Source organism: uncultured Parolsenella sp. (genome assembly GCF_934660935.1).
Taxonomy (GTDB): Bacteria; Actinomycetota; Coriobacteriia; order Coriobacteriales; family Atopobiaceae; genus Parolsenella.
This window is the reverse complement of sequence record NZ_CAKUIH010000002.1, coordinates 1-57,671: the sequence shown is the minus strand read 5'-3', so window position 1 is coordinate 57,671 and position 57,671 is coordinate 1. Positions and strand designations below refer to the sequence as shown.

47 protein-coding genes, 1 tRNA gene and 1 riboswitch (1 of these 49 running past the window's edge) are annotated in these 57,671 nt (G+C 64.7%); of the genes, 16 read left to right on the top strand and 32 right to left on the bottom strand.

Annotation, left to right across the window (positions count from 1 at the left end):
- From Q0H23_RS01310 to Q0H23_RS01300, 3 genes are all read right to left on the bottom strand, one after another.
- Window positions 1-73, bottom strand: partial view of an MFS transporter gene (locus Q0H23_RS01310; protein ID WP_293834877.1) — the 5' end (the start) only. It extends 1,196 nt beyond the left edge of the window; only the first 73 of its 1,269 coding nucleotides appear in the window; the start codon lies at window positions 71-73; the stop codon falls past the left edge of the window.
- A 26-nt stretch (window positions 74-99) separates the two neighbouring features.
- Entirely contained in the window at window positions 100-891 is a 792-nt protein-coding gene (locus Q0H23_RS01305; RefSeq protein WP_293815641.1) for an SDR family oxidoreductase, read from the bottom strand.
- A gap of 216 nt (window positions 892-1,107) precedes the next feature.
- Window positions 1,108-2,622 (bottom strand): altronate dehydratase family protein, encoded by a 1,515-nt coding sequence (locus tag Q0H23_RS01300; protein ID WP_293834875.1) that lies wholly within the window; start codon window positions 2,620-2,622, stop codon window positions 1,108-1,110.
- Between the two features lie 381 nt (window positions 2,623-3,003).
- On the opposite strand from Q0H23_RS01300, the gene Q0H23_RS01295 reads away from it, so the two are divergent.
- Window positions 3,004-3,765: an IclR family transcriptional regulator gene (locus Q0H23_RS01295; RefSeq protein ID WP_293815637.1), complete on the top strand. Its 762-nt coding sequence runs from the start codon at window positions 3,004-3,006 to the stop codon at window positions 3,763-3,765.
- 79 nt (window positions 3,766-3,844) lie between these two features.
- On the opposite strand, the gene Q0H23_RS01290 is transcribed toward Q0H23_RS01295, so the two are convergent.
- The 7 genes from Q0H23_RS01290 to hisS all read right to left on the bottom strand — a co-directional run bounded on the left by Q0H23_RS01290 (window position 3,845) and on the right by hisS (window position 13,057).
- Window positions 3,845-4,435, bottom strand: coding sequence for a 5-formyltetrahydrofolate cyclo-ligase (locus Q0H23_RS01290; RefSeq protein ID WP_293834872.1), 591 nt, complete (start codon window positions 4,433-4,435; stop codon window positions 3,845-3,847).
- An 8-nt stretch (window positions 4,436-4,443) separates the two neighbouring features.
- Window positions 4,444-7,146, bottom strand: coding sequence for a valine--tRNA ligase (locus Q0H23_RS01285; protein ID WP_293815672.1), 2,703 nt, complete (start codon window positions 7,144-7,146; stop codon window positions 4,444-4,446).
- A gap of 149 nt (window positions 7,147-7,295) precedes the next feature.
- Window positions 7,296-7,622 (bottom strand): HIRAN domain-containing protein, encoded by a 327-nt coding sequence (locus tag Q0H23_RS01280; protein ID WP_293834870.1) that lies wholly within the window; start codon window positions 7,620-7,622, stop codon window positions 7,296-7,298.
- Window positions 7,623-7,722: 100 nt separating this feature from the next.
- A complete protein-coding gene (locus tag Q0H23_RS01275) occupies window positions 7,723-8,673 on the bottom strand; it encodes an alpha/beta fold hydrolase (RefSeq protein WP_293834867.1) in 951 nt (316 codons plus the stop codon).
- Between the two features lie 430 nt (window positions 8,674-9,103).
- Complete coding sequence (locus Q0H23_RS01270; RefSeq protein ID WP_293834865.1) at window positions 9,104-10,726, bottom strand: 4Fe-4S dicluster domain-containing protein; 1,623 nt, start codon at window positions 10,724-10,726, stop codon at window positions 9,104-9,106.
- Window positions 10,727-10,981: 255 nt separating this feature from the next.
- A complete protein-coding gene (locus tag Q0H23_RS01265; protein ID WP_293834863.1) occupies window positions 10,982-11,737 on the bottom strand; it encodes an RluA family pseudouridine synthase in 756 nt (251 codons plus the stop codon).
- A 3-nt stretch (window positions 11,738-11,740) separates the two neighbouring features.
- Entirely contained in the window at window positions 11,741-13,057 is a 1,317-nt protein-coding gene (gene hisS / locus Q0H23_RS01260) for a histidine--tRNA ligase (protein ID WP_293834861.1), read from the bottom strand.
- 327 nt (window positions 13,058-13,384) lie between these two features.
- Between hisS and Q0H23_RS01255 the strand changes: the two genes are divergently transcribed.
- Window positions 13,385-14,455, top strand: a complete 1,071-nt coding sequence (locus tag Q0H23_RS01255) for a beta-eliminating lyase-related protein (RefSeq protein ID WP_293834859.1) — start codon at window positions 13,385-13,387, stop codon at window positions 14,453-14,455.
- A 119-nt stretch (window positions 14,456-14,574) separates the two neighbouring features.
- Here the strand turns inward: Q0H23_RS01255 and Q0H23_RS01250 are convergent, their stop codons facing one another.
- Together Q0H23_RS01250 and Q0H23_RS01245 are read right to left on the bottom strand one after the other, a co-directional pair.
- Complete coding sequence (locus tag Q0H23_RS01250) at window positions 14,575-15,633, bottom strand: DMT family transporter (protein WP_293834856.1); 1,059 nt, start codon at window positions 15,631-15,633, stop codon at window positions 14,575-14,577.
- A 48-nt stretch (window positions 15,634-15,681) separates the two neighbouring features.
- Window positions 15,682-16,347, bottom strand: coding sequence for an HAD family phosphatase (locus tag Q0H23_RS01245; protein ID WP_293834854.1), 666 nt, complete (start codon window positions 16,345-16,347; stop codon window positions 15,682-15,684).
- A gap of 281 nt (window positions 16,348-16,628) precedes the next feature.
- Between Q0H23_RS01245 and Q0H23_RS01240 the strand changes: the two genes are divergently transcribed.
- A tRNA-Thr gene (locus Q0H23_RS01240) sits at window positions 16,629-16,704 on the top strand.
- A gap of 200 nt (window positions 16,705-16,904) precedes the next feature.
- On the opposite strand, the gene Q0H23_RS01235 is transcribed toward Q0H23_RS01240, so the two are convergent.
- Window positions 16,905-17,297 (bottom strand): desulfoferrodoxin family protein, encoded by a 393-nt coding sequence (locus Q0H23_RS01235; protein ID WP_293834852.1) that lies wholly within the window; start codon window positions 17,295-17,297, stop codon window positions 16,905-16,907.
- Between the two features lie 511 nt (window positions 17,298-17,808).
- Between Q0H23_RS01235 and Q0H23_RS01230 the strand changes: the two genes are divergently transcribed.
- The gene (locus tag Q0H23_RS01230; protein WP_293834850.1) at window positions 17,809-18,948 is read left to right on the top strand and encodes a Gfo/Idh/MocA family oxidoreductase; all 1,140 of its coding nucleotides are present in this window, start codon (window positions 17,809-17,811) and stop codon (window positions 18,946-18,948) included.
- Window positions 18,949-19,224: 276 nt separating this feature from the next.
- Here Q0H23_RS01230 and Q0H23_RS01225 read toward each other — a convergent pair whose 3' ends face one another.
- The 4 genes from Q0H23_RS01225 to Q0H23_RS01210 form a co-directional block, all read right to left on the bottom strand.
- Window positions 19,225-20,094, bottom strand: a complete 870-nt coding sequence (locus tag Q0H23_RS01225; protein WP_293834848.1) for an ABC transporter ATP-binding protein — start codon at window positions 20,092-20,094, stop codon at window positions 19,225-19,227.
- A 1-nt stretch (window position 20,095) separates the two neighbouring features.
- A complete protein-coding gene (locus tag Q0H23_RS01220; protein WP_293834845.1) occupies window positions 20,096-21,139 on the bottom strand; it encodes an ABC transporter substrate-binding protein in 1,044 nt (347 codons plus the stop codon).
- Complete coding sequence (locus Q0H23_RS01215; protein ID WP_293835125.1) at window positions 21,139-21,828, bottom strand: ABC transporter permease; 690 nt, start codon at window positions 21,826-21,828, stop codon at window positions 21,139-21,141. Before Q0H23_RS01215 ends, Q0H23_RS01220 begins: the two co-directional genes overlap by 1 nt.
- A 228-nt stretch (window positions 21,829-22,056) precedes the next feature.
- On the bottom strand, window positions 22,057-22,365 hold the full coding sequence (locus Q0H23_RS01210; protein ID WP_293815834.1) for a thiamine-binding protein: 309 nt from the start codon (window positions 22,363-22,365) through the stop codon (window positions 22,057-22,059).
- Window positions 22,366-22,454: 89 nt separating this feature from the next.
- Window positions 22,455-22,564: riboswitch (TPP riboswitch) on the bottom strand.
- A gap of 242 nt (window positions 22,565-22,806) precedes the next feature.
- Here Q0H23_RS01210 and Q0H23_RS01205 point away from each other — a divergent pair.
- Window positions 22,807-23,778, top strand: coding sequence for a hypothetical protein (locus Q0H23_RS01205; RefSeq protein ID WP_293834842.1), 972 nt, complete (start codon window positions 22,807-22,809; stop codon window positions 23,776-23,778).
- A 205-nt stretch (window positions 23,779-23,983) separates the two neighbouring features.
- Here the strand turns inward: Q0H23_RS01205 and Q0H23_RS01200 are convergent, their stop codons facing one another.
- A complete protein-coding gene (locus Q0H23_RS01200; protein WP_293834840.1) occupies window positions 23,984-24,868 on the bottom strand; it encodes a hypothetical protein in 885 nt (294 codons plus the stop codon).
- 243 nt (window positions 24,869-25,111) lie between these two features.
- On the opposite strand from Q0H23_RS01200, the gene Q0H23_RS01195 reads away from it, so the two are divergent.
- On the top strand, window positions 25,112-26,236 hold the full coding sequence (locus Q0H23_RS01195; RefSeq protein WP_293834838.1) for a hypothetical protein: 1,125 nt from the start codon (window positions 25,112-25,114) through the stop codon (window positions 26,234-26,236).
- 33 nt (window positions 26,237-26,269) lie between these two features.
- On the opposite strand, the gene Q0H23_RS01190 is transcribed toward Q0H23_RS01195, so the two are convergent.
- From Q0H23_RS01190 to Q0H23_RS01170, 5 genes are all read right to left on the bottom strand, one after another.
- On the bottom strand, window positions 26,270-27,226 hold the full coding sequence (locus tag Q0H23_RS01190) for an isoaspartyl peptidase/L-asparaginase (protein ID WP_293834835.1): 957 nt from the start codon (window positions 27,224-27,226) through the stop codon (window positions 26,270-26,272).
- A 656-nt stretch (window positions 27,227-27,882) separates the two neighbouring features.
- Window positions 27,883-31,680 (bottom strand): DNA polymerase III subunit alpha, encoded by a 3,798-nt coding sequence (dnaE, locus tag Q0H23_RS01185; RefSeq protein ID WP_293834833.1) that lies wholly within the window; start codon window positions 31,678-31,680, stop codon window positions 27,883-27,885.
- A gap of 397 nt (window positions 31,681-32,077) precedes the next feature.
- Complete coding sequence (locus tag Q0H23_RS01180) at window positions 32,078-33,076, bottom strand: 2-keto-3-deoxygluconate permease (RefSeq protein ID WP_293834831.1); 999 nt, start codon at window positions 33,074-33,076, stop codon at window positions 32,078-32,080.
- 102 nt (window positions 33,077-33,178) lie between these two features.
- Entirely contained in the window at window positions 33,179-33,928 is a 750-nt protein-coding gene (locus tag Q0H23_RS01175; RefSeq protein WP_293834829.1) for an SDR family NAD(P)-dependent oxidoreductase, read from the bottom strand.
- A gap of 354 nt (window positions 33,929-34,282) precedes the next feature.
- Window positions 34,283-35,230, bottom strand: coding sequence for a bile acid:sodium symporter family protein (locus Q0H23_RS01170; RefSeq protein ID WP_293834827.1), 948 nt, complete (start codon window positions 35,228-35,230; stop codon window positions 34,283-34,285).
- Window positions 35,231-35,497: 267 nt separating this feature from the next.
- On the opposite strand from Q0H23_RS01170, the gene sufC reads away from it, so the two are divergent.
- The 6 genes from sufC to Q0H23_RS01140 all read left to right on the top strand — a co-directional run bounded on the left by sufC (window position 35,498) and on the right by Q0H23_RS01140 (window position 41,121).
- Window positions 35,498-36,268, top strand: a complete 771-nt coding sequence (gene sufC / locus Q0H23_RS01165) for a Fe-S cluster assembly ATPase SufC (RefSeq protein WP_293834825.1) — start codon at window positions 35,498-35,500, stop codon at window positions 36,266-36,268.
- Window positions 36,269-36,385: 117 nt separating this feature from the next.
- Window positions 36,386-37,756, top strand: coding sequence for a Fe-S cluster assembly protein SufB (gene sufB / locus Q0H23_RS01160; RefSeq protein ID WP_293815844.1), 1,371 nt, complete (start codon window positions 36,386-36,388; stop codon window positions 37,754-37,756).
- The gene (locus tag Q0H23_RS01155) at window positions 37,757-38,908 is read left to right on the top strand and encodes a SufD family Fe-S cluster assembly protein (RefSeq protein ID WP_293834823.1); all 1,152 of its coding nucleotides are present in this window, start codon (window positions 37,757-37,759) and stop codon (window positions 38,906-38,908) included.
- 2 nt (window positions 38,909-38,910) lie between these two features.
- Complete coding sequence (locus tag Q0H23_RS01150; RefSeq protein ID WP_293834821.1) at window positions 38,911-40,143, top strand: SufS family cysteine desulfurase; 1,233 nt, start codon at window positions 38,911-38,913, stop codon at window positions 40,141-40,143.
- Window positions 40,136-40,648, top strand: a complete 513-nt coding sequence (sufU, locus tag Q0H23_RS01145) for a Fe-S cluster assembly sulfur transfer protein SufU (RefSeq protein WP_293834820.1) — start codon at window positions 40,136-40,138, stop codon at window positions 40,646-40,648. Before Q0H23_RS01150 ends, sufU begins: the two co-directional genes overlap by 8 nt.
- A gap of 2 nt (window positions 40,649-40,650) precedes the next feature.
- Window positions 40,651-41,121 (top strand): RrF2 family transcriptional regulator, encoded by a 471-nt coding sequence (locus tag Q0H23_RS01140; RefSeq protein ID WP_293815805.1) that lies wholly within the window; start codon window positions 40,651-40,653, stop codon window positions 41,119-41,121.
- A 1,056-nt stretch (window positions 41,122-42,177) separates the two neighbouring features.
- Here Q0H23_RS01140 and Q0H23_RS01135 read toward each other — a convergent pair.
- Together Q0H23_RS01135 and Q0H23_RS01130 are read right to left on the bottom strand one after the other, a co-directional pair.
- Window positions 42,178-43,263: a C40 family peptidase gene (locus tag Q0H23_RS01135; protein WP_293834818.1), complete on the bottom strand. Its 1,086-nt coding sequence runs from the start codon at window positions 43,261-43,263 to the stop codon at window positions 42,178-42,180.
- A 179-nt stretch (window positions 43,264-43,442) separates the two neighbouring features.
- On the bottom strand, window positions 43,443-43,718 hold the full coding sequence (locus Q0H23_RS01130; protein ID WP_293815842.1) for a YerC/YecD family TrpR-related protein: 276 nt from the start codon (window positions 43,716-43,718) through the stop codon (window positions 43,443-43,445).
- A gap of 243 nt (window positions 43,719-43,961) precedes the next feature.
- Here Q0H23_RS01130 and Q0H23_RS01125 point away from each other — a divergent pair, with 243 nt between their 5' ends.
- Window positions 43,962-44,318: a phage holin family protein gene (locus tag Q0H23_RS01125; RefSeq protein WP_293834816.1), complete on the top strand. Its 357-nt coding sequence runs from the start codon at window positions 43,962-43,964 to the stop codon at window positions 44,316-44,318.
- A 287-nt stretch (window positions 44,319-44,605) separates the two neighbouring features.
- Here Q0H23_RS01125 and Q0H23_RS01120 read toward each other — a convergent pair whose 3' ends face one another.
- From Q0H23_RS01120 to Q0H23_RS01110, 3 genes are all read right to left on the bottom strand, one after another.
- Window positions 44,606-44,878, bottom strand: coding sequence for a metal-sensing transcriptional repressor (locus tag Q0H23_RS01120; RefSeq protein WP_293834814.1), 273 nt, complete (start codon window positions 44,876-44,878; stop codon window positions 44,606-44,608).
- 125 nt (window positions 44,879-45,003) lie between these two features.
- The gene (locus Q0H23_RS01115; RefSeq protein WP_293834811.1) at window positions 45,004-45,225 is read right to left on the bottom strand and encodes a heavy metal-associated domain-containing protein; all 222 of its coding nucleotides are present in this window, start codon (window positions 45,223-45,225) and stop codon (window positions 45,004-45,006) included.
- A gap of 58 nt (window positions 45,226-45,283) precedes the next feature.
- Window positions 45,284-47,599, bottom strand: coding sequence for a heavy metal translocating P-type ATPase (locus tag Q0H23_RS01110; RefSeq protein ID WP_293834808.1), 2,316 nt, complete (start codon window positions 47,597-47,599; stop codon window positions 45,284-45,286).
- A 385-nt stretch (window positions 47,600-47,984) separates the two neighbouring features.
- On the opposite strand from Q0H23_RS01110, the gene Q0H23_RS01105 reads away from it, so the two are divergent.
- The 3 genes from Q0H23_RS01105 (at window position 47,985) to Q0H23_RS01095 (ending at window position 52,129) form a co-directional block, all read left to right on the top strand.
- Window positions 47,985-48,698 (top strand): ABC transporter ATP-binding protein, encoded by a 714-nt coding sequence (locus tag Q0H23_RS01105; RefSeq protein ID WP_293834805.1) that lies wholly within the window; start codon window positions 47,985-47,987, stop codon window positions 48,696-48,698.
- A gap of 7 nt (window positions 48,699-48,705) precedes the next feature.
- Window positions 48,706-51,366, top strand: a complete 2,661-nt coding sequence (locus tag Q0H23_RS01100) for an FtsX-like permease family protein (RefSeq protein WP_293834802.1) — start codon at window positions 48,706-48,708, stop codon at window positions 51,364-51,366.
- A gap of 118 nt (window positions 51,367-51,484) precedes the next feature.
- Window positions 51,485-52,129, top strand: a complete 645-nt coding sequence (locus Q0H23_RS01095) for a class I SAM-dependent methyltransferase (protein WP_293834798.1) — start codon at window positions 51,485-51,487, stop codon at window positions 52,127-52,129.
- A gap of 245 nt (window positions 52,130-52,374) precedes the next feature.
- On the opposite strand, the gene Q0H23_RS01090 is transcribed toward Q0H23_RS01095, so the two are convergent.
- From Q0H23_RS01090 to Q0H23_RS01075, 4 genes are all read right to left on the bottom strand, one after another.
- Window positions 52,375-53,409 carry a YeiH family protein gene (locus Q0H23_RS01090; protein ID WP_293834795.1) on the bottom strand — a complete coding sequence of 345 codons (1,035 nt, stop codon included), beginning with the start codon at window positions 53,407-53,409 and terminating at the stop codon, window positions 52,375-52,377.
- A 188-nt stretch (window positions 53,410-53,597) separates the two neighbouring features.
- On the bottom strand, window positions 53,598-55,622 hold the full coding sequence (locus Q0H23_RS01085; protein WP_293834791.1) for a heavy metal translocating P-type ATPase: 2,025 nt from the start codon (window positions 55,620-55,622) through the stop codon (window positions 53,598-53,600).
- Between the two features lie 75 nt (window positions 55,623-55,697).
- On the bottom strand, window positions 55,698-55,949 hold the full coding sequence (locus Q0H23_RS01080) for a DUF6110 family protein (RefSeq protein ID WP_293824791.1): 252 nt from the start codon (window positions 55,947-55,949) through the stop codon (window positions 55,698-55,700).
- A gap of 147 nt (window positions 55,950-56,096) precedes the next feature.
- Window positions 56,097-57,671 (bottom strand): ABC transporter ATP-binding protein (locus tag Q0H23_RS01075; protein ID WP_293834789.1); only part of this gene is annotated, 1,575 nt, incomplete at its 5' end.

Sequence of the window (57,671 nt, the reverse complement as noted above, 5' to 3'; positions counted from 1 at the left end):
GCGAAGTAACGAGGACGATGGCGACGGTCGCCGCAGAACCCTTCGAGCTCGCCTTCTTGGTGGGATCAGACATTCGAAAGCCCTCTTTCAGACCGCGGACTAGTCAATCGCGCGGTCGAGGTTGACGTAGCCGCCGTCGACGTTGCACCACTGGCCGGTGGTGTGGCTGGAGCGGTCGGAGAGCAGGAAGCACGTGGTGTCGGCAATCTCCTCGGTGGAGGTCATGCGGTGCTCCAGCGGGATGCGGTCCGTGATGAGGGACAGACGCTTCTGCTGGGCCTCCTCGTCACCGAAGGTCTTGATCCAGTTGGCGTACAGCGGCGTCCAGGCCTCGGCGACGACGATGGCGTTGACACGCACGGAGTCGTGGACGAGAGCGGCGGCCCACTCACGGGTGAGGCCGAGGATGGCGCCCTTGGCGGCGGCGTAGGCCGTCGTCTTGCCCTGGCCGGTGAGAGCGACCTTGGAAGCGATGTTCACGATGGAGCCCTTGGACTCCTTGAGGTACGGGCAGGTCTCGTGGACGAGCTCGAAGTAGTGCGTGAGGTTGCCGTGCAGGGACTTCTCGAAGTCCTGCCAGCTCGTGGTCTCAAGCTCGAGGTTGTCGTTGCGGCCAGCGTTGTTCACGACGCCGTCGATGTGGCCATACTTCTTGTAGACCTCCTCGACGATGGGCTTGATGGCATCGGTGTCGTTGAGGTCGATGTAGTACATCTCGAACGTCTTGGTGATCTCGGAGATCTCGGCGCGGAACTCGTCCTCGACACCGTCCTTGCGGTTCAGGACCACGGGGACAGCGCCCTCACGAGCAAGCTGCAGAGCGATGCCCTTGCCGATGCCCTTGAAGCCACCAGTGACGAAAACGACCTTGCCCTCGAGATGAAGATCCATGATGCGCTCCTTCTGGTTGTTCCGGGTATTCCTTCCCCGGTACTTGTCCTGACGCAGCTATTGGGGGGCTGCGTCGTATGTATCACGCGGTTTGACCCACGGTGATGCCTAGTGTTTGCGACGGCGACGCCTTCGGCGGTAACTGGCGCCCCCGGGACTGCTTGGTGTGATCCGCTCGCAAAGGCAGCTAGAGCGAATCAACCAGGCGTGTCTTTGTTACATGTAGTTGCACAGGTGCGGGAGAGCCGTCTCGGTGTAGCCAAGTGCCTCGGCGCAGGTAGGCTCGCCATTGCAGACGGCGATGATCTGGTCGATGAGGCGGTCGCGAAGCTCTTCCATGGACTCGGGCCCATAGATCGTGGCCTGCGCGTCGAAGTCGATGTTATCGGCCATGGTCTGGGCCGTGCGGCCATTGGCCGTGATGCGGAGCACAGGCGCGATGGCATTGCCCGTGGGCGTGCCGAGACCCGTCGAGAAGATCACGAGCTGGCAACCGCCGGCGATGATGCCGCCCACGCTGGACGGATCGTTGCCCGGCGTGTCCATGATGACGAGGCCCTCGTGGCTCTTGAGCTTAGCCGCATAGGGATAGACGGCGTTGATGGGGCTGTGACCCGCCTTGTGGATGCAGCCGAGGGACTTCTCCTCGAGCGTCGTCAGACCGCCGGCCATGTTGCCGGGGCTGGGGTTGCCCTCACGCATCTCGGCGCCGAACATCTGCACGTACTTCTCGTAGTCGCGCACGATCTTGAGGATCTGCTCGCCCACCTCGGGCGTGGAGGCGCGGCGCGCGAGGATGTGCTCGCCGCCGAACAGCTCGGGCGTCTCGCACAGGACGGTCGTGGCGCCCTGCGAGACCATCCAGTCGGACACCTCGCCGATGAGCGGGTTGGAGCCCAGGCCACTCGAGGTGTCGGAGCCGCCGCAGTTGGTACCAAAGATGAGCTCGGAGACCGGCACGTCCTCTCGCTCGCACAGGCTTGCGGCGCGGACGAGCTCGCGGGCGATGCGCGTGCCCTCCTCGACGGCCTTGATGGAACCGCCGACCTTCTGGATGATCAGCGAGCGGACGGGCTTGTCGCAGCGCTTGCGGATGGCATCGATGACGAGGTCATTCTGGCAGCCCTCGCAGCCGAGCGAGACGGCAAGCACGGCATAGACGTTGGGGTTTGCCGCAAGGCCAGCGAGCGTGTCGAGCGTGAGCTGCTGGTCGACGTTCACCTGGCTGCAGCCGTTCTGGTTGTGGAACGTCACGCAGCCGCTGACGGCGCGGGCGATGCGCTCCGTGGTGTCAGAGGCGCAGATGCTCGTGGGGAGGACGAGCACGTGGTTGCGGATGCCCACTTGACCGTCCGCTCGACGGTAGCCGCGGAAGGTGCGGGTGGACTTGGGCGCGGCCACAGGAGAAATGGCGTCGGAGGCAGCGGAGGTCACGTCGTTGGCATCCGTGTCCTTGAGGTCATCGGAGCTGGAGCAGTTGTGCGTGTGCACATGCTCGCCCGCCGCGATGTCAGCGGTGGCGACACCGATGTACTCGCCGTACTTCATGACCTTCTCGCCACGCTTGATATCCGTGCGCGCGATCTTGTGGAACAGCGGAATGTGCTCGCGAGTCACGACATGGCCCTCGCCTCCGCCAGGCAGCGGATAGGCGACGTCAGTGCCAGCCTCGAGCTCGTGAATGGCGACGACGACGTTGTCCTTCTCGTCGATGATGACGCCGTTTCTCATGAACGATCCTCCCTCTTTCTGGGACGGTTCATTGCCCACAAAGACCAAGCGCAGCGCCTGGCATCCGTTGGTGTTGCCTGAATCCGTTTTGTTCGGATATGCGAACCTCGTTCCCAAATTGCAATTGCAGGGTAATTCTATCGCTTGGCGCGTGAAAGGGTGGCGCTCCGGGTATCCGTGGGCGGTAGTAATTTCTCTGCGAACGGCGTTCGTATTTGCGAACTCTAGGAATCAGTGCTAAGAATGACTAGGAACCTGAATAGCCGAGGCCGCACGCATGGCCTCCGGACCCGGCTTTTGCCCCAATGACTAGAAACCTGAAGAACCGAGGCTGCGCGCATGGCCTCCGGACCCGACTTTTGCCCCAAGGGAGCTCAAAAAATGACAACGGATGAGGATAAGACCCAACATCGCTCGACAAAGCGCGTTCTCGATATCTTCGAGGCGCTTGCGAACGCTTCCGAGGGACTCACGATGGCAGAGATCTGCCGCGAGGTGAACGCGCCCAAGGGGAGCCTCTCCCCCATCCTGCACACGATGGCCGATACCAGCTACGTCGCTTATGACGACACGACGAAGCGCTACTCCATCGGCCTCAAGACGTATCTGCTCGGCAAGTCGTTCGATCGCGAGAGCACCTCGATAAGCCTGTTCATGGCAGCGATGCGAGACGTAACGAACGCATGCGGGGAGACCTGTCAGCTCGGCGTTCTCGACCGTGGTCGTGTGCTCTACATCGCCAAGGTGGACTCGCCCCAGCCCGTGCGCCTCACCTCGAGCATCGGTAAGACGCTGCCCATCCACTACACGGCGATCGGCAAGGCGCTCGTAAGCGAAATGGACGAGGAGAAAGTGCGCGCGATGCTCCATGAGCCGCTCGAGCGACCCACCGACGCCACGGTGCGAACTGTCGATGAGTTCATCGACCAGCTTGCCGAGATAAGGAACGAGGGCTTCGCCTATGACCGGGAAGAGGCGACGAAGGCCGTTCAGTGCATCGGCATAGGCATACGCAGCCATGGCACGATTCAGTACGGATTGTCAGTTACGACGCCCTCCTATCGCCTCACCGAAGACAAGCAGGAGCTCATCAAGGAGGCGCTCTCGCGCGCCAAGCGCCATATGGAGCGCGTGCTGGCGTAGGGACGGCTCAGACCAAGTCAACGCTCGGTCATCGATACGCGGAGCGGGCCACAAGCATTCGCGGGGCGGGTCAAAAGCGCTAGCGAAGTAGGCGGCTCTCGGTGGCGACGATGCCGACGGCACGGTCGTGTGTCTCGAGGGCACCCATGTCGGCGAGGGACGGCATCAGCACCGCATCCCGACAAAGCCCGATGGAGACGCCCCTGAATCGCTCGAGGAACGCGTCATAGAAGCCGCCGCCATAACCCAGGCGGTAGCCCATCTCGTCAAAGGCGAGACCTGGAACGAGCGCGACCGAGTGCTCACCGAGGCACGCAGGGTCGACGCGCCGCTCCCCGCGCGCCACCGGCTCTTCGATGCCCATCGCGCTTGCTTCGAGCTCGTCGCCCGCCTCGACGCGATACCACGCGAGAGAGCGAGGACCCGTCACGCGCGGTGCCGCCACCACCTTACCGGCATCCCAGGCAAGGCGCACGAGCTCGCGCGTATCGACCTCATCCCTCACGGAGAGGTACGCGAGAACCGCCGGAGCCTCGCGCCATTCCTCGGTCGCCATCACGGCAGCCGCAATCCGCGCGTCGACCTCGGCGCGAACGGAAGGACCCAGCCCCCGGCGAAGTGCCAGGAGCTGGGTCCTCAGCTGTTTCTTATCGAGTGGCACGGTAGCCACGGATCGCCTTAGGCGAGGTCCGCGAGCTGGGCCTTGATGCGCTCGACCGTGGCGGTAAGATCGGCGGCACGCTCGCGCTTGGCAGCGACGACCTCGGCCGTCGCCTTGGCGAGGAAGCCCTCGTTGGAGAGGGTGCGCTCGACGCCAGCGAGCTCCTTCTCAGCCTTGGCAAGGTCCTTCTCGAGCTTCTTGCCCTCGGCGGCGAAATCGACGAGGTCGCCCATGACAACGAAGGCCTCGAAGTCGCTCTCGACGAGCGTGACGGAGGCGGCGGGCTTCTCGGCATCCTCGGCGACGGTGAGCTCGCTCACGCGGCCGACACTCTTGACGAAGTCAGTCTGGCTGGCGAGCTTGGAGACGGCATCGGCACCAGTACGGACGACGACCGCAAGCTCGGTCTTGGGAGAGAGCTTGTAGCGGGCGCGAGCGGAGCGAACGCCGGCGACCAGGCGACGAGCGATGTCAAACGTGGACTCGGCCTCGTCATCGACGAAGGCGGCAAGAGCCTCGGGCTCGGGCCAAGCGGCCATCATGAGGAAGCGGCCGGCATGCGCGGCGTAGTTGCCCTCGCCGTCAGCATCGAGCTCGCTGGCGGGCATGGTGTCCCACACGCTCTCGGTCACGAACGGCATGACCGGGTGCAGCATGCGCAGCGACGCGTCGAGGACGTAGACGAGGTTGCGCTGGACCTGCAGGCGCTCCTCGCCCTCGCCGTCGAGCAGACGACCCTTGCAAAGCTCGATGTACCAGTCGCAGACCTCGCCCCAGAAGAAGCTCTGGAGCTCGCGGGCGTAGTCACCGAGCTCATAGGACTCGAGGCGGTTGGTCGACTCAGACACCATCTTGGCGAGGCGGCTGAGCATCCAGGCGTCCTCGGGCGTGGCGGCCTTGGCGGGACCGGGCGTGTAGCCGTCCATGTTCATGAGGACGAAGCGGCTCGCGTTCCAGATCTTCGTGACGAAGCTCTTGGCCTGCTCAGTGCGCGGGCTGTCGATGAGCTCCTTCGTCTTCTTGTCGATGTTGGCATCGAACTTGACGTCCTGGTTGTTGGTGATGAGCGTCAGGAGATTGAAGCGCATGGCGTCAGCACCATACTTGGCAATGAGGTCCATCGGGTTCACGCCGTTGCCCTTGGACTTGGACATGCGGCTGCCGTCCTTGGCGAGGATCGTGGCGTAGATGACCACGTCCTTGAACGGGATCTCCTTGGTGAAGTAGAGCGAGCTCATGATCATGCGGGCGACCCACAGCGCGATGATGTCGCGGGCGGTGACGAGCGCCGTCGTGGGGTGGTGGCCCTCCATCTGCTCCGGGTGATCCGGCCAGCCCTGCGTGGCGAAGGTCCACAGCTGCGAGGAGAACCAGGTGTCGAGGACGTTCTCGTCCTGGTGGACGTGCTTGCCGTGGCAGTGCGGGCACTCGTGGACGTCATCCATGCAGGCGTCCTCCCAACCGCAGTCCTCGCAGTAGAAGACGGGGATGCGGTGGCCCCACCAGAGCTGACGGGAAATGCACCAGTCCTTCAGGTTCTCCATCCAGGTGGTGTAGGTGTCAGTCCAACGAGCGGGGTGGAACTTGACCTCGCCAGACTTCACGACGTCAAGTGCCGGGCCCTTGAGCTTGTCGACGGCGACGAACCACTGCTCGGACAGCCACGGCTCGAGGGCCGCGTCGCAGCGATAGCAGTGCATGACGGAGTGCTCGAGCTCGTCGACGTGGTCGAGCAGGCCATGCTCCTCGAACCAGGCGATAACGGCCTCGCGGCACTCGTCGCGGTTCATGCCCGTGAACTCGCCGTAGCCATCGACGACGACGGCGTGCTCGTCGAAGATGTTGATCTGTGGGAGGTCGTGCGCCTGGCCCATGGCGTAGTCATTGGGGTCATGCGCCGGGGTGACCTTCACGAAGCCGGAGCCGAAATCCTTGTCGACGTGATAGTCCGAGAAGATGGGGATCTCGCGGTTCACGATGGGCAGCATGACGGTCTTGCCCACGAAGGCGGCCTTCTCCGGATCAGACGGGCTGACGGCCACGCCCGTGTCGCCGAGCATGGTCTCCGGGCGCGTGGTGGCGACCACGATGTACTCCTGGCCGTTCACCGGCTCGGTGAGCGGGTAGCGGAGGTGCCAGAGGTGGCCCTTCTCGTTCTTGTACTCGGCCTCGTCATCGGAGATGGCGGTGGTGCAGGAGGGGCACCAGTTGACGATGCGCTTGCCGCGATAGATCAGGCCGTCGTGGTACCAGTCGCAGAAGACCTTGCGGACGGCCTTGGCGTAATCCGGGTCCATCGTGAAGCGCTCGTCAGAGAAGTCGACCGAGCAGCCCATGCGGCGAATCTGCTTGATGATGGTTCCGCCGTACTCGCGGCGCCAATCCCAGCAGGCGTCGAGGAACTTCTCGCGGCCGATCTCGAGACGGGAGATGCCCTCCGCCTTGAGCTTCTTGTCCACCTTGGTCTGGGTGGCGATACCCGCGTGGTCCGTGCCGACGATCCAGCGAGTGGAACGGCCGCGCATGCGGTTGTAGCGAATGATGGTGTCCTGAATCGAGTCATCCATGGCATGGCCCATGTGGAGCACGCCGGTGACGTTGGGCGGCGGGATGACGACGGTGCAGTCGCCTACACCCTTGCTGCGCTGATAGCAGCCAGCGTTGATCCACTGGTCAATGAGCGCAGGCTCGGTGGTTGCCGGGTCATATGTCTTGGGCATCTCGGCCGCCTGGGCCGAGGGGGTGTTCTCTGCCACGAAAAGCCATCCTCTCGCACGTGTACAACTAGCTGTTCAGGATAACACGTGCGTGGGGGACGAGTACGCCATTGCGGAAAAGGTGACAAAGGGACAGTCCCTTTGTCAACTCTCTAGCGCGCGTCGACCATGAACAGGCCCACGAACACCTGGTTCCAGGTCTTTGCCTCGGGATCGACCTGCTGAACGCGGCACTCGATCACGCCAGTGTGACCAAAGTGGAGAAGCTGGGCGAGGAGCGCGTTCTTATCCGCGGGCACGAAGCCAAGCTTGACGCCCTGGAACAGGATGGCGACAGCGTTGGGGTCATAGGGATTGTCAGGCTCGGGGACGAGCGTGAGCCGCATGCCAGGCTTGAGCTCTGACAGGACGAGGGCGCCATCCCAGTGCTGAAAACCGGCGATGTTGAACGACGTGATGTGGCGTGACGGCTCGTACATGGTTGCCTCCTCATGTGGGGCGGCTCCTTTGCCTCCCCCTCGTTAAGACAACCTTACGAGTCGATGCGGACATTAAAGCGAGACCGGCGCAACGCCCAAGCTAGAGGCCCTGGCGGGAGAGGAAGTCCACGACATCGGACATGACCTTCTCCTTGATGGGCTCGTTCAGAATCTCGTGACGGACACCCGGATAGATCGTGAGCTCGACGAGGCGAACGCCGGCATTCCTGTACTCGCTCACCGCCGCGCGCACGCCACGGCCGCGATCGCCCACCGGGTCCTCGGCGCCAGCAATGAAGTACAGAGGAAGACCTGCCGGCACGCGACGAGCAAGCGATTCATCCGTCGCGTCGGCGACGAGGCAGGAAAGGGTGTGGTAGGCGCCCACGGTGAACGGCTGGCCGCAGAGGGGGTCCGCCTGGTATTCGTCCACGACCTCAGGGTCTGTGGCGATCCAATCGACGTTCGTGCGTGCGTCCCTGATGGCCTTGGCGTAGGCGCCAGCACCCATCGAATCGATGAGCTTGCTCACATAGCGCTCGCCGCGAAGGGACGCCATCACGCGCGTCAGCGTCTTACCGGCGGCCGCCTGGGCATGTGGCTGCTGGCCAGTCCCACAAAGCACGGCCGCGCTCAGACCCTCGGCATGGCGCGTGAGGTAGACGCGCGTGACGAAGCTGCCCATTGAGTGACCGAAGATGACATGCGGGACATCCGCCAGATAGCGCTCCCCCACCAGCTCGCGAAGCGCGTGCACGTCCTCCACCAGCACGTCCTCGCCACCCTCGAGTGGCATGTGGCCGAGGTCTGCCTCCGAGGAGGCCGTCTTGCCATGGCCCACGTGATCGTTCGCGCAGACGACGAAGCCCTCACCCACGAGGTGCTCCGCGAAGGGCGCATAGCGCTCGACGTGCTCCGCCATGCCATGGACGAGCTGGACCACGGCGCGCGGCGCGAAATCCGGCTTGACGGCAGCGTCTGGCTCCCAGAGAAGCGCGCGGATGGTCGAGGTGCCATCGTGGCTTGGATACGTGAGCGTGGTGGTGAGCATGCGTCCTCCTGACGGAATAGTCTTGAGTGGCTTATACCCACGTGGCGCGGAAGCGGGCCGCCGCCACCGCAACCACACGACGTCCGCTCCGGCGTCGCCGCTTGGCTGGGTGCCGCGCGCTCGGGTGCCGCGCGGCAGTGCCTCGCCCGGCGTCGTGCGCTCGGTCGTCACGCGCTCGGGTGCCGCGCGGCAGTGCCACGCCCGACGTCGTGCGTCAGCGCCTACCTCTTGTAAGGGTTCGGGCCCAATTTCGGCGCAGAAACGTTACAAGAGGTAGGTTTTGGCGAACGCCGCGCCACCGCGCGCCACCGCGCGGCCGCACCTCGCCACCGCGCCGCACCTCCGCGCCCGGTGCGCGCAAACGAAAGCGGCGCCGCACGGGAAACGTCCCCGCGCGACGCCGCCACCAGCGGCGCTATGCCAGTCCTAGCTACTTCTTGGGAACCGAGGCCTCGGTGCTCTCGGCGACAAGCTCGTCACCGTGCTTGCCGTCCTCGGGACGCTCGAGCTCGGGGATCAGGTCGCAGTAGGCGTTCTCCGTGGCGTTCTTGCGCTCGCTCTTCTTGGCGTACATCTTCACCGCGCCCGCCGTCTTGGCAACCGCCTGAAGCGTGCCCGCGCCGGCAACGCAGCCACCCGGGCACGCCATGCCCTCGAGCAGGTAGCCGTTGTACTTGCCCTTCACAGCGGCCTTCATCATCTTGCGACACTCGTCCAGGCCCTCTGCGTTTACGACGTTGACCTCGCGGTCAGGATGGCGACGGTGAATCGCGTTGACCACGGCGTTCGCAACGCCGCCAGCCACGGCAAAGCCGCGGGCGTCAGCGCTGGCGACCTCAAAGTCGCCGCCCTCGCCAGCGAGGCTCGTGTAGTCGATGTCCTTGGCACGCATCATGCCGGCCATCTCCTCGAAGGTCAGTACGAAGTCGACTTCGCTCTTCACGCTCCTACGCATGGCCTCGAGCTTCTTGGCAGAGCACGGGCCAACGAAGACGATCTTGGCGTTGGGGTGCTGCTTGCGAATAAGCCTCGCCGTGAGCGTCATCGGGGTGAGGGCCATCGAGACGCATCCCGCGTGCTCGGGGAACTCCTTCTTCGCCATGACGGACCACGCGGGGCAGCACGAGGTGCCCATGAACGGGATCTTCTCAGGAACCTCCTTGAGGAAGTCCTCCGCCTCCTCGACGGTGCAGAGGTCCGCGCCAAGCGCGACCTCCTCCATGCCGGCAAAGCCAAGATCCTTGAAGGCCTCGCGAAGCTTGTCGACGTTGCCCTTGCCGCCAAACTGGCCCACGAACGCGGGCGCGACCTCGGCGATGACCTCGTCGCCGGCATTGATGGCCATGATCGTCTGGAAGATCTGGCTCTTGTCGGCGATGGCACCAAACGGGCAGTTCACGAGGCACTGGCCGCAGGAGACGCACTTCTCGTAGTCGATCTCGGCGCGGCCGTGCTCGTCGGAGCCGATAGCGTGCATGCCACAGGCATCAGCACAGGGGCGCACGTGGTGATGGATTGCCTGGTAGGGGCAGACGCTCGCGCAACGACCGCACTTGATGCACTTCTCGTGGTCGATGAAGGCCTTCTTGTCCTTGAACGTGATGGCGCCCTTGGGGCAGATCTCGCGGCACGGGTGCGCGAGGCAGCCCTGGCAGGCGTTGGGCATGACGCGATAGACGTTGTCCTCGCAGGCGTTGCAAGCGAACTTGATAACGTTGACCAGCGGCGCCTCATAGTAGGTCTCGGGCACCGCGGCCTTCTTGAGGCCCTCCGTCACGCTCTCCGGACGATCGAGGTCCTGGAGCGGGAGACCCATAGCGAGGCGGATGCGCTCCTGAACGATGGCGCGCTCGAGGAAGACGGACTCGCGGTACGTCGCCACATCGCCAGGGATGATCTCATAGGGCAGGTTGCGGAGGTTGTGCGCGATGGAGTCGAGCCCCTCCTCCGCGTTATCGCCACCGGCGTCATAGGCGATCTTCGCCACCTCAGCGAAGACCCTGCGACGAATCTCGGTCAGATTTGTATACACGCCACGCATGGTTCCAGACATAAGCGTCCTCTCCTTGAAGGTTGCCCCATCCCAATGGGACCACGAGGCGTGCGCCATCCCCATGGCGGGCGTCTCGCGCAAGCAATCTGGCATTCGCGGCGCGCGGAACCCACGCCCGTGAATGTCCAGTCATTCGTGACCATCTTAGCAGCTCAGGCATAGCAACTCGAGCATTGCGTGAGAAATACGGAATGGCGTTCGTCATACGGAACGACTCGGCCACAACACCGCCATATTGCCAGGCAGCATTGCCTGCTACTCGATTTCCCGCGACGCGAAACCGAGATTCGAGAAACGTTCGGGCCACTCGCCGGCCAAAACCAGCCGTTCGCCCGTCGCAGGATGCACGAGCGTCTCGCGCGCGGCGTGCAGCATAAGCGGCACGCGGCCGCCTCGGTCCGCCGGCACGCCATAGAGAGGGTCTCCCACGATCGGGTAGCCGCGACTCGAGAGGTGGACGCGAATCTGGTGCTTGCGACCCGTCCTGAGCGTAAGCTCGACGAGCGAGACGCGCTTGCCGCGCGCACCGGCAACCGCAAGGCGACGCACGAGCGTGAGGCTGGACTTGCCGTGCGCGTCCACGCGCATGCGACGCGCGTCGTGGCGGTCGCGAGCGAGGGGCGCGTCTATCTCGCGCAGGCCCTCCGGCAGCTCGCCGCGGACGATGGCGAGGTAGCGCTTCTCGATGCCGTCATGGCTCGCCACGAGCGCGTCGAGCTTGGGCTGCACGGCCTTGTCCAGGCTGAACAGCACGAGGCCCGTAGTGTCGCGGTCGAGGCGCTGCACGGCCTGGAGCTGCGATGCGGCCTCGGCCCTCCCCTCGCGCTCGAGATGCGCACGGGCGAGGTCCGTGAGCGAGGCCGCGCCCGTGCCATCGCCATGCACGATGATGCCCGCGGGCTTGTCCACCGCGAGCAGCCACTCGTCCTCGTAGACGACCGCGGGCGCGGCCAGGCCCTCGCCAGAGAGCCCGCTCGCGCCCGCGGAGGCGTTGTCGTATGTGCGCGCCACGCCCTAGGCCAGGCGTTCGGCGACGGCGGAGGCGAGCTCCGCCATGGCGACGCTCGTCTGCTCGTGGGTCTTCATGTCGCGAATCGTGGCGGTGCCAGCGGCGACCTCGTCAGGGCCGATGACCACGCAGAGCACGGCGTTGTGCTTGTCGGCCTGCTTGAACTGCGCCTTGAGGCTGCGGCCCTGGTAGTCCGCCTCGGTACGAATGCCAGCGCGGCGAAGCGCAAGCGTGGCCGAGAAGACCGCCGGGCGCATTTCGGCCTCGGTGCCGGCAACGTAGACGCAGGAAGGCTCCACGCCACCGAGGTCGACGCCCTCCGCCTCGAGGGCGAGCATGATGCGCTCGAAGCCAACGGCAAAGCCGATGCCAGGCGTGGGCTTGCCGCCCTCGAGCTCCATGAGGCCGTCATAGCGGCCGCCGCCACCGATGGCGCCGATGGCCGGATCGGGCGTGTAGTCGACCTCGAAGACGGTACGCGTGTAGTAGTCGAGGCCGCGGACGAGCGTCGGGTCCTCCTCGTAGGCGATGCCCGCCTCGTCGAGGTAGCGCTTCACCTGCTCGTAGTGGGCGGCGCACTCCTCGCAAAGGTTCTCGTGGGCGAGCGGGGCGTCCGCCATGACCTCGCGGCAGTGAGCGTTCTTGCAGTCGAAGGCGCGCAGTGGGTTGATCTCCGCACGCTCGCGGCACTCGTCGCACATCTCGTCAGAGTGGTCGAGGATGAACTGGCGAACCTTCTCGCGATAGGCGGGACGGCACGCGGCGTCGCCCATCGAGTTGATGGCGAGGTGGAGGTGAGCGGGGTCGATGCCGAGGGCCTTGTAGAAGTCCATCAGCATGATGATGCACTCGGCGTCAGCCGCCGGATCGGGGGCGCCCAGCCACTCGACGCCCACCTGGTGGAACTGGCGGAGACGTCCCTTCTGCGGACGCTCGCCACGGAACATCGGCTCTGCGTACCACAGCTTCACGGGCGCGCCGCCCTGCGGGACGAAGTTGTTCTCGACGGCGGCGCGAACGACGCCCGCCGTGCCCTCGGGACGCATGGCGAGGCGCTGCTTGGGCTTGAGGCCGCTCTCGTCGCCGGCCTGGAAGACGCGGTCGAGCAGGGCGCCGGAGAAGACGCGGAACATCTCCTTGCGCACGACGTCCGTCGACTCGCCGATGCCATGCACGAACGTGGAGACCTGCTCCATCGCCGGCGTCTCGATGGCGCCGAAGCCATAGGGTTCGAACGTCTCGCGGGCCGTCTTCTGCATGTGCTCCCAGGCACGCATACGTGCGCCGAACAGGTCTTCGGTGCCCTCTGCCTTGTTCGCCATCGTGGCATCCTCTCACTCGGGTTCAACCCGGCTAGTATACCGCGAGGGATGGACACACCTGACGACGCGAACCAGGTGTACCAAGCACGAGGGCAATCGCCCCCATTTGCTCGCATTCCCTCTCCGAAGCACCCGGTTAGGCCGCCCCAAAAGGCTCTGATTTAGTGTCCGCATCGCCTGCTTTACTGAAGTCACTAGAGCTCGCCGAGGCAAGATATCCAAGCAAACCACACCGCAAGCCCTCGTCACGCTATCATGACTTCCAGCAAGCACTAAATTCGAGAAGCCGGCGAGGCAGTTCCCACACCGGCTTGACGAGGAGGACCCATGCACCTGTTCCGCAACGATTACTCAGAGGGCGCCGCGCCCCAGATTCTCGACGCCGTCTGCCACGTGAGTGCAGAGCAGAACGTGGGCTATTCGGAGGGCGACGCCCACTGCGACCACGCTCGCGAGCTCATCCGCGCCGCATGCGAGTGCCCGGACGCCATGGTCGAGTTCTGCATCGGCGGCACCAGCGCCAACGTCATCTGCCTCAACGGCATGCTCCGCGACTGGGAGGGCGTCATCTGCACGCCTGACGCGCACATCATCGTTCACGAGACGGGCGCGCTTGGCGCCACCGGCCGCACCAGCCTCCCCACGACCGATCGCGACGGTTTCCTCAGCCCCGAGGCGGCGGAGCGCGTCTATCAGTTCCAGATGGGCACCGGCCGCCATATGACGCGCCCGGCGGCCATCTACATCACCGACACGACGGAGCTCGGCGGCGTCTGGGACCGCGAGCGCCTCGACGCCATCTGCGACTGGGCCCGCAGCCATGACCTGGGCATCTTCCTCGACGGCGCCCGTCTCGGCAGCGCCCTCACTGCTCCCGGCAACGACCTCACCCTCCCCTACATCGCCAGCCGCGTCGATGCCTTCTACATCGGCGGCACGAAGAACGGCATGCTCATGGGCGAGGCCGTCGTCATCTGCGGTCACAGCAAGCACGCAGAGCGCCTACGCGAGGCCTTCCCGTTCCTCCAGAAGGAGCGCGGTGGTCTTCTCGCCAAGGGCTTTCTGATGGGCGCCCAGTTCGAGGCTGCCTTCGCCAAGCAGGAGGATGGCTCGGAGGAGCTCTACTGGCAGCTCGCCCACCACGCCAACGAGCAGGCGACCGCCCTTCGCAAGGGTCTCGTCTCCGCCGGCTATGAGCTCTACGGCAACTCCACCAGCAACCAGGTCTTCGTGACGGCCACGCCCGAGCAGACCGAGGCTCTCGAGGCCGCCGTGGGTTGCGAGACCTTCTACGTCCTGGAGGACGGCCGCCGCGTCATCCGCTTCGTCTGCTCCTGGGCGACGGAGACCGCAGACGTGACTGAGGTCCTCGAGCTCGCAGGCAAGCTGAGCGCCTAAGTGGCATCGGATCGACCTTCGCGAGCCAGTTCCCGCACGTCAAAAGAAGCGCCGCAGCCCAATTGGGACTGCGGCGCTTTTCGCTTTGTGTCACGGCAACGCGCGCTGGCTCCCCCAAGCTACCTCCGGCTCGGCCAGCGCTCGATGAGGCGCTCCCCCACCTCGGAGAAGACAATGCCCGCGAAGATGAGCACGAAGCCGATCAAAAGCTTGGGTGTGAGGCTCTCATAACCAAACGCGACGGAGAACGCCACACCACTCGGGCTCTCGAGCGACGAGAGGAGCGAGCCGCTCGCTGGGTCAACCTTCGTGAGGGCATAGTTGAGAAGCGCAAGCGTCCCGAATGAGCACACGACGGCAAGGAAGACCAGGGAAGCGACGTTGCCGAACGTGTAGAGCGCAGGAGCAGGCGCCTCTTCGACGAGGAGGAACCCCACGGCCACAATCAACGTGATGGTGACGAACTGCCAGAAGGTGAGCGCCCAGACATCCTTACCTCGGCCCTCAGACGAGACGACCACCATCTCAAGCGCGTAGAACACCGAGCCCGCGAGGGTCAGGGCATCGCCCACATTGAGCGGCAGGCCGTTGTCGAGCACGACAAAGCCGGCGCCCACGAGGCTCACGAACGCGGCGATCAGGCTCACGCGGCGCGGACGCCCATGTCCTAACGCCCAGGCGCAAAACGGCACAAGCACGCAATACACGCCGGTCAGGAAGGCATTCTTGCCGGGCGTGGTAAAGACGATGCCATAGGTCTGGAAGATGTAGCCGGCACCATAGAGCACGCCGAGCAGCACGCCCGTCTTTACCACGGAGAAGTTGAGGTTCGCGAAGATCGCCTTACGGAAAACGACAGCCATGATCGCGCTCGAGATGCCAAAACGAACAAGAAGGAGCCAGAACACCGGGAAGAGCTCCGTGACGTCCTTCATCACGAAGAACGAGAAGCCCCAGGCGAGCGCGCAAGCAACGATGAGGGCCTTGTTGAAGGCAGAGGACTCGAGCAGACCCCGCTGCGTCGAGGCGGAGGCCTCGGAAACAGGGGCGTCGAGGCCCTCCGCCTCGGATGCAGTTGGGTTTGCCACGGACGCCTCATCCACCGGGGACCCGTTTGCGTCCATTTCTGCCGAGGCCATCTCGGCCACGGCCATATCGACCGTGGTCTCCCCGTCCACACTCATCCTATTTTCAACCCTTCCGTTCGCGTTATCGCAGCGTATGGACTATACCAGGTCGAACTCAGCGTAGCTGGCGAGTACCTCGGCGGCGGCGCTCACGTCTTGCACGACGCTCGAACCCGTATAGCCAAGCACGTAGGCGCCAGAGGCCACGCCCGCGGCGACGCCCGTCGGAGAGTCCTCGACAACCACGGCATGCTCGGGCGTGGTACCGAGGATCTCCATGGCGGTAAGGTAGGGCTCGGGGTTGGGCTTCCTGTTCTGCACCATGTCGCCCGCGATGATGACGTCGAAGAGCGACACAAGGCCAAACCTGTTGAGCAGCGCGAGGACATGCGCGGCGACGGTGGTGGAGACGAGGCCACACTTGACGCCCTTCTCGCGCAGGCTGACGAGAAGATCGCGGACGCCCTCGTTGAGCTCGAGAGTGGGATCGATATAGATGGTGCGCGGGAGAATGCCGTTATCGCGCGCCTCGGTGGTCTTGGCCTCGAAACGCTCCTTGTCCATCTCCTTGCCATACTTGGCGGCAATGGCGGGAATGCCGGCGACGCCGTCACAGCCACAGAGCGTCAGCGCGTCCTCATACGTCGCTGGAATGTCGAGCATGTGAAAAACCTTGACGTTACGGCGAGCCGCGACGGGCTCGGAGTCCACCAGGACGCCGTCACAATCGAACAGGACACAGTCTACCTTCTGCGGACGCTCCATCAATATCCTCCCTGCTAGTTGATTTGCGTCGTTGATTCTAGCAGAGGTAACGGACAGCAGATCGAAGGCGAAAGATCCTGGGTGCCCGCGCGCAACGCCAGCAAACGAGAGCTTGCGCGGTCGATTCGGCAGCGCGATCGCGCGAACACATTCGAGACCGGCGAGCACGACAGGTTGCCAAAAGTCTCGTCAAGTTTTTCTCGCAAACTTCTTGCGCAAATACGGGTGTTTCCGCTATAGTTCCTATTCGCTGCGCGCGATAGCGCGTACCGCATGGAGTCGCCAGCTTAGCTCAGTTGGTAGAGCACCGCTCTCGTAAAGCGGGGGTCACCAGTTCAAGTCTGGTAGCTGGCTCCAGCGTAATTTCAGGCCAGGGGCATCGCGCCCCTGGCCTTTTTGTTTGTCTCGAGCTGTTCCCCGCCAGCACCCGCCTCAAGCAAGCCGGAAGCTGCAGCTATGACGCCTAATTAGCGCGCTGAGTCATGCTTTTGCGCCAACAGTTGCAGCCATTGCCCGACTCCGGATTCGCGGTCAAAACCAAGCACTGGCACTCGCGACTACGCCGTGTACTCGGCCTTCCAGAGCCCATGCAGGTTGCAGAACTCGTAGACCGTGGCGCTCGTCTGGCCATGCAGGCAGAACGTCGCCTCTGGGGCTTCGCCCGGAGCCAGATGCTTGAACTCGACCGTACTGTCCGGCCTCGCAATGGCAATGAACTGGATGTAGTGCTCGGGGAGCATCGGATGAGCGACCTCGCCCACGCGAACGTGCAGGCGCTTTCCGCCCTCCAGCTCGAGCGCGGGCACATGCTTCTCGTGCGCGCCGTCGGTCTCACCAGCGCGGAGTTCCGTCATCGGTTCGCCGCAGCACGTGGGCACGCATGCCCCGTCCACGGCGGACCACAGGACGGCACCGCACTTCTTGCAGCGGAAGAACTTGAGCTCGGCCATGATGCGTCCTTTCTCTCTGACGTGTTGGACGAGCGGGCACTCTGCGACGGGCAGAAGTGAGCGTTCGCCCCGTATCGAGAGAGCGGACCTATCCCTCACGGCGCACCGGCAGGCAAAAGCCATGCGCCAGGCGAGCAAGCCCGCCTCTCACCTAGCTTCTTCCCACGGATCGCCCGTCCTTACACGTCAGGCGCAATTGCCACATATGCGTTTGGGCGAGCGGGGCTTTCGACGCGCTTACGCCAGCTAAGCATGCCGTTTCGTTATGCGTCACTCCCCGTGCGAGTCCCGACGCAATGTCCGCACCTCGTCATGCGCGCCGCGCGCCTCGCCGGCCCCGTTCACAAAAGCATTCGCCCGTTCACAAAAGGCTTCTCTTTGACCGCGGTCAATTACTTAGAATTGTCGTGCCGAACGCAGCCCGGTCATCCCAGCACGCCCGGTGCGTGCCAGCTCGCACCGCCGCCCCTGTCAACTCGACCCAGCGCCACCAACAAACGAGGAGAACCACATGCCAGAGCCCATCCGCCTTGCCACCATCGGAACGTCAATGATCAGCGACGACCTCCTCGACGCAGCGGCGCAAGTCGATGACATCAAATACGTGGGCACCTACTCGCGCAACCCCATCACAGCCCGCGAGTTCACCGAGCGTCACGGTGGTACTCGCCCGTTCACCACGCTCGAGCAGCTCGCCAACTGCAAGGACGTCGATGCCGTCTACATCGCGAGCCCCAACGCGCTCCACTTTGACCAGGCCCTCGCCTGCATCCGCGGCGATAAGCACGTCCTCATCGAGAAGCCGGCCTGCTCCAACCGTTTCCAGACACAGTCCCTTTATGCCGCGGCGGAGCTCCACCACGTCATCGCGCTCGAAGCGATGCGCCCCATCCACGATCCCGCCTGGGCCAAGATCTTCGACTCCCTCGAGGAGCTCGGCACCCTCCGCCGCGCGACCTTCCGCTTCGGCAAGTACTCCTCGCGCTATGACGACGTGAAGGCTGGTCGCCACACGAACATCTTCGACACCAAGATGGCGTCCGGCGCCCTCATGGACATGGGCATCTACACGGTCGAGCCCATGGTCGCACTCTTCGGCATGCCGGACAGGGTCGTTGCGGCGCCCACACTCATCTCGGACTCCAAGTGCGAGACCACCAACGGCATCATCGACGGAGCCGGCTCCGTGCTCTGCACCTACGGCCCCCACTCCGGCACGCCTGGCCTCGTGGCCGAGCTCGCCTATTCGAAGATCTCGACAGATCTGCTTCCCTCGCAGATCGAGGGCGACCTCGGCACGATGACCATCGATTCGATGGCATCGCCGCAGCACGTGTCCATCATGACGCGTGGCAAGGCGGTTCGCGGCAGTGCCTCGACCGAATCGAACAGGCCCAATTCGACCACGCGCGAGCTCGACATCGAGTGTCGCACGAACAACATGGTCTACGAGCTCAGGGACTTCGTCTCCCTCATTCGCGGCGAGAAGCTCGACACGCTGTGGGGAAGGGAGATCACGGTTCGTGGCGCGCTCCAGAGCTATGACTGCGTGACCTTTAACTCGCTCAGCGTCTGCGACGAGATTCGTAACCAGGCGGACGTCCACTTCCCGGCGGACTTCCGCTTCTCTTCCGACTTCCGCGTGGAGTAGGCGGAGACCAAGGGCGCATCGCGCGCGGGCCCGCTTGCCCACGCGGCCAGGCTCCGTTCGCACGAGAACCCCCGCGCTGGCGAGCAAATCGAGAAACGCGAAAGGCGGCGCAGGATGGGAACCATTCCCACCTGCGCCGCCTATTTTGATGCCTTCGAACCGCAGGAACGCCCCTGGGAGCGGGCGTCGGCAGCCATCGAACCGGAGAAACGTCCCTGGGAGCGGGCATCGGCAGTCATCGAGAGCCGCGGGTGCCGTCAGTGGCCGTCCGGTGCCCTACCCCAGCAGCTCCAGCACCCTTCGCTTCACATCGAGCGAGGCAGGCGTGAGGAGCCACTCCCCTCGCGCGTCACGCGAGACGTCGACGGGCACCTCGCCCACGAGGCTGCTCGGACGCCCCTCCTTGGGGTTGCCGCGCATAACGAGGATCCGATCGGCCATCTCTACCGCCTCATCCACGTCATGTGTGATGAGAACGCAGGAAATGCCCAGGTCAGTCACCATGGAGAGGAACCACGAGCGCATATCCCGACGCGTGAGGGCGTCAAGCGCGCTAAACGGCTCGTCCATGAGGACGACGTCGTTGTCCATGAGGTAGGTGCGAAGCAGGGCCGCACGCTGGCGCATGCCTCCGGACAGCTCGCCGGGATAGCTCGTCTGCGTGCCGTCGAGCCCGAAGCGCTCGAAGAGCGGCTCCGCCTTGGCGTGCGCCTCGCGACGCGGCGTGCCGGAGAGGAGAAGCGGCAGGCAGACGTTATCGATGATGGTGCGCTGAGGCAGGAGGAGGTCCTTCTGCAGCATGTACGAGATGTGACCGGGCCTTCCCGTGACGTCCTCCCCATGGAGCAGAACCTCGCCAGAAACGGGCTTCGTGAGACCAGCGAGGCCGTGGAACAGCGTCGACTTTCCGCAGCCGGAGCGGCCCACGAGGCACACCATCTCTCCCGGCGCGACCGAGAGCGAGACGCCTTCGACCGTCGGCGTACCACCTGCCTCCCACGCGAGCGTGAGGTCGTGGACCTCAAGCGCGAGCGCGGATGGAGCGCTCGACGCGGCGACCATAGCGTCCTCGGCACCGATGCCCGCGACAGCATCCACGCCGGCGGCGTCCGTGCGCACCTCTCCCCTATCCTCAGACACAGCCACCCTACTGCTCCAGGTAGTCCATGCTGAAGCCGCCGTTGACATCGAGCGCGACGGGCGTGAGCTGGTTGTCGTTCATCCAGGTGTAGAACTTGGCCCAGCGCTCGGAGTCGATGATGCCCCAGCTGGAGGCATCGGCGGTGTACTGGTCGGCGAGGTACTCGGCACTGGCCTTCGCGAGGTCTGCGTCGGTCTCGGGGGCGGCGTCGACGAGGATCTGGGCAGCCTCGTCCGGATTCGTCACACAGAACTCGTAGCCCTTCTTCGTGGCGCGGAGGAACGCCTTGGCGACCTCGGGGCTATTGGCGAGGAAGTCGTTGTTGGCGATGATGACCGGAGTGTAGTAGTCGAAGACGGAGTCGATGCTGCGGAAGGACCAGTAGTCGCAGGCGAGGTCCTGGAGCTTGGCGTTCTGCAGGCCCCAGCCCTCGTAGCCCCAGACGCAGTCGAACTGGTCGGACTTCAGGCCGCTGACCTCGTCACCGGAGGGAACGAGCTGGACCTTGGAGAAGTCGCCGCCGTCGGTCTCGACGACGCTCTTGACCATGGCCTTCTCGACGTCCTGGTCCCAGGTGCCGTAGCGCTTGCCCTCCATGCCGCGCGGGCGGTCGATGCCCTCGCCGGCGCGGCTCATGATGCCGGAGGTGTTGTGCTGGATGGTCGCGGCGACGGCCGTCACGGGCAGCGGGTCGTCAGAGCCGAGATAGTTGGCCATGACGTCCTGGTAACCCATGCCGAACTGGGCCTTGCCGGTACCCACGAGAGCGTCAGCGCCATCCTCGGGCGGCTGGACGACCTCGACGTCGAGGCCCTCGTCGGCATAGAAGCCCTTAGCGATGGCCACGTAGACGCCGGAGTGGTTGGTGTTGGGCGTGTAGTCGAGCACGAACGTGAGCTTGGTGGCGTCACCCGCGGCGGCGGTGGAGGCGGCGGCAGTATCAGCGGCCTTCTGGCCGCCACAAGCGGTGAGGCCGGCAAGCGCGACGGCGGAGGTGGCGATTCCGGCGCTCGCCACGAACTCGCGGCGGGAGATGGAGGAATTGGTCATTACTGATTCTTCCTTTCTGCCCTGTCCCACGGCATGCACGCCTTACGCAGCACGGAGACGAGCCCCATGAGCAGCAGGGAAAGGGCCGAGATGATGAGGATGACGGCAAACATCTTGTCGTACGAATAGGACTTGCGAACACGCGTCATGTAGACACCAAGGCCCACGAAGCCACCGAGCCACTCGGAAACCACGGCACCCACCACGGCATACGTCGCGCTGATCTTGAGGCCCGCGAAGAAGCTCTCCGCAGCGGCGGGCAGCTTCGCGTACCAGAAGATTTGGGCGCGCGTCGCGTTCATGGTGCGCATGAGGTCGATGACGTCCGGGTCGACGCTGCGGAAGCCGCTCGCAAGCGACACGGTGACGGGGAAGAACGTCCCCAGCACGACGAGCAGCACCTTTGGCATCAGCCCGTAGCCAAACCACAGCACGAGGAGCGGGGCGATAGCCACGGTGGGGATGGTCTGCGAGATGGTGACGATCGGGTCGAGCGCACGATAGACGGCTTCGAAGCGGTCCATGAGGACGGCGACGACGAAGCCCACGGCGACGCCTAGGACGAGGCCGAGAAGCGCCTCGGCGATCGTGACGCCCGAATGGCTCACGAGCAGCGGGAGATCGGCCACGAGCGCCTGGACGACCTGCACCGGGCTCGGCAGCAGATAGGTGGGAACGAGACCCGCCATGCAGACGAGCTGCCACAACACGAGAAGCGCGGCGACCGTCAGCACCGGCGCGACCCAACGCGCCCGAGGGCGCGCGGCGCCGTTGCCCGCATCGACCCGAACGGCTGTGGTGCCCTTCGTGGCCGCATGGCCCGCAGCGGCGCTTTTCGTCGAGTTGCCGTACGCGCGGCTTCCCGCCAAGGCGTCCCCGGTGATCACGTCCTTGTCCTTCGAGTGCGAGGCCATGGGCTAGTTCTCGTCCTGGTGGTACTTGCCGACCTTCTTCTCGGTGGAGAGGACGGCGCCATTCGGCTTGTAGTCGATCTTGGCGTAGGTCATGACCTGGCCGCAGCCAGCCTCGGCCGCCACGAGCTGGCAGCGCTTGAGGACCTCCATGCAGGTGTCATAGTCGCCCTCGATAGCGGTCTCGAACGGGCCAACATACGGGTTCACGTCGTACTTCTGGATCTCCTCGATGACGGCGTCGACCACGCGGATGACCTCGTCGTCGTTGGCGGCGTCCATCGGCAGGACCTGAATCGCAACGCTACATTCCATGCAAACCTCGCTTTCCGCGAGGGTCCGAGCTCGCCGGGCGGCGCACCGTCAAACGAATCGGGGCCCTCGCCATTGGCGGGAGCCCCGTACGAATCGCACGTATTGGTTCCCTACGCTGGCATTACCCAGATCAGGTTTTAGGTCAGGGCCGCAATCCTAGGCCCAATCTCAGCCGGCATGCGCCAGCCCCCTTTTACGGCACGAATAATAGCACGTCGAGATGTCGAGCAAGTGGTTTTATCTCCGCGGCGCGCGGGACGGGTGGAGCGAGGGATACGGCGGGCGACAGGGGCGCGAACAACGCGCAAGCAGAGTTCCCTCGCGCACCGCATACGCGTCTTGCGAATTCGTGAGAATTGCTTCACATGGGAAGAGCCCGCTGACAATCCGGGTACGTATTCCCTACAGCAAAAAACGAAGGAACGCAGGAAGCGAACGTGCATGGCTCAGTTTAATGATCGCAACACGAAGGGCGGACTCTTCGACGATTTTTCGTTCTCGACCGTCATTGCAAGCGGTCTAGCAGCGGGTACATCATTTGCCCTCTCCTCACAGATTGGCCTCGCGGGCTCGCTTATCGGCGTCGTCATAGGCGGTCTCGCGTCCGCCGCGGCATCACAGATCTACAAGTCCATCCTCAAGGCCTCGGCGGAGAAGCTCTCGTCGAATGATGGCGAGACGGGCTCCGTCGCCATCGACGGCCAGGCTCCCCATGACGATAACGATGCGACGTGCGTCGTAGACAGAGCCCGCATCGCCGACAAGACGCGCGCCCTTGGCAACTCGCACGACGATGTCCTCAAGCGCAGCGCTTCCGTCGCCGACACGACCATCCCCAGCCAACCGCGCGCGGCATCGGTCTCAGGCAGCAGCCACGTCGAGGAATTCGCCGAGACGGGCACGCCCATCGCGCCGGTAGCCATACGTGCCGCCGCCCGCCGACGCGAGCGCGACGTCATACGCCGCAGGGCGACCATCTTCATGGCCGCGGCATCCATCGTCGCGGTGCTCGTCTTCGCGCTCGTCGTCAGCATCGCGACCAAGGGCGAGGGCATCGGCGGCTCCACCACCATCGTGGTCGAAGCGCCGCAGACGACGCAGGCCGCCACTGAAGCCGCAACGGCGCACAAGCACCCTGCCACGACCGAGGGGGCAAACGCCAGCCTGCAAGGCGGATCGAGCAGCAACCAGGGCGAGAACACGGGGTCATCCTCTCCCTCAACATCCGGCTCCTCGTCAAACCCCTCGAATGGCGGCTCGAGCGACGGCGGCGCATCGGACTCCAGTTCCAGCAAGCCAGAAGGCGATACCTCCAACTCCGGCTCCGCCTCGAACTCGACCCATTCGAATGGCTCGGCTAACGCCAACGGCTCGGGCGACACGGTAAGCGGATCCGGCGGTTCGACGAAGTAGATTCCGACAGCGGATCAGCCCCTACGCGCCAGCCGCCAGCAGCTAAGGCTCACTTTGGCGTGCCCAGCGTCGAGACGGCACGTTGAGGCACCGGCTCCGAGATGCTCGGTAACCGACTCGCCAATCCAGGGAAACGCGCTCGATAACCGACCTCCAAGCAGGGAGGGGTGCTCGGTAACCGACTCGCCAATCAAGGACAAGGCGCTTAGAAGATCGGCCCATCGATGACTTGCCCGTCGATGATCGCCCTGGCCCTCTCCTGACCCTCGATGGCCTCCTCGAGGCGCTTGCGGTAGTAGGTCTGGCCGTTATCGATATCGACGCGAAGGCCAATCTCCGCCTGCTGGAAGAGCTGGAGGGCGCGCATGGGATCGCGCTTGGCACCCGCAGACTCGCAGTCCTCGGACAGAAGCAGCTGGGCGATCCTGATGGCGGGCTGGGCAATCTCGACGATGTCCTCCGCAAGATCAAGACTGCGGCTCCAGAGCTGATAGGCCTTGGCCATATCGCGCTCGACGAACTTGCCGCGACTGTACATGTCGCCGAGCTTGTACGCCGCCTCGCTGGAATCAGCCAGCGCGGCAGCGAGGGCGTAGTACTGGTATGCCTTCTGATAATCACGCTCGCCGGTGCGACCATACTCCCAAATGTAACCGAGATTGATGATGGACTGATAGCAGCCGTGGTTCATCGCCATCTCGTAGAGCTCCGCCGCCTTGACATAGTCCTGCTCAACGAGGTCACCCATGTAATAGAGGACGCCAAGGTCATTCATGCAGGCGGCGTCTCCGCGTGAGATGCCCATCTTGTAGCCGATGACGAGAAGCTTCGGCACGTCGTCGCTATCCGCTGCGGCCACGCAAATGCGCTGGTGGTTCCGCGCGACGAAGGCCGCGAACGTTCCGGACTCGCTCGAGAACGCTGCCTCGGCCATCTCCTGAAGGAGAGCATCGACATCCACGTGAGGCCTGTCATCAAACCGCAGAAACGTGACGTCCACCTCATTGACGGACGAACGCTCGATACCCGCGAGCGCGGCGGCGTGCTTTTCCTCGTCAGCCGTTGCCACGTACTTGGTCTTATCAACCATGGTCCCTCCCGAGGAGCCTCGATTCATCGAAGGCAAGGCCATTATAGAAAGGCTTTCGGACATTAATGGGAGTCCAACGCGAACGGCAAACGACGAGCTCGCGCCCCGTCAACGGCAGCGCCGAGTTTTGCGCGCCACACGCGAGGTACCTGGTACGATAAGCCGAGCGTGACTGATAAGTGATAGCCGCGGGCACGCGGGAGACCCCGGTGCCGCGCGGCGCGACCACGACCGAGGAGCGCCATGGCACCCCTGAGCGAGAACGAGAAGAAGCAGATCCGGCGCTACTGCGTCTACCCCAAGGTCGCCCTCGTGGCGCTCGTCATGGCATTCGTGACGTGCCTCATGCTGGTCCCCCTCGAGATGATCGATGACCTGGTCTTCCATCACAAGGGCTTCCAGGACACGGGGCTCAACGTCATCCTCGCGCTTGTCGCCATCAACCTCGTGGCCTTCTGCTTCTGGACCCTCCGCCCGAAGTTTGGCATGCGCGGCAAGCAGTGGCGCGCGCTGCAGGAGAGGCTCGACGTCTCGCAGCAGGAGACTGACCGCTCGGCGCAGGTCGCTGCCGCCATAGGCGCGCAGGCAGCAGGGCGTCTGCTTAGCGACAGCGATTCCGACCTGGCAAAAGGCCTGGGCGGAGTCGCGCAGGTTGCCGGTTCCGTGGGCACCGTGCTGACCGTGGCGGACATCCTGTCGGAGACCTCGGCCAACGCCGAGGCGATGGCCGGTGCCTACGGCGTGCCCGTCCCGAACGTCAGGAGATGGAGGGTCGCGCTCGTGGTGCTGCCCATCGTCATCGCCATCGGGGCGTACGTCCCGCAGTACGCGCAGGCGAGCCGTGAGCTCGACGCGCGCGTCGCCAGCGCCGCCGAGCGGATTGACATCGCACGAGATGCGCTGGCGGGCACCTGCGCCCGCGTCTCGGCGGACGATCCCCGCGAGCGCTACAAGGACTACGGCTACCACGTGATCGGCTACCTGCGCGAGTCCGAGGACGGCGTCCAGGAATCCTACGTCTACCTCGACTTTGACGACGGGGGCACGCTCACCGACGTCAGCTATTGCATGGAGGTCGACGTGAGCGCCACGCTCGAGGAGAGCCTCGACCAAGCCATGCTCGACATCGCGGAGCTCGGCGCGGCGCTCGAGGGGCTTAACGTGCCCACCTCGAACGCAGGCCTGCTCGCGGCACCGCGGGTACCGGACGATTTCCGCGAGGCGTTCCTCGCCGGCTCGCCCTACGAGAGCATTCGCGTCTACTCGGACGACGGTCCCGTCAAGACGTCATGCTCCTTCGACACGGAACCTGAGGAGGAGTTTGACCAGTACACGCACCCGAGCATCCGGGTCTCACTCCGGAGTTGACAAAGGGACTGTCCCTTTTTCAGATTTTGCCGCCTACACGTGGGTGGCGCGCCTGTCCCCTTGGGCCCAGGCGTAGTTCATCTGCGTATCCGCCGTGCGGCCGATCACGCCCGCGCCCTTGGCGGGGATAACGATAACGCCGCCGTTGCCTCCCCTGCCGTCCACGGCGGAAAGCATCGCCTCGGCGGCCTCGCTCGGCGTCTTGCCCGCAAGCGCGACGCGCGCATGAATCTGGAACGCCGACGACTCCTGGATGAACTTCTCGCCCGTTCCGGTGCAGCTCACAGCCACGCTGCCTTGGTTCGCATAGGTTCCGGCACCGATGACGGGCGAGTCTCCCACGCGGCCAGGCATCTGTCCCGTGATACCGCCAGTTGACGTGCCCGCGGCGATGCGGCCGTTGACGTCGCGCGCGACGGCGCCAACCGTGCCATGGCGCGTCGCGGAGTCGTCGCAACCCGCCGCCGCACGGGCACGGAATTCCTCGAGCTCGGCGAGGCGGCGCTCAGTCACGAAGTAGGAGTTGTCGACTTGTTCGATCCCCCATTCCTCGAGTTGGGACCCCGTGGGCTGGGAGAAGAGCACGTGCGGCGTACGCTCCATGACCGCGCGAGCAACGTCGATGGGATGCTTCGCCGTCGTAAGGCCGCAAGCAGATCCGCACGATCCGTCACCGAGCATAAGGCTACTATCAAGCGCCGCCGTGCCGTCGAGCGTGAGCGCGGCGCCATGGGCGCAATTGAAGCAAGGGGCGTCTTCCATGACGTGGATAGCCGCGATGACGGCCTCCTCGGCAGGCTCACCGGCAGCGAGCTGAGCATATCCCGCCTCAACCGCGCGGGCGAGGGCAGCTTCCGTCTCAGCCGCCCGCTCCGGCGTCATCTCGTGAATGCGCCTGCCGGCGCCACCATGGATGACGAGGAGCGGACCGTCTCCGCCGACCTCGATAACATCCGGCATCTTTACCGATTCGACTACCTGCGCCTTCATGGCTCCCCTTCCGCCTGTCGTCAGATGAATGATAGCCGTCGCCCATGAGGATGCACTTGCCATGGCACCTCAGCACCACGATCGCGCAACGAAAACCCGCTCGAAACACAAATAGTGGCCCAAGAATGGCAGCAAAAGCTGGTGGTTGATATTAACGGATAGCGACTGTGAGCAGCCAAACGAGGGGGCACCGAGTAGACCCGCTATTTCCGTTTCCATCACCGCAGGTAGATGAACTGGCAAATTTCGGTCTACTTCGAGCGAGCCGATTTGGCTGCTCACAGTCGCTATCCCCCTATTTTTAGCTTGAGCCAGCGCTCTCAATTGGCCTTGAAATGCATCAAGCAGCCTGCCTTGCGCGCATTAAATAAACTCGCCCGCCGCGTGCGTCACGCAAAAACAGTGCGCCCCGGCAAGAACGCCGGGACGCACTGATAATCCGCTCATCGCGGAGCGACAACAAAGCTCGTCGCACGCAAAACGCATCGCCATCGCAGGCAACAGCCCAAACCGCGAGCATGGCACTCGCGACGCAAGCCCCAGCGGGACAGCCGTCGCTTGGCAAACGCGGCATTCGCGGCGCAAGTCCCCAGCGAAGCGAGCGGCTCCAGGCAAGCACGGCGCGCGTGACACAAGCCCCAACGGGACAGCCGCCGCTACGCAACCGTGGCCGTCCCCTTGTCCCTTAGGAGGTCCTGGACGCGCGCCATGAGCATGACGTTCTTCGCGTCGACGCGACACGGCACCTCCATGCGGAGGCGGTCACCCGACTCGCTCACGACAAACAGCTCGACGCGGTCAAAGCCCTGGTGCAGGCTGAGAACCTTCTGCAGCTGCTCGAGCATGCTACGCGACAGCGCGCTCGGCTCGAGCATGATCTCGAGGACCTTGGGCTTGTTGGTCTTCTCCGACAGCTCGAGCGGCTCGACAGCCGTCGCCAAGAATTGGTCGCCGCGGTCGCTGCGGTCGATGCGGCCGAGGACGCGCACGAACACGTCGCCCGTCTGCTCGCCCGTCTGCTCGTCGGTCTGGCCGGCGAGGACCGCGGCGCTCTTCTTGTACGCCTTCGGGAAGACGACGACGTCAAGCTCGTTCTCCATGTCCTCGAGCTGGACGATGGCCATCGGGTCGCCGTTCTTCGTCGTGCGCTTCTGCATACCCGACACCATGCCGGCAACCCAGAAGGGCTTCTCGCCACCTACGTCAACATGGCGCACCTCGCCCGTGACGCTGGTCTTTTCGTAGCCGTTCAGCACCTCGCCCAGCGTGTAGTCGCGCGCCTTGGAGAGCGCGTACTCATACGGGCGCAGCGGGTGGTCGGAAATGTAGAGGCCGAGAACCTCGCGCTCCTGCGCGAGCTTGAGCGTACGGTCCCACTCGACAGGGCTCGGCTCGGGAGCCTCGTCCTCGAAACCAGCCCCCTCGACATCGCCAAACAGGTCGAACATCGAGCTCTGACCAGCGGCGCGATCCTTCTGGCGCTTCGTCGCGGCGTCGATGATGTTGGCCGGGTTGTTCTTGTCGACGAACTCCATGAGCTGGCGGCGCGGGTATCCCGTCGAGTCGAAGGCACCGCCCTTGATGAGGGCTTCGATAACGCGGCGGTTGCACGTGCCGGTATCCACGCGATCAACCAGGTCATGCAGGTTCTTGAAGTTGCCCCCGCGCTCGCGCTCCTCGATGATGAGGTCCGCGACGCCCTCGCCCACGCCACGAATGCCGGCGAGGCCGAAGCGCACGCCCTCCTTCGTGGCCGTGAACTCCTTACCAGACTCGTTGATGTCAGGCGGCAGCACCTGGATGCCGTCGTGGCGACACGCGGAGACGTAGTGGACGATCTTATCCGTCTTGCCCGTGTAGCTCGTGAGAACTGCGGCCATGTACTCGTTGGGATAGTGCGCCTTGAGCCAGGCCGTCTGCATGACGAGGATGGCATAGCCCGCGGAGTGCGACTTGTTGAACGCGTAGGACGCGAACTCGAGAACGTCGTCCCAGATGCGCTGGGCGACCTCGCGCTTGTAGCCGTTCTTGACCGCGCCGTTCATCCAGTGGTCATACGTCGTCTCGTCCGAGCCGTCCTCCCAGTGAAGGATGGTCGAGGTCAGAAGCTTGATCTTCTTCTTGGCCACGGGCTTACGGATGCGAGAGTCAGACTCGCCCTTGGAGAAGCCGCACATCTCGACGGAGATGAGCATGACCTGCTCCTGGTAGACCATGGTGCCATAGGTCTCGCCGAGGATGTCATCGAGGCGCGGGTCATAGGAGACCGCAGGCTCCTTGCCGTTCATGCGGTTGATGTAGGACGAGACCATGCCGGCGCCAAGGGGGCCCGGGCGGTACAGGGCGATAAGTGCCACCACGTGCTTGTACTCGGTGGGCTTCATGTTCTTGATTGTGGCCGTCATGCCCGAGGACTCGACCTGGAAGACGCCCGCCGTGTGGCCCGAACCCATGAGCTCGAAGATCTTCGGGTCATCGAAGGGAATCTCCGCCTCGTTGATGTCGATGCCGTAGTTGGCCTTGATGTTCGCCTTTGCCTTCGAGATGACCGTGAGCGTGCGCAGGCCCAGGAAGTCCATCTTGAGCAGGCCCATGTCCGCGACGGTGTGGCCCTCGTACTGGGTGATCTCGACGCCACCCTTGGTGTCGAGCTTCGTGGGGCAGTGCTCGTTGACGGGGTCACGACAGATGAGGACCGCGCACGCGTGCACGCCCTCGCCGCGGATCATGCCCTCGAGAGACAGCGCCGCGTCGATGATGCGGTGGGCGTCCGGATCGGAGTTGTAGGCGTCGACGAAGTCCTGCGAGTACTGGTCCTCGCGGCCCTCGACCTTGTTCATCGTTGCCTTGAGCGTGGCGTTGGGCGCGGCGCTGATCATCTTGGAAAGGCGCTGGCCCATGTAGACCGGGAAGTCGAGGACGCGCGCGGCGTCGTTGACGGCCTGCTTGGCCTTGATGGTGGAGTAGGTGATGACGTGCGTGACCTTCTCGGGGCCGTAGAGCTGGCGCACGTGCTCTACGACCTCGAGGCGACGCTCATCGTCGAAATCCATATCGATATCGGGCATCTCGGTACGCTGCGGGGAGAGGAACCTCTCGAACATCAGGCCGTTCTCGAGCGGGTCGAACGCCGTGATGTTCATGGCGTAGGCGACGATGGCGCCCGCCGCCGAGCCACGGCCCGGGCCGACGCCAATGCCGTTGTCCTTGGCCCACTGCACGTACTCCGCCACGATCAGGAAGTACGCGGCGAAGCCCTTGTCGCAGATGACCTTGTACTCGTACTCGAAGCGCTCCTTGATGTTCACGCCACCGATCTCGCGCGTGGCCCAGTCGTCGCCGTAGTGCTGGCGCAGGCCCTTCTCGCACTCGCGACGGAACTGACTCTCGTGAGTCTCGCCCGGGTCGAGCAGCGGGAAGCGCGGGAGGATGATCTGGTCCCAGTCGAGCTCGACGTTGCACTTGTCCGCCAGCTCGAGAGTGTTCTCGCAGGCCTCCGGACACCAGGAGAAGAGGGCGCGCATCTCCTCCTCGCTCTTCATGTAGAACTCGCTGCCCTCCATGCGCATGCGGTTCTCGTCATCGATCTTCGAGTTCATGCCGATGCACATCATGAGGTCCTGCGTGGGGGCGTCCTCGCGCGTGAGGTAGTGGAAGTCGTTCGTGGCGATGACCTTGAGGTCGAGCGAGTGAGCAAGCTCCACCAGCTGCTCGTCGAGCAGGCGGTCCGTCATGCCGTTCTCGAAGGTCAGGCCGTGGTCCTGGATCTCGATGTAGAAGTCGCCGGGGGCGAAGATCTCCTTGAAGGTGCGGGCCCACTTGAGGGCCTCGTCCGGCTGCCCGCGCAGGATGGAGCGCGGGATGATGCCGGAGACGCACGCCGCCGTGGCGATGATGCCCTCGGAGTGGGCGCGGAGCATCTCGAGCGTCGTGCGGGGCTTGTAGTAGAAGCCGCGAACGGCCGCGTCGCTCATCATCTGCATGAGGTTGACGTAGCCGGTCTGGTTCTTGGCGATGAGAATCATGTGGTAGAGCTCGGGCTTGTGGTCGCGCGAGAGGGAGTCATCCGGTGTGAAGTAGGCCTCGCAGCCAAAAATGGGCTTCACGAGCGGGCGCGGCTTCACCTCGTCGAGGTCGCGGCCGGCCTCGTGCGCGGCGACGTCGATCTGCCACTGCGCGTATGCCTCGGGTTCCTTCTCCGCGTCAGGCTCCACGATCTCGCGACCCTTTGCGTAGTTCTCCTTGTCGTGGAACCACTGCTGCCAATCCGCCTGCTGGTGGTTGTACTTGGCGCACTCGAGGTCGAGGTCAGGCACGCCATACATATAGCCGTGATCCGTGATGGCGACGGCGGGCATCTTGAGGTCGACTGCGCGCTTCACCATCGCGGAGACGCGCGTGGCACCGTCGAGCATCGAGTAGTCAGTGTGGTTATGGAGATGTACGAACGCCATTTCGCTCCCTTTGCGACGGCCCGCGGAGTCACCGTCGCCGCATAGTCTCTCGCCAAGATTTCTCGCATCTGAGGATAGCGCACGTTCCGGACACCCTTTCGGGCATCGCCGCGCTTCACCCCTCTCCCACGCCATGTTCGGGGATTGACAACGCCCGCCGCGCGGAGTTGGAAACCTGAAAAAGGGACAGTCCCTTTTTCAGGTTTTGCCGGCCGCCCCGCCGCACGCAAGCCGCCGCGCCGTGCACGGCGCGACCGCCGCGATTCGCACGGGCGCCGGCGCACGGGCCGCCCACGTCGAGCCGCGAGACGAGAGAGGCCGCCGCATCCCTGGGGATACGGCGGCCTCTCGATTCGCACGCACTAAAAGCGAGCGCTACCCCTGCGCGACGGCAGCCTTACGCGGCGGCACCGGCGTCGGCGGCCTTCTCGGCCTTCTCGGCGTTGAAGTGCTTGTAGCACCAGCTGGTGACGATCGGCGTCAGGATGGCGGTCACGATGGCGCATGCGGCGACCTGGGCGGTGGCAACGGCAAGGATGTCTCCGCCATAGAGGGCCTCGTCGGTCGCGGCCATGGCAGCGGGCGTGGCGACGTTGGCGCCAGCGCAGCTCGAGATCGCGGCGCCGGCGACACCGGTGCCGCCCGTCAGACGGTCGATGAAGACGGCGGGGATGGCGAAGACGACGGAGCACAGAACGCCAAGCAGGATGCCAGGCAGGCCACCAGCAACGAGCTGGCCAAACGTCATGGTGGTGCCCATGGCGAAGAACGTCAGGACGATGACGCCGGTCAGTGCGGGAGCCATCATCTTCTTGAAGCTCGGGAAGACGTTGCCGAGGATGATGCCCACGACGATAGGCAGGATGGCGCCCACGAGGGACCAGCCAATGGAAGCCTGGCCGGCGGCGCCCAGAACGATCATCGTGACGGGCGGGCCCACGACAAGCGTCGTGATGGCGACGGCGCCGCGCTCGGCCTCGTTGCCCATCGAGCCCATCAGGCCGGCGTACATGGCGTTGTTGGCGCCGGTGCAGGCCGCCAGGATGACCATCGCGGACAAGCCGAGGAAGTTGTTGCCCGTGAACAGGACGATCAGCGCCACGGCAATGACGACGACCTGCTTGGCGATGATAATGATCGCACCGCGAGCGGCGGCGGCGGGAGCGCTCTTGAACGAGATCGTGGTACCCACGATGAGGAGGAACGCGCCAACGAGCGGGCTGACGCCATTCTGCGTCATGCCCAGCGTGAAGCTGCCGAGCGTCTTGAACATCTCGGGGAACAGCGTGTTGAGCAGGCAGCCCAACAGAAGCGGCACCAGAATCGTGGCGCCGGGGATGGAGGACATCTTGAAGAAGGGCTTCTTCTCCTCCACCACAGCACTGGAATCACTCATTGGAAAAACTCGCTTTCGAGACTCGAGAAAAAACGGAGCGCGCGGGCCGGGAGTTATCCGGCACCGCGCGCTTTACGGACGCAATCGCGCGCGTTGCGGGAATTACCCGTCGAGGACGATGCCGCCGTCGCAGTCGCCGATCTCGCCGTTGACGAAGCTCGCGGCGTCAGAGGCGAAGAACAGGACCATCTGCGCGGGCTCGCTGGCCTGAGCGGCGCGGCCCAGAGGAATGCCGGCGATGATGCGCTGGGAGTTCTCGTCGGAGAGGATCGAGGTCATGTCGGTGAGGGTGAGCGACGGGCAGACGGCGTTGCAGCGAATGCCGAACTTGCCACCCTCCTTGGCAACCGCCTTGGTGAGGCCGTTGACGCCGGCCTTGGAGCTGGCATAGGCCGCGGTGCCGAGAAGGCCGCCACCGATCTTGCCGGCGACGGAGGAGACGTTGACGATGGTGCCGGCGTGAGCGGCCTTGAAGTGCGGGTAGACCGCGGACATCATCGTGAAGACGCCGTTGAGGTTGATGTTGATTGTACGGGTCCACTCAGCGTCGTCGATCTCGTCGAACTTCTTGGTGGAGATGACGCCGGCGCAGTTGATGAGCGTGTTGACGCCCGGCACCTCGGCGAAGATCTTCTCGACGGTCTCGCGGGCCTTGGGCGTGTCGGAGACGTCGAGCTGATAGAAGTAGTCGCCCTCGCCGAGCTTGGCGACAGCGGCCTCGCCCTTGTCCTTGCTGCGGGCGATTAGGACGACGTGGCCGCCGCCCTCTACGATACCCTTCGCGATCTCGTAGCCGATGCCCTGGGTGCCACCGGTCACAATCGCGGTCTTGCCAGTGAAGTCGAAGACCATGGTCTCTCCCTCTTTGGATTCCTGCGCGTCGTGGGCGGCGGAAACCCCCTCCCGGGGCTCGCGGCGTGCCTTGTCGAATGCACAATAGGCGCGAATTGTTGCAAGCGAATCTCGATGGTCGAGAACTTTGCGAACGGTCCTAATTTTTACGCGAACGGCAAACGGTAGCCACTCGTCCGTGAACGGTATGACTTGACCACGTATTTCGATACATTTGTGCTCGCATTATGGAGAGACAGCCTCTAACCTGCTACGAAAAACCTGCAAAAGGGACTGTCCCTTTTGCAGGTTTCAGGTCGCGCGCATTGGCGGAAAGTTGACAAAGGGACTGTCCCTTTGTCAACTTTTCCTTTGTCAACTTTTGAGGAGCTTGCGCTCCATGAGGGAGCCGTAGATGCCGGCGAGGGCCTGCTGGAAGAGGGTGCCCATCATGACCGGGAAGACGACCTCGCCCGGGAAGAACTGCGCCGCGATCACGGCGCCGGCGGAAATGTTGCGGATACCCACGCAGAAGCACGAGGTCACGATCCTCGAAGTGGGCCTCTTGCGCACCAGCGCCAGCCCGATGCCCAGCACGAAGCCGCACGCAGCGAAGACGAGGATGAACGCCGCGACCTCCACGAGCTCTGGCGTGAGGTGGCGCACCTGGTCGCTCATCTGCGAGGAGTTGCTCGCGATGATGATCATGAGCAGCACCTTCACGGCGGGGGACAGGGCGGGTGACAGCTTCTTGTGGCCCCAGCCGTAGGTCACGTTGTTCACGAGCATGCCGGCGATGGCAGGCAATGCGATCATGAACGCCATGTTGCTCATCATCTGCGGCACGTCAACCTGGACGTCCGCCCCCAGCAGCAGCTTGAGCGTGAAGGGAATGCTCACGGGCGAGAGCACGGTGGAGACGAGGATCGACGCGAGCGCCAGCGAGAGGTCGCCTTCATACATGCCGCACCACATGAAGCACACCACACCCACGGGCACGCAATACTCGAGCGTGACGCCAGTCACGAGGTTGGGGTTTCCGCTGAACAGCAGGCTTGCGATGAGGTGCGCCACGACGGGCATCGCAATCATGCTCACGCCGAGGATGCACAGCACGTCCTTGGGGTGGCGGAACTGCACGGCCACGCTCTTGAAGTCGTTGTTCAGAGACCCCTGGAACGTCAGGAGCGCGAACATCGCGGGGACCGCAGGCTTGAACAAGCCAAATACCTCGGGAAACAGCACACCTAGAATCACGCACGTGGGCGCGATGAACGACATGTGCGAACCGATTGCCTTGCCAAACTTGGTCCATCTATCCATGCAATAGTCCCATCTCGGAAATGTGGTGGCGCCACGCGCGGCGACCCCTGTCCGGAAATGTGGCGGCACCACGCGCGGCGACCCCTGTCCGGAAGCGCGGCGATCATACCCCGGAGGATCGGAGTCCCCCTCTTCGAAGATACCGCAGCCTCGTTTTCAAAGATAACCCTCCACATCGCCGGTATTTTCAGGCGAATAGGTGCTAATCCCACTTTCTATGGGGTATTATCTCTGAGGCTGTTTTGACAGGCAAGGTTAGGAAATCAAATGGAACACCTCCTTAACATCCGTGGCGTGAGCGCGAGCGCGGACGACAAGCCCATCCTCCACGGCGTCGACCTCGCGGTCAACGCTGGCGAGTGCCACGTCCTCATGGGACCGAACGGCGCCGGCAAGTCGACCCTCGGCCACGTCATCATGGGCGACCCCACCTACCGCACCACCTCCGGCACGATCGAGTTCGCCGGCGAGGACATCACGGACTTCTCGCCCGACAAGCGCTCGCTCGCGGGCCTCTTCCTCTCCTACCAGGCACCGGTCGAGATTTCGGGCGTGCCCCTGTATAGCTTCCTGCGCACCATCTGCCAGAAGCGCCCCGAGCTCAAGATGACGGCCAAGCAGTTCCGCCGCCGCGTCGGCGAGCTCTGCGACGAGCTCGACATGGACTCCTCCTACCTCACCCGCGAGCTCAACGTGGGCTTCTCCGGCGGCGAGAAGAAGAAGGTCGAGATGCTCCAGCTGCTGCTCCTGCAGCCCAAGCTCGCCATCCTCGACGAGACGGACTCCGGCCTCGACGTCGACGCCCTCTCCGTCGTCTCGCGCGGCATCACCGCCTACCGCGAGCAGTGCGACGGCGCCCTCCTCATCATCACGCACAACACGCGCATCCTCGAGCGCGTCGAGGTCGACCGCACCCACGTCATGGTCAAGGGTCACCTCGTCGCCGAGGGCGGCCCGGATCTCATCGCCCAGATCGACGCCAACGGCTTCGAGAGCTACGAGGCCAAAGAGGCCGCCGTCGAGCAGGCGGAGGCGTAGCGCATGTTGACCGAGGACAAGGCCCCCGTGGCCCCCGTCGACGTCACCGAGACCGGCTCCGTGCCCGGAGCGGCCCCCGAGCGCAAGCGCGCCGAGGTCGCCGACGTCGACCGCAGCATGTATGACTTCGTGAAGCCCGAGGCCGGCTACGAGCGCTTCGAAGACGGCCTCTCCGGTGACATCGTCGAGGAGATCAGCCGCAAGAAGGACGAGCCCGAGTGGATGCTCCAGATGCGCCTCAAGGCCCTCGAGACCTACGAGCGCATGGAGATGCCCAAGAACTGGGGCCCGGCCATCGGCGGCCTCGACATGAGCACCATCTCCACCTACGTCGCGAGCGGCTCCAAGCAGGTCGACTCCTGGGACGAGGTCCCGGACGACATCAAGGACACCTTCGAGCGCCTCGGCATTCCCGAGGCGGAGCGCACGAGCCTCGCCGGCGTGGGCGCCCAGTATGACTCGGAGATCGTCTATCACAACATGAAGGACGAGGTGGCAAAGTCCGGCGTGGTCTACACCACAGTGGAGGACGCCATGCACTCCGGCTACGAGGACATGATCCGCGAGCACTTCGGCACCCTCATCCCCATGACGGACCACAAGTTCGCCGCACTCCACTACGCCGTCTGGAGCGGCGGCTCGTTCGTCTACGTGCCCGCCGGCGTGAAGCTCGACTTCCCGCTCCAGAGCTACTTCCGTCTGAACGCCGCGGGAGCCGGCCAGTTCGAGCACACCCTCATCATCGTCGAGCCCGGCGCTGACCTGCACTTTATTGAGGGCTGCTCCGCGCCCAAGTACAACGTGGCCAACCTCCACGCAGGTGCCGTGGAGCTCTTCGTGGGCAAGGGCGCACGCCTGCGCTACTCCACGATCGAGAACTGGTCCAAGAACATGTACAACCTCAACACGAAGCGCGTGCGCGTGGAGGAGGACGGCAAGGTCGAGTGGGTCTCCGGCTCGTTCGGCAGCCACGTCTCCTACCTCTACCCCAGCTCGCTGCTCGTGGGTCCGCGCGCGAGCTGCGAGTTCACCGGCATCACGTTCGCCGGCGCCACGCAGAACCTCGACACCGGCTGCAAGGTGACCCTCGCCGCGCCCGACACGCGCGCCTCGGTCGACACCAAGTCTCTCTCCAAGGGCGGCGGCATCTCGACCTTCCGCAGCTCCGTCGTGGTGACGAAGAAGGCCGAGCGCGCCCGCGCCTCCGTGAGCTGCAGCTCGCTCATGCTCGACGACATCAGCCGCTCTGACACCATACCCGCGATGGACGTCCGCTGCGCCTCAGCGAGCGTCGGCCACGAGGCCACGATCGGCCGCATCTCTGACGACACGATCATGTACCTCATGAGCCGCGGCTGCTCCGAGCAGGAGGCACGCACGATGGTCGTCAACGGATTTGCCGACCCAGTCTCGAAGGAGCTGCCGCTCGAGTACGCCGTCGAGATGAACAACCTGATCAAGCTCGAGATGGAAGGGGCGATTGGTTAGATGGCGCACACCCTCACCGGCGTTGGCCTCACGCCCGCCCAGACCTGGAACTGGCTCAAGGCGAACGACACCACCCTCGTCGTGCCCGAGCCGCCCGCCGCAGACCCCATGGCCGAGGTTCCCGCCTCCGCCCGCCGCATCACCTGCGGTGCCGGCGCCGAGGCGACCCAGTGGCTCGACGCCTCCGCGACCAATCGCCGCACCATCGTCGTACCCGCCGGCACCACCGGCGAGCGCATCTCCGTCAAGGTCGACACCTCGCTCGGCAGCGTCGCCCAGACGAGCGTCTTCGTGCGCCCCGGCGCCGAGGCGTTCGTAGACGTCGTGGTCGCAGACGGCCTCGGCGCCGCGCCCAAGGCCTGCGACGAGCGCGCCCACGCCGAGGACAACGAGGCTGCTGCCCGCGAGGGCGACACCCCCGCCAAGCGCGACGACGCCCCCGTCACGAGCGGTCACGCCCTTCGCATCCACGCGGAGCAGGGCAGCCACGTCCACGTGACGCTCCTCGTCGCCGCCACCGCGGGCGAGCAGTACCTCGACAGCCTCGGCATCGTCGCCGATGACCGCGCGGAGGTCACCGTCCGCCAGTACGTGATCGGCGCCGCGACCACCGCCCTCGGCTCCACGATCGACCTTGCCGGAGACCGTTCCCGCCTCGACCTCTCTCTTCGCTACCTTGCGGGAGCGGGAGAGAAGCTCGACCTCGCCTACACCGTTCCCGTGAGGGGCATCAAGGCGCGCGCGAACCTCGACATGACGGGCGTCCTCTCGGACGACGCCAAGAAGGCCCTGCGCGCCACGATCGACCTCGTCAACGGCTGCAAGGGAGCCAAGGCCTCCGAGCAGGAGACCGTCCTCGTCTGCGGCGACGACGTCGTGAACAAGACGCTCCCCACCATCCTGTGCGACGAGGACGACGTCGAGGGCTCCCACGGCGCCGCCATCGGCACCGTGAGCCCCGAGCAGCTCGCCTACCTGCGCGACCGCGGCCTCACCGAGGACGAGGCGGAGGAGCTCTTCCGCCGCGCCATCGTCGACGACGCCGCGATCACCCTTCCCGGCGACGCTCCCGCGGCCGTCATCTCCTGGGCCGAGCGCGCGCTCGGCGGCCAGACCGCAGCAGAGATTCGTGACATGATCGAGGAGGCCTAACCATGGCAAACGTGACCGACATCCAGGCGAGCCCCTTCAAGGCGGACTTCCCCCTGCTTGCCAACAACCCCGAGCTCGTGTTCCTCGACAGCGCCGCCACCGCGCAGCGTCCGGCGGCCGTGCTCGACGCGGAGCGCAGCTTCTACGAGACGATGAACGCCAACCCGCTCCGCGGCCTCTACAAGCTCTCCGTCGACGCGACGGCCGCCATCGAGCAGGCCCGCGCCAAGGTCGCCGCCTTCGTGGGCGCCGATGACCCGGCGGAGGTCATCTTCACGCGTAACGCCAGCGAGTCGCTCAACCTCATCGCCAAGACCCTCGGCCCCACCGTCCTGCACGAGGGCGACGAGGTCTGCATCTCCATCATGGAGCACCACTCCAACCTCATCCCCTGGCAGCAGGTCTGCCGCACCTCCGGCGCCAGGCTCGTCTTCCTGCGTCCGGACGACCAGGGCGTTATCGGCCCCGAGGAGATCGCCGCCAAGATCGGCCCGAAGACCAAGATCGTCTCCGTCACGCACGTCTCCAACGTGCTGGGCGTCGAGAACCCCATCCGTGCCATCGCGGACGCCGGCCACGCGCAGGGCGCCATCGTCATCGCCGACGGCGCCCAGTCGCTGCCGCACGTCCTCGTCGACGTGAAGGAGCTCGGCGTCGACGCTTTCGCCTTCTCTGCCCACAAGCTCGGCGGCCCGATGGGCATCGGCGGCCTCTGGGCCCACCGCGAGTTGCTCGAGTCCCTCCCGCCGTTCCTCACCGGCGGCGAGATGATCGACTCCGTGACCGAGGACGGCGCCGTCTGGGCGCCCATCCCGGAGAAGTTCGAGGCCGGCACCCAGGACGCCGCGGGCATCTACGCCACCGGCGTCGCCATCGACTACATCCTCGAGCACGGTCGCACCGAGCTCGATGAGCGCGAGCGCGAGCTTGCCGCCTACCTGTGCGAGAGGCTCCAGGCCCTCCCCTACGTCAAGATCGTCGGCCCGGATGACCCGCGCGCCCACATCGGCGCGGTCTCCTTCATGGTCGACGGCATCCACCCGCACGACGTCTCGAGCCTGCTCGACACCAAGAACATCGCCATCCGCGCCGGCCACCACTGCGCCCAGCCCCTCCTCACCTGGATGGGCATCGAGAGCTGCTGCCGCGCCTCCGTTGGCTTCTACAACGACAAGACAGACGTCGACCGCCTCGTCGAGGGCCTCGACTTCGTCTGGGGGGTCTTCAATGGCTAACGTCTACAGCCGCGCGCTCATGGACCACGTGAGCAACCCTGACTACAAGTACAAGATGGAGGACGCCACCTACAGCCACGAGGGCATCAACCCCAGCTGCGGTGATGACCTCGTCCTCGACGTCCGCCTCGGCGACGACGGCACCATCGCCGAGGTCTCCTGGACGGGCAGCGGCTGCGCCGTCTCCCAGGGCTCTGCCGACATGATGAGCGACCTCATGGTTGGCGAGACGCCCGAGCACGCGCGCGAGCTCTGCCACCTCTTCGGCCGCATGATCCGCGGCGAGGAGACGGACGCCTCCGTCCTCGAAGAGCTTGACGAGGCCGCCGAGCTCGAGAGCATCTCCCACATGCCCGCGCGCGTGAAGTGCGCCGAGCTCGCCTGGCGCACTCTCGACGAGATGCTCGGCCACCCCGATAAGCTCGCCGAGGCAGCCTCCACCGAGGACGGCACGGACGAGCACGGCAACCCCCTCTCCGCCGGCGCGCGCGGAGACGAGGAGTAACCATGGCTTCCGGAATCTCCACCAAGGGCCGCTACGCCCTCCGCGTCATGGCAGACCTCGCCGCCGCTCAGGGCGAGGCCGGATGGGTCTCCCTTGGCGACATATCGCGACGCCAGGGCATCTCTCGCAAGTACCTCGAGCAGGTCATGGCGTCGCTGCACAAGGCGAAGTTCGTTGTAAGCCAGCGTGGCAAGGGCGGCGGCTACCGTCTCGCCCGAAAGCCCGAGGATTACACGCTGGGTGAGATCATCCGCGTGGCGGAGGGCAGCTCTCTGGCACCCGTCTCCTGCCTTGATTGCTCGAACGGCACGATCTGCCCTCGCACCAAGACCTGTCCCACGCTCCCCGTGTGGCAGGAGCTCGGTGCCCTCATCAGCGGATTCCTCGACAGCAAGCACCTGTCTGACATCGTTGATGACACGGACGGCGCCCTCGACGCGCTCGAGGCGCTTGGCGCGGGCCTCTGCAAGTAGGGCTCAGGCGGACACGGCGCTCGCCCACGGCGACACCTCCTGCAAATGACCCGGGTGTAGCACGGGCACGCTCTCCGCAAGCGGCTCGCCATAGCCGTAGGTGCGGCGCTCGCCCACGGCGATCCGCGCACCCAAACGCCGCCGAGACGGCTCAATCCCACAAGAACGGCCAACGGGACCCCACAGGGTCCCGTTTCTTTTACCTGAACGACTTTTCCCGGTGACACCCATGCCCGGCGGCTGACCATGCCCGGTGGCACCCATGATCAGCCTCGTTCAAATATGTATAGAATTCAGCGCACAGTGCATAGGTTCTCGGTCGCGGATTAAGCAGGCCCAAAACCGGGCGTCTCTGAGACGCAATTGGCGGGCATGGGTCTCGAGGATTGGTCAAAATCACCATCTTGGCGTACGGTCTTCGAACTCCCTGGACTCTCCTGATCGCCCCTCGTTTTTTGCCAAAACACGAAACCGCAGGTAGATTAGTTGCAGTATTTCGCAAATGAGAGCGATTTGTTCAACGAGAACCCAAGGGGCTCCAGAAGCACCCTTCGGAGCACCTTATACACGCGATTCATGGCCCCAAACGCCTCCCGAAACCAAAGAGGCGTACGCCAAGATGGGTATTTTGACCATCTCTCCAGCAATTGCCTCCGGACCGGCTTTTGACGCCAAAGACCAAAGGCCAAAAGCGAACGCGATCGAACAAAGGCCACAAGCGAACGCGATCGAAACGAAGTGGCGACGCGGTGCAGAGAGGCGTCGCCGCGAGAAGGCGTCGGTGCGCCCCGGACGAGCACCTTCACGGAAAGACGGCAACGCGGTTCGGGCAAGCCTCATCGAAACGAACCGACAGCGCGCCCCGGACGAGTGTCTCCGCAAAGAGCCAACGAGGCGCCTCGAGCGCGGACAAGCTGCAGATGCCTGACGCACTAACGTCGGCGGCAGCCCAGCCCGTTCGAGGGGCGAACAAGCCGCAAGACAAAAAGGGGCATCGACTTACGCCGATGCCCCTTGCGGGACACATTTTGCTCTACGCCCTCGGGCGCCAGCTCGCTACAGCGTCTGGTACCAGGGACTGCCGTAGACCGCGCGATAGCTCACGCCGACACTGGGGTTGCCGGCGTCGATCATCATGCCGCCGCCGATGTAGATGCCCACGTGGCCACCCCAGCAGACGATGTCGCCGGCCTGGGGATTGGACGTGGTGGTGCCACAAGCACCCTGGGCGTACGAGGTGCGCGGCAGCGAGATGCCGGCCTGGGCGTAGCAGTACTGCACGAAGCCAGAACAGTCATAGGCGTTCGGGCCGGTGGCGCCGTAGACGTAGCTGCAGCCGACCTTGCCCCACGCGGCGGAGACGATGGCGTTGCGCTGCGAGGCGGAGAGGCTGCCGCTCGCGGAGCCGGAACCGGAGTTGGAGCTGGAGCCACCGTTGTTGGTGTTGCTGTTGGTGTTGCTGTTGGAGTTCTGGTTGCCGGCGTTGGGCACGTAGTTGCCGCCGTTGTTCTCGGCCTCGCGCTCGGCCTCCCTCTGGGCGGCCTCGGCTGCTGCGGCGGCAGCGGCGCGCTCGGCCTCGAGGGCGTCCTGGACCTGCTGGTCGAGGGAGCTCACGTAGCTCTGCGCCTCGGCGACCTTGCCATCGAGCTCGGACTGCTGGGCCTTGAGGTCATCGAGGAGCTGCTGCTGCTCGGCGCGCTTCTGGTCGAGCTCGGACTGGATGTCCTTGACCTGCTGGATGATCTGGGCGTCGGAGTCGCTCACCTTGCTCGCGTAGGTGATGCGGTTGACCATGTCCTCGAAGCTCGTGGAGTCGAACAGGATGGAAACGAGCGAGACGCCGCCGGTCTTGTAGTTGGAGGCGACGCGGCGGGAGAGGGTGTCCTGGGCCTGCGCGAGCTCGGCGGTCTTCTGCTCGATCTCCGCGTTGGTGGCGTCGAGGTCCTCCTGGGTCTTGTTGACCTCCTCGCTCACACGGGAAGCCTCATCATAAAGGCCGCTGAGGTGGGAGTTGGCCTGGTCGAGCTTCGCCTGGAGCTCCGCCGGGGTGTCGGCGAGGGCGATGGTGGGAAGGCCGGTGAGAACGGTCGCGCCGAGGACGAGGCCTGCGGTCGCGCGAGCGATGGTCCGACGGAAATTCAAGGGTGTGTCCCTTCGTAGGCTACATATCAGGCGGGCTGTCCCGCGGCGCGCGGCGCGTGGAGGCAGGTTGCCCACCTTTCTGCATACCTATGATAGGGTTTCTTGTCCCCCGTGGCCAAGGCAATGTGGACGGGGGATGGAGCCGCCAGGTCACAGCGCCGCGACCGGCGAACGCCGGGCTACTCCCCCTCGCGGGCGAGAACGGCCCGATAGCCGCCAGCGGGGCCATTCAGGCACTTCGAGACGCGGCTGACCGTCGTCGATGAGGCGCCCGTGCGCTGCTGGACGGAGAGGTAGGACTCGCCGGAGTCGAGCAACCTCGCGACCTCGAGGCGCTGGGATAGGTCGGCAATTTCCTTCAGGGTGCACAGGTCGAGCAGGAAGGCCTCGACCTCCTCGGGCGTGGAAAGCTCGGCTAAGACCGAGAGGAGCTCCTGGGCGGGCTCCGTCGCCATGATCTCGGCGGCATCCATGTGACATTCCTCCCAACCAAGCCGGAGGGTGCCTTGCGCGGGCCCTCCGCGAACTCCCCAACAGCGCTTCGCACGCCGCGACTCAACGGCTGCCATCTACTTTATCGCATTAAAGCGTTTAAGGCACTCATGGAGAGACCTTGATATCAAACGTTTTTCAGAACCCGGTCCCAAGGCGGCGCGCGGCGGCTGGGTACACTACCCCCGTCATCCAAGGAGGTACGTATGGACTTCATCGCAACCTGGCTCGTCAGCGCCATCGCCGTGGGCGCGGCCATCTGGCTCACCCCCGGCATCACCGTCGTGGGCGGCGCCTATGCGGGCCCCCTCTTCACAGCGCTGTTCCTCGCCATCGTGAACGCCAGCATCAAGCCGGTGCTCAAGATCGTCGGCCTGCCGTTCACCATCCTCAGCCTTGGCCTGTTCGCGCTCGTCATCAACGCGCTCATGCTCGAGCTCGCGAGCTTCCTCTCGCGCAACATCACGCACGCAGGCATCGTCATCGATGGCTTCGGCGCGGCGTTCTTCGGAGCCATCGTCGTCTCGATCGTTACGATGGTCGTCGGCGGCATCGTCAGGTAACACTTCCCACGGAGCGCCAGGCAAGACTCTGACTCGGCCAAGCCCGGCATCCGACGCCAAGACGAGAAGGGCGTCCCGCATCGCGCGGGGCGCCCTTTCGCTTTTGGACGGCAGATGTTGAGGAGCCGCCCCGAGCGCACGCCGGCGAGGCGGGTCCGAGGCTACTGTCGATGCGCGGTGGGCCTGGGGCGGCTGTCGCTGCGCGGTGGGCCCGAGGCGCACACCGGCGCGACAGGCCCGCGGCGGCGGTGGCCACGGCGCTCGGGCTCCGCCGACGACCGACGCCCCTACCTCGACAGTTTGCCGATGACGTCCTCAATCTCGGCAAGCTTCTCGTCGCGCTCGGCATCGGTGCCGCAGTGGCAGGCACTCCTCACGCAGCCGGCGATATGGGCCTTGAGCACGATCGCGTTGGTCTTGGCGACCAGGCTCTCGATGGCCATGAGCTGGTTTGAGATGTCGATGCAGTAGCGGTCCTCCTCAACCATGCGGATCACAGCGTCGAGCTGGCCTCGCGCGGTCTTGAGGAGGTTCAGGACCGTCTTCTCGTCTGCCACCATGGCAGGCTCCTTTCGTGTGGGGCATGTCAGCGGCGCGGCGGAGGGCAACTTGCGGTCTCACCCGCGCCGCGCCACCGGAGCGGGACGCTTGGTGCACGCATCACGCGGCGGACGCATGCGAGCGGCTAGTCCTCGCTGACCTCGAGCACCTCGTAGGTGTCGCTCGCGCCCTCGATGGCGGCCCTCACAGCATCGGCGGTGACGCCGTCGGAGCACTCGACCTTGACCACGTTGGTCTCGTGATCCGCCTCGGCATCGGTCACGCCAGCGACCTTGAGCAGGGCACTCTCAACCTTGGCCTCGCAGTGGCCGCACATGATTCCCTTGGTCTTCACGGTGTAGCTCATGTTCGTTCCTCTCTCTCGTTTTCGAGACCTGAAAAAGGGACTGTCCCTTTTTCAGGTTTTAGTTCCTCGCCTTGAAGCGCGTGAGGCGGAGGGCGTTGGTGACCACGCAGACGCTCGAGAGGCTCATCGCGGCGGCGCCGAACATCGGCGAGAGCTGCCAGCCCAGGAGCGGATAGAAGACGCCCGCCGCCAGCGGGATCCCGCAGGCGTTATAGCAGAGCGCCCAGAAGAGGTCCTGCTTGATGTTGCGGATGACCGCACGCGACAGCTCGATAGCGCGCGCCACATCGAGCAGATCCGAGTGCATGAGGACGACGTCCGCGCCCTCCTTGGCGATATCCGCGCCAGCACCGATGGCCAGCCCCACGTCCGCGCGGGCGAGCGCCGGGGAGTCGTTGATGCCGTCGCCCACCATGGCGACGATGTGGCCCGCCTCCTGCAGCTCGCGAACGTGACGCTCCTTGTCCGCGGGCAGAACCTCCGCAATGACCTCGCCCTCGCCAAGGCCCACGCCACGGGCGATGGCGCGTGCCGTCGTGCGGTTATCGCCCGTCAGCATGACGGCACGCACGCCCAGCCCACGCAGCGCCGCGATGGCGTCCGCACTCGAGGGCTTCACCTGGTCCGCCACGGCGATCGTGCCCACAAGCCTGCCGTTCTTGGCGAACATGAGCGGCGTCTTACCCTCGCGGGCGAAGGCCTCGAGACGTACCTCGTCGACCTCGACGCCGAGCTCGGCCATGAGCCGAGCATTGCCCGCGGCGATCACGTTCGCGCCCTCGCGGGCGGTCACGCCCTTGCCGGGGACCGCGGCGAAGTCGCTCGCCTCGCGAGGCACGATCCCGCGCTCCCCCGCGAGCGCCATGACGGCCTCCGCGAGCGGGTGCTCCGATCCCGCCTCAAGCGTTGCCGCAAGCTTGAGCAGGGCCTTCTCGGAGATGCCATCCTCGGGCATGACGTCGGTCACGGCGGGCTTGCCCTGGGTGATCGTGCCGGTCTTGTCGAGTACCACGACGTCGACCCCGCGCAGGGTCTCGAGGGCCTCGGCGCTCTTGAACAGGATGCCCATCTCCGCGCCGCGGCCCGTGCCCACCATGATGGCGACGGGCGTGGCAAGGCCAAGCGCGCACGGACAGCTGATGACAAGCACAGCAACGGCGGAAGTTATGGCCTCGGTCACGCTGCCTGTCACCGCGAACCAGATAACGAACGTTACGACGGCGATGCCAATAACCGCGGGCACGAACATGCCCGCGACCTTGTCCGCAAGGCGAGCGATGGGCGGCTTGGTGGCGTTCGCGTCCTCCACGAGCTGCACGATCTTGGCGAGGCTCGTGTCCGCGCCCACGCGCGTAGCACGGAACGTGAACGTGCCCGTGCGGTTGATGGTCGCGGCGCTCACCGCGTCGCCTGCGCGCTTCTCGACGGGAATCGACTCGCCGGTGAGGGCGCTCTCGTCAACCGCACTCGCGCCGTCGACCACGACGCCGTCGACGGGGAGCGACTCGCCGGGACGCACACGAATGACGTCGCCCGGCTGCAGCGCCTCGGCGGCGGCTTCGCGCTCCGCACCGTCCGCGTCGACCACGTGCGCCGTCTTGGGAGCGAGGTCAATGAGCTTCTCGAGGGCGCCGCCGGTCTTGGCCTTGCTGCGCGTCTCGAGGTACTTGCCCACAGTCACGAGGGTGAGGATCGTGCCGGCGCTCTCGAGGTAGAGGTTGTCCATGGCCGTCATCATCGCAGCGTGGACGTCCGCGGCGGCGAGTTGGTCCGCCATGACGAACATCGCGAAGAGGCTCCAGCCGATGCTCGCCGTGGCGCCGATGGCGATGAGGGCGTCCATCGTGGGAGTGCGGTGCCAGAGGCTCTTGAAGCCGTTGGTGAAGTAGGCACGGTTCTCGAAGACGATGGGGATGAGCAGGAGGAGCTCCGTCAGGGCGAGCGTCATGGAGTGCGCGTGGTCAGCGAAGACGGCTGGCACGGGCCAGCCCAGCATATGCCCCATTCCCAGGTAGAAGAGCGGGACGAGAAAGACGATCGAGACGACGAGGCGACGCCTCATGGCGTCAGCCGTTGCCTCGAGCTTCGCCGTGGGGCTCTTGAGGGCAGTACGCGACGCGGGTGTGGCGGCACCAGCTCCGGATGGTGCGTTCGCTCCCGCATCCTCCGGCGCGGCGCTGTATCCCGCACGGTCGACGGCTCGGCAGATGTCCTCCGCCGAGACGGAGCCCTCGTCATAGTCAACGGTCATTGAGCCGGAAAGCAGGTTCACCGTGACGTCGCTCACGCCGGCGACGCCGCGGACGGCCTTGTCCACGTGGGCCTGGCATGCCGCGCAGGTCATGCCTCCCACCTCGAACTTCTCGTTCTTCATACGTGCCCCCCTGCGCATCTGGCAGCGGCCGGATCGCCGCTCCCGCACCGTGGTTGACAAAGGGACTGTCCCTTCGTCAACTTTTCCGCCGTAGGTGACAAAGGGACAGTCCCTTTGTCACCTGTACGCCACGGTTAACTTGGCGCTAGTATACCCCTCCCCCAGGGGGGGTGGGGAGACAATCTCACCAAGTTTCCGCCTCCCCACGGCTTTCGAGCCCACTCGTCACGCCTGACAGGACCAAACTACCTGCCCATAACCCAAAATTTACCAAAGCCAACTATTAGCGTGTGTTATTGTTAGCTCGATGTAACTTTACCAAGGCTAACTCTGCCCTCGTAGCCGACCGCTCCGTTAGCCTCGCGCGCAACGATTGGAGCGTCCCATGAAGGGCAACACCCCCTACCTCGTCGTCAATGGGCTCAAGAAGCACTACGGCGACGGCGAGGCCCGCGTCCAAGTCCTTGACGGCATCACCGCGACCGTCAATAAGGGCGAGATTTGCGTCATGCTCGGCCCCTCCGGCTCGGGCAAGTCGACCTTCCTGAACCTCATCGGCGGCCTCGAGGACGCGGACGGCGGCAGCATCTCCGTCGATGGATGCGACCTCACAACCCTCTCGAGCAAGGACCTCGGCGAGTACCGCCGCCGCGAGTTGGGCTTTGTCTTCCAGTTCTACAACCTCGTGCCTGACCTCACAATCAGGGAAAACATCGAGGTCACAGCACACCTCTCGAGCAATCCCCTGCCCATGGAGGACCTTCTGCGCTCGCTCGGCCTCTGGGAGCATCGCAACAAGTTCCCACGCCAGGTTTCCGGTGGCCAGCAGCAGCGCTGCGCCATCGGTCGCGCCCTCGTCAAGAATCCGGGCCTCATCCTTTGCGACGAGCCCACGGGCGCGCTCGACTACAAGACCTCCAAGGAGGTCCTCGAGCTCATGGAGCGCGTGAACCGCGAGTACGGTTGCACCCTCGTGATCGTGACGCACAACGCCGCCATCGCCAAGATGGCAGACCGCGTGCTGCGCCTTCGCGACGGCCGCCTGGCCTCAGACGAGGTCAACGCCTCCCCCGTGTCCGCCTCCGAGCTCGATTGGTAGGCGCACGATGACTCCCCTGGCAAGGCGGCTCCCCCGCGAGCTGCGTAACAACCTCGGCAAGTACCTCGGCATCTTCCTCCTCATGACGGGCTCGATCGCCCTCACGTCGGGCTTTTTGCTCGCGGCTCACTCCATCGGGTGCATCATCGACGGCATGCGCGACGAATACGCCATCGAGGACGGCCGCGTGACGACCTCCTTCGAGGCGACGAGCGCGCAGCTCGAGGCAGCCGAAGACGCCGCCGAAGACGTCGGTGGTGTCACGTTCTACAATGACTTCTCCATCGACGCGGCCTTCCGCAAGACCTCGGACGACGACGGCACCAAGCGGACGCTCCGCACCTACGCGCACCGCACCGAGGTCAACCTTGCATCCTACTGCGAGGGCGCGGAACCCCAGGCAGATGACGAGGTCGCCATCGACCGCGTCTTCGCCACGAACAACGAGCTCGCCGTAGGCGATACGGTCGACCTCTGCGGACGCACGTACACCATCTCGGGCATCATGACCCAGCCCGATAGCCAGGCGCTCTTCCTCAACAACTCGGACTTCACGATCAACACCATCACCTATGGCGTTGCCGAGGTCACTGACGCCGGCTTCGCCGCACTCGAGGACGCCGGCGGCGCACCAACCTACACGTACTCCTTCGCCTTCAACGATCGCGACCTCTCCGTCGCAGACCGCACCGATGCCGAGGAGGACATGGTCGACGCCCTCACGGACGCAGACGCGCGCGTGGATGACCTCATCGACGCGGATTCCAACCAGGGCATCGGCTATGCGCGCAACGACGTAGACGGCGACTCCATGATGTGGACGACGCTACTCGACATCATCATCGTGATCATGGCCTTCGTCTTCGTGGTCCTCACCGACGCCACTATCGAGGAGGAGAGCGCCATCATCGGGACGCTCCTCGCCAGCGGTTATCGCAAGCGCGAGATCGTGCTGCACTACCTAGCACTCCCCGCCGTGGTAGGCATCCTCGCCTCGATTCTGGGTTGTGCGCTCGGCGTGGCCGTCTTCACCGAGCCCATGCGCAACCTCTACTACGGCTCCTACAGCCTGCCGCCCTTCCACGTCTACTGGAGCTGGGAGATCTTCGTCATGTGCGCCGTGGTTCCCGCCGCCGCGCTCATCCTCATCACCCTCGTGGGCCTTCTCCGAAAGATAGGGAAGACGCCCTTGCAGTTCCTCCGCCACGAGGCGAGCGGCAAGGCTGGCACCAAGCGCGGCCTGCAACTGCCGGAGCGCATGGGCTTTGTCTCGCGCTTCCGCCTGCGCGTCTTCCTGCGCAACCTCGGCAACTTCGCCACGCTCTTCGTGGGCATCGCGTTCGCCTCGCTGCTTCTGCTCTTTGGCCTGGCGATCCTTCCCACGATGACGCACTACGCGGACAACCTCGAGACGAGTCTCGTGGCCGCGCACCAGTACACGCTCAAGGCCCCGCTCGAGCTCGAGGGCACGGCCAAGGAGCGCGAACAATGGGCGGCGCTCGACCGCCTGCAGTCCGTCGATGGTGCGCTCCTCACCGCCGCCGAGGATGCGGAGAACGAACTCGACGATGCGACGGACGCGGCCCAGGAGGCGGCCGAGACAGCCATGGCGTCGCCCAGTGCCGCGAGCATGCAGGCAGCCAGCGACGCGCTCGAGGAAGCGCAGGACAAAAAGGATGCCCTCTACGCGCGCCTCGACGACATCGCGGACGCCCTCGGCTGCGACCGCGACGAGGTGATCGACCTCATCGACGACGCCTCCAACATCGATACCGACAACGACGACATCCACCCCGTCAACACCACGGACAATGGCGCCGAGAAGATCGCTCAGGCCGAGAAGTACGCCGTCTACCAGCTGCAATATGACCGTGGCGAGGGCAACGGCACAGAGACCGTAACCGTCTATGGCGTCTCCCCGAACTCTCGCTACTGGAAGGACCTGGGCGTTGGCGACGGACGCGTCGTGTTCGGCGGGGGCCTCGTCGAAAAGTTTGGCTGGAAGGATGGCCAGCAGGTCAAACTCACCGACAAGTTCGAGGGAAAGGACTACGCATTCGACTACGACGGCGACTCGTGGGGCTCGAACTCTGACATGAACGCCTACATGAGCATCGACGACTTCAACGACCTCTTTGGCAATGACCCCTCGTACTTCAACGGCTATGTAAGCGACGAGGAGCTCGACCTCGACTCGCGCTACTTCGCCGGCGATACCACGCCCGACGACATGCGCGCCGTGGGCGACCAGTTCATCGGCATGATGAGCGACTTGATCGGCATGATGGTCGGCCTCTCCGTCTTCATCTTCCTCCTCTTCATGTACCTGCTGACCAAGGCCGTAATCGACCGAAGCGCTCGCTCCATCAGCTACATGAAGGTATTTGGCTACCGCGATGGAGAGATCTCCCACCTGTACATCCGCTCGATCACGCTGTGCGTGGTGGCGGCGCTCGTGCTGTCTCAGCCCGTGATCATCGGCTCGCTCACCGCGATCTTCCGCTCGATGCTGCTCGCCTACAACGGCAACATCGAGATCTACGTGCCATGGTGGTCCATCGCGGCGTGCATGGGGATCGGGTTCGCGACGTACCTCGTCGTGGCGTTCCTGCACACGCGCTCCATCAGGCGCGTCAGCCTCTCCGAGGCGCTAAAGGTCCAGGAATAGAGAACCGCCCGCACGCGGGGGCGCGAAACGAAGGAAGGGTGCCCCGCGTTTTTTGCCTGCCAAGCCCGACGTGGGCAAACGCGCGCAACGTCAGACTTCCCCGAACAGAAGGAGACCCATGGCAAGATCGGCAGAGGAGCTCAAGCAACTCTCCATCAAGGAGTTCACCGAGGCGGCAAAGGTCTACGAATCCGGCCATGCCGGCATTTACGAGATGTGTAAGGACGACTATCCGCAGATGCTCGAGGAGCTTGAGCTCGAGCCGTTCGAGGACGCGCTCGACGTGGGCTGCGGAACCGGAGCCGTCCTAGAACTGCTCCACGCCCGGTATCCCAACAAGCACCTGACTGGACTCGACCTCACACCCGGGATGATCGACGTCGCCCGGGCAAAGCAGCTCGATAACGTCAACTTTGTCGTCGGAGACGCGGAGGCGCTGCCCTTCGAGCCCCGGAGCTTCGACGCCGTGCTCTGCTCCAACAGCTTCCACCACTACCCGCATCCGGAGAGGTTCTTCGCCGAGGTGGCACGCGTCCTTCGGCCCGGCGGGCGACTGGTCCTCCGCGACTACACCTCGAACGGCGTCGCGGTCTGGCTCATGAACAACATCGAGCTACCGCTGGCCCGCCTCTTGGGCCATGGCGACGTGCGCATCCTCAAGCTATCCGAGCTACGCGCGCTCGCCGAAGGATCCGGGCTCACCCTGCTCAAGCTCGAGGCGCAGAAGGGCTTCCGCGCGCATTTGGTTGCGCGAAAGGGCTAGCGGTCCGCGCCAGGACGCTCCGCCACGCCAGGGCACGCCGTCAACGTCGCCACAAGAGCACGCCATCAAACCAGAATTGGCCACGCCAGAACGCGCCGCCACACCAGAACGCGCCGCCACACCAGGGCGCGTCATCAAACCAGAATGCGTCCACGCCAGAGCGCGACGCCAAACAGGGCGTGCCGCCACGCCAGGATGCACCATCAAACAAGAAGCGCCGTCACAAACGTGGCGGCGCGCTCTTTTTACCAGATGCCGATAACGTGCTGCATGCCCAGACTCACACAGGCGATGGCGACCCAACAGCAGGCGCCCAGCGCGATGGGCTTGCCGCCCGTTCGCACGAGCTTGACGATGTCGGTGTTGAGGCCGATTGCGCTCATTGCCATCACGATGAGGAACTTCGAAAGCGTCTTCAGCGGCGCGGTGACGGTGGCAGGCAGGGCGAACACCGTGGTCGCAAGGCTCGCGAGCACGAAGAGGCCCACGAACGTCGGGAAGGCGCGACGCAGGCTGAAGGTGCTCTTGCCCTCTCCTCCCGCACGGCGGTCGGCGCGCATCTGCCACACGGCGAGCGCGAGCGTGATCGGGATGATGGCGAGCGTCCTCGTGAGCTTGACGATAGTGGCGGCGTCAAGCGTATTGGCACCCGGGTGCATGCCGTCCCACGCGGCCGCCGCAGCCGTCACCGAGGAGGTGTCGTTGACGGCGGTACCCGCGAAGAGGCCAAAGCCCTCGTTGGTGAGGCCCAGCATGCCGCCAAGGGTGGGAAAGACGAGCGCGGCGATCACGTTGAAGAGGAAGATCACGGAGATGGCCTGGGCAACGTCCTCGTCGTCCGCGCGAATCACAGGCGCCGTCGCCGCGATGGCGGAGCCTCCGCAGATGGAGGAACCCACGCCGATGAGCGTGGCGATCTTTCCGGGCACGTGCATGGCGCGGCACATCACGAAGGAGACGACGAGGGACGTCGAGATGGTGGAGACGATCACCGGCAGGCTCGTTGCCCCCACCTTCGCGACCTGCGCGAGGTTGAGCCCAAACCCCAGGAAGACGACGGCAGCCTGAAGGACGTACTTGGACGTGAACTTGACGCCCGGCTGCAACGCCGAGACGTCGCGCCCGCGCAGCACCTGCGCCAGGAGCATGCCAAACAGGATGCCGAAGACCGGTCCTCCGACGACCTCGGCATATTGGCCGCAAATCCAAGCGACCGCGGCGATTGCCAGACAGAGCAGGAGACCTCGGGCCTTCTCGGCGAGGTTGGGAGATTCAGTCATTCATTGCCTTTCGTACGATGGCCCGTCAAACAAAGAAGCCCATTCTATCCCCGCGAGCGCCAGCAGGCGGCCACGGAGACAGAACGGGCAATATGGTTCGCGAAGCCGCCGACAGCGACGGCATGGCAGCATGCGGCCTCAGACCGGCGTCGACACAGCGGAGCCACCGCCAAGCAGGCCGCGCATCGCTACGAAGCTGCCGGCAAATAGGCCTTCGCGTTACCGAGGCTGTAGGCGATCGTCGAGCCGTTGTGCAGCAGCGACGACGTCTGAGGGGCGATGAAGCCCGTGATGCCAAGCGCCAGAAGCGCCGAGTTGGTGAGCATCACCTTCGAGTAGGAGCTCGTCAGGCGGTCGATGAGGCCCTGGCTCATCCTGCGCAGGCGCACGATCGCGGCGAGGTCCGTGTCCGCCAGGATGATGTCGGCGACCTCCTTGGCGATGTCGCTTCCACCGCCCATCGCAAGGCCCACGTCTGCCAGGCCAAGCGCCGGAGAGTCGTTGACGCCATCGCCCACCATGGCGACGTGGCGCCCCTCACGCTTGATGCGCTCGACGTAGGCGTACTTGTCCTCGGGCAGAAGCTCCGCGGCGTACTCGTCGACGCCAGCCTCGCGAGCGATGCGCCTGGCCGTGCGCTCGGAGTCTCCCGTGAGCATCACGACATGCTTGACGCCAAGCGCATGCAGCTCGGCGATGGCCTCCTTGACGCCGGGCTTGAGCGGGTCCTCGATGCCAAGCACTCCCACAACCTCGCCGTCTACGGCAAGGTACAGAGGCGAGAAGCCCTGCATCTCAGACTCGACCCTCTCCCGCGCCTCAGAATCCATGAGGACGTGCTCGTCCTCGAACACGAAGTGCGCTGAGCCGATCACCGCTCGCCTTCCCTCGATCGAGGAGGCGATGCCGTGCGCGACGATGTACTCAACCGCAGCGTGACGCTCGCGATGCTCGAGGCCGCGCGCCTTGGCGGCGTTGACGACGGCGCGCGCCACCGGGTGTGGGAAGTGCTCCTCCAGGCAGGCGGAGAAGCGCAAGACGTCGTCCTCGCTCCAACCGTCGGTCGCGAACACGCGGGCGAGCCTAGGCTGCGCCTCGGTGAGCGTACCGGTCTTGTCGAACACGATGGTGTCCGCCTTGGCGAACGACTCGAAGTACTTGGCGCCCTTGACCATGACGCCCATCTTGGCCGCGTCGCTCATGGCCGTCATGACGGCGACGGAGCCCGTAAGCTTGAGCGCGCACGAATAGTCGACCATGAGCGCGGCAGAAGTCTTGACGAGGCTACGCGTCGTGAGGGCGACGAGGCCCGCGAGCAGGAAGTTCCAGGGAACGATCTTGTTCGCCAGCTCCTCCATATGCGACTGCCCCTCTGACTTGAGGGAATCGGCCGTCTGGACGAGCGAGACGATCGAGCGCAGCTTGGTCTTGGCTGTGTTGGCACGCACGCGCACGAGGATACTGCCATCCTCCACGACGGTACCCGCAAACACGTCGTCACCCACGGAGCGCTCGACGGCAAGTGGCTCGCCGGTGAGGGTCGCCTGGTTGACCATGGCACTCCCCCGCTCGACCACGCCGTCGATGGAGATGGACATGCCGGTGCGAACGGCCACGAGGTCGCCGGGCTCGAGCTCCGTCGCAGGAACGCTCACCTCGGTGTCGCCCTCGACCTTCTGCGCCTTGTCGGGCACGTCAAGCAGGGAGTTGATGAGCTCGTTTTCGCTCATGGCACGCGTGTAGTCCTCGAGCAGCTCGCCGACGTTCAGCAGGAACATCGTCTGCCCAGCCGTGTTGACGTCGCGCTTCACGAACGAGATGCCAATGGCGGAGGCATCGAGCACGGGCACCGTCAGGCGAGGCTGAGCCAGCTCGTGCAGGGCGGCGCGCAGGAAGGCCATATAGCCCACCACGACGAACACGGCTCGCAGCGGGGTCGGCAGGAACCACCGACGCGCGTAATGGGCGCCAACGAGCGTCGCCAGGTCCATGACGAGCTTGTGCTTGCGCGGTTCGAGTTGAATCGCATAGCCGGACTTCGCCTCGGCGATCGCCTGCGCATCGATCGTGCGAAGGACATCGAGCACGTCCGCGCGGCGAGGCGCGTCATACTCGATCGCCATCTGCCCGATACGGCCGTATACCCGGACCTTCGTGACGCCCTTGATATCCGTACTCAGCTTTATGAGAGCGTCGAGGTCCCCTTCTGGCACAGGACCCGCCAACTGTAGGCGGGTCCTGCCGGGGATCTCGCTGATAACCGAGAATCTCATAGTTGTGTCAGCGCGCTACTCGGCGGCCTCATCCGTAGCGGCGTCAGGCTCGCTCGCGGTGATGTACGACGCCTTGGCGACCATGTCGTCGACCTCGGCCTTCGCCTGCTCGACCATATCCTGGTAGTCGCTCTTGATACGCATGCCGCACGCGATGCCCTGCACGCACGCGTTCTTGACCGGTTCGCTCTTGAGCAGCTTGATGCCGGCCGTGCCAAGCAGGAAGCCGCCGCCGACGAGCAGGGTGTTATACGTGGACTTCTTCATGTTGCCTCTCCTTTTCGCACATCTTTGAGATGAGACGCCCCGAGCCCAAGCAGATAAGTAAGCCTAGGCACACTTGCAACTAGCAAGTTTAGTTCCACTAACTTTAAGAGACAACCTTGGGAAACTTTTTGGAAATCTAACGACGCGTCACAGGCACCAGGACGAGGCTTCCTTCTGCAGTGACAGCATGTGCGCGAACTCGCCACCTGTGGCCTTGAGCTCGGCGGGCGTGCCCTGCTCGACGACAATGCCATCCTTCAGGACCACGATCTTGTCCGCGTTCTCGACTGTGCGCATGCGATGCGCGATCACGATGACGGTCTTACCCGCGAGTAGGCGGGAGAGCGCCCCCTGCACCACGGTCTCATTCTCGACGTCAAGGCTCGCCGTCGCCTCGTCCAGAAGGACGATAGGAGCATCCTTGAGCAGGGCTCGGGCGATGGAGATGCGCTGGCGTTCGCCACCGGAGAGCTTGGAGCCGTTCTCGCCAATCATGGTGTCATACCCCTGGGGCATGCGGGACACGAACTCGTCGCAGTTGGCAGCACGCGCGGCGGCTAGGACCTCCTCGTCGGTGGCGTCGCGGCGTCCGAGGCGAATGTTGCCCATCACCGTGTCGTCGAAGAGCAGCACGTCCTGGAAAACGATCGCATAGTCGCGCAGGAGAACCTCGGGGTCAACGCTTGCCACGTCCACGCCACCCACGGTCACCTTGCCGGAAGTGGCGTCCCAGAAGCGGGCCGCCAGGCGGCTCACGGTGGACTTGCCAGAACCGGACGGTCCCACAAGCGCCGTGACCTCGCCCTCCTTGGCAGTGAAGCTCACGTCCGTGAGCACCCGCTCGCCAGCGCGGCCGTCCTCGCCTGCGCCATAGCCAAATGCCACGTGATCGAACACCACATCGTGGCCCACGGGCTCAAATTTCTCGCTGCCCTGCGCCACAGGCTCTTCCATGATGGAGCGCATGCGCTTGGCGGAGGACTCGGCGGCGAACAGCTCGGAGACGAGCATGAGGGCCTGGTCGAACGGCGCGTAGATGCGGCTCACCATGAGCAGGAAGGCAAACACCACCAAAAAGTCGACCTGCCCGGAGGCGACCATCGCGGCGCCCGTGACGAGCGTCGTGGCGATCCCCAGGCGCAGGATGGCAAAGGCAGAGTTGACGAGAAGCCCGTTGACGAGCTCGCCCTTGGTGGTCTCGCGCTCCTCGCGGTCGATCACGCCGGCGAGGCCCTCGAGGTAGTACGCCTCCTGGTTGGTGGCGCGAATCTCGCGCACGCAGTCGAGGGTCTCCTGGATGGCCTCGGTGACCTTGACCTTCTCGGCACGAACGCGGTCGAACACCGGCGTCATGGGGCCACGGGTGAGATACAGGACGGCAAACGCCACAGGCACGCTCCAAAACGCCGCAATCGCCAGCTGCCAGCAAAAGAAGAGCGACCCCACGAACACAATGGCGCTTGCGATGATGGCGCCCCAAAGCTCTCCCAGCACGTGGCTGTAGGCGTGCTCCATGGCCTGGACGTCACCCATGATGGTCTCGGTGAGGTCCGCGAGGTCACGACGGCCGAAGAACGAGAGCGGGAGCTTGCGCAAGCGCTCGGCAATCTCCATACGCTGCTTGCCGCACTCCTCGTAAAAGATACAGTAGGTGTAGTAATACTGCTGCCAGTTAGAGGCAAAGAGCAGCACGAAAAAGACCAGGAGGCCGCCCACGATCGG

Bases quoted from the DNA above. Each gene is read 5' to 3' on its own strand.
- Q0H23_RS01140 (WP_293815805.1), top strand. From the start codon at position 40,651: ATGGCTTCCGGAATCTCCACCAAGGGCCGCTACGCCCTCCGCGTCATG.
- Q0H23_RS01195 (WP_293834838.1), top strand. From the start codon at position 25,112: ATGGCACCCCTGAGCGAGAACGAGAAGAAGCAGATCCGGCGCTACTGC.
- Q0H23_RS01295 (WP_293815637.1), top strand. From the start codon at position 3,004: ATGACAACGGATGAGGATAAGACCCAACATCGCTCGACAAAGCGCGTT.
- Q0H23_RS01190 (WP_293834835.1), bottom strand. From the start codon at position 27,226: ATGAAGGCGCAGGTAGTCGAATCGGTAAAGATGCCGGATGTTATCGAG.
- Q0H23_RS01300 (WP_293834875.1), bottom strand. From the start codon at position 2,622: ATGAGAAACGGCGTCATCATCGACGAGAAGGACAACGTCGTCGTCGCC.
- Q0H23_RS01180 (WP_293834831.1), bottom strand. From the start codon at position 33,076: ATGAGTGATTCCAGTGCTGTGGTGGAGGAGAAGAAGCCCTTCTTCAAG.
- Q0H23_RS01100 (WP_293834802.1), top strand. From the start codon at position 48,706: ATGACTCCCCTGGCAAGGCGGCTCCCCCGCGAGCTGCGTAACAACCTC.
- Q0H23_RS01125 (WP_293834816.1), top strand. From the start codon at position 43,962: ATGGACTTCATCGCAACCTGGCTCGTCAGCGCCATCGCCGTGGGCGCG.
- Q0H23_RS01095 (WP_293834798.1), top strand. From the start codon at position 51,485: ATGGCAAGATCGGCAGAGGAGCTCAAGCAACTCTCCATCAAGGAGTTC.
- sufU (WP_293834820.1), top strand. From the start codon at position 40,136: ATGGCTAACGTCTACAGCCGCGCGCTCATGGACCACGTGAGCAACCCT.
- Q0H23_RS01255 (WP_293834859.1), top strand. From the start codon at position 13,385: ATGCACCTGTTCCGCAACGATTACTCAGAGGGCGCCGCGCCCCAGATT.
- Q0H23_RS01170 (WP_293834827.1), bottom strand. From the start codon at position 35,230: ATGGATAGATGGACCAAGTTTGGCAAGGCAATCGGTTCGCACATGTCG.
- Q0H23_RS01105 (WP_293834805.1), top strand. From the start codon at position 47,985: ATGAAGGGCAACACCCCCTACCTCGTCGTCAATGGGCTCAAGAAGCAC.
- Q0H23_RS01230 (WP_293834850.1), top strand. From the start codon at position 17,809: ATGCCAGAGCCCATCCGCCTTGCCACCATCGGAACGTCAATGATCAGC.
- Q0H23_RS01245 (WP_293834854.1), bottom strand. From the start codon at position 16,347: ATGGAGCGTCCGCAGAAGGTAGACTGTGTCCTGTTCGATTGTGACGGC.
- hisS (WP_293834861.1), bottom strand. From the start codon at position 13,057: ATGGCGAACAAGGCAGAGGGCACCGAAGACCTGTTCGGCGCACGTATG.
- sufB (WP_293815844.1), top strand. From the start codon at position 36,386: ATGTATGACTTCGTGAAGCCCGAGGCCGGCTACGAGCGCTTCGAAGAC.
- Q0H23_RS01130 (WP_293815842.1), bottom strand. From the start codon at position 43,718: ATGGCGACGGAGCCCGCCCAGGAGCTCCTCTCGGTCTTAGCCGAGCTT.
- Q0H23_RS01200 (WP_293834840.1), bottom strand. From the start codon at position 24,868: ATGGTTGATAAGACCAAGTACGTGGCAACGGCTGACGAGGAAAAGCAC.
- Q0H23_RS01275 (WP_293834867.1), bottom strand. From the start codon at position 8,673: ATGCTCACCACCACGCTCACGTATCCAAGCCACGATGGCACCTCGACC.
- Q0H23_RS01110 (WP_293834808.1), bottom strand. From the start codon at position 47,599: ATGAAGAACGAGAAGTTCGAGGTGGGAGGCATGACCTGCGCGGCATGC.
- dnaE (WP_293834833.1), bottom strand. From the start codon at position 31,680: ATGGCGTTCGTACATCTCCATAACCACACTGACTACTCGATGCTCGAC.
- Q0H23_RS01215 (WP_293835125.1), bottom strand. From the start codon at position 21,828: ATGGCGGGTCTCGTTCCCACCTATCTGCTGCCGAGCCCGGTGCAGGTC.
- Q0H23_RS01285 (WP_293815672.1), bottom strand. From the start codon at position 7,146: ATGCCCAAGACATATGACCCGGCAACCACCGAGCCTGCGCTCATTGAC.
- Q0H23_RS01205 (WP_293834842.1), top strand. From the start codon at position 22,807: ATGGCTCAGTTTAATGATCGCAACACGAAGGGCGGACTCTTCGACGAT.
- Q0H23_RS01150 (WP_293834821.1), top strand. From the start codon at position 38,911: ATGGCAAACGTGACCGACATCCAGGCGAGCCCCTTCAAGGCGGACTTC.
- Q0H23_RS01175 (WP_293834829.1), bottom strand. From the start codon at position 33,928: ATGGTCTTCGACTTCACTGGCAAGACCGCGATTGTGACCGGTGGCACC.
- Q0H23_RS01305 (WP_293815641.1), bottom strand. From the start codon at position 891: ATGGATCTTCATCTCGAGGGCAAGGTCGTTTTCGTCACTGGTGGCTTC.
- Q0H23_RS01270 (WP_293834865.1), bottom strand. From the start codon at position 10,726: ATGTCTGGAACCATGCGTGGCGTGTATACAAATCTGACCGAGATTCGT.
- Q0H23_RS01115 (WP_293834811.1), bottom strand. From the start codon at position 45,225: ATGAGCTACACCGTGAAGACCAAGGGAATCATGTGCGGCCACTGCGAG.
- sufC (WP_293834825.1), top strand. From the start codon at position 35,498: ATGGAACACCTCCTTAACATCCGTGGCGTGAGCGCGAGCGCGGACGAC.
- Q0H23_RS01155 (WP_293834823.1), top strand. From the start codon at position 37,757: ATGGCGCACACCCTCACCGGCGTTGGCCTCACGCCCGCCCAGACCTGG.
- Q0H23_RS01220 (WP_293834845.1), bottom strand. From the start codon at position 21,139: ATGACCAATTCCTCCATCTCCCGCCGCGAGTTCGTGGCGAGCGCCGGA.
- Q0H23_RS01090 (WP_293834795.1), bottom strand. From the start codon at position 53,409: ATGACTGAATCTCCCAACCTCGCCGAGAAGGCCCGAGGTCTCCTGCTC.
- Q0H23_RS01210 (WP_293815834.1), bottom strand. From the start codon at position 22,365: ATGGAATGTAGCGTTGCGATTCAGGTCCTGCCGATGGACGCCGCCAAC.
- Q0H23_RS01280 (WP_293834870.1), bottom strand. From the start codon at position 7,622: ATGTACGAGCCGTCACGCCACATCACGTCGTTCAACATCGCCGGTTTT.
- Q0H23_RS01235 (WP_293834852.1), bottom strand. From the start codon at position 17,297: ATGGCCGAGCTCAAGTTCTTCCGCTGCAAGAAGTGCGGTGCCGTCCTG.
- Q0H23_RS01120 (WP_293834814.1), bottom strand. From the start codon at position 44,878: ATGGTGGCAGACGAGAAGACGGTCCTGAACCTCCTCAAGACCGCGCGA.
- Q0H23_RS01080 (WP_293824791.1), bottom strand. From the start codon at position 55,949: ATGAAGAAGTCCACGTATAACACCCTGCTCGTCGGCGGCGGCTTCCTG.